Here is a 49,208-nt window from a genome sequence, read left to right as displayed (position 1 = left end):
TGCTCGGCCTCTTCAAGGCCAAGCCGTGCTCCCCGTCCTCGCGCTTCGCGCTGCGGGCGGGTCCGCGCGGTGCTGCGCAGCCTTGAAGAGGCCTGCGCGCGACGGTGTGGGACGGGGGTCCCGGCGATTGGGCCGTCGGGCGGAGGAATCATCATGCTGAGGATCTACGAAGTCGTTTTGGTCATGGCGGGGGACGCGGCAAGCATTGCAGAACGGATTGAGCGAAAGGATTCGGATCTGGCGCGGCAAATGCGCAGGGCCATGCATAGCGTCGCGTTGAACGCGGCAGAAGGCATGGGCAACCACGCCGGAAACAAGCGACAGCGCTACTCCTCCGCACTCGGGTCGGCAAGGGAGGTGCTGGCCTGCGTCCAGGTCGCCCAGGCTATGCGCTATATCGGCACCGTCGATGCAAAGGTCCTCGACCGAATGGACCACGTCATCGCCACCCTCACCCGCCTCGTCTACCGCCGCGCATCCTGAACCGGTAGGGCGGGCCGTCCCCTCCACAGGCGGCCCGCCCATTCCAATGGCCTACGAAATCGAAGGCCGCTCGATGCTGGAAATCGCCCGCGCGCTCCGCCTCCGCCGCCTGCCGGACGGCTCGTGGGGTTAGGTCCGCGGGCGCTTTTTAAGGTTCCTCTGGAATGTACTGTACACACAGCGCCATCGGCGTGTCCTGCGTCGGGAATGCACAGCACCATACATCGCGGCCGTGACAATCCTGCTGCGAGCAGCAGTATCTCGACTGCCAGCGAGATTGACCTCGGAATGCAAAGCCCGGTAAGGTTTCCTTGCCATGCGAAACCAACACAGTACGCGCACGAAATGGGCAGAGCTGTGCCGCTCGAATGAGTTCAGCGGGAGGTGGGTGGCGCTCGAAAATGTCGAGTACAAGCCCGGCTCGATCGAGCCGCACGAAGGCGACGTGGTCGACAGGGATACGGATATCGGCCTGCTGTGCAGCCGGATGAGAGAGTCCGAACGCAAGGAATGCGTGATTCTACACTGCGGCGACGACGGCGCGCCATGATCCAGGCCGCCCGTGCGCGCGCCCCCGGAGCGCGCCCTCCTCGGGCGCATTTACCTCGAACACCGCGATTTCCTGCGTCGTTTCCTTCTCTCTCCCGAATCCCTCGGCATCCAAACGAAGACCGCCTATGCCCGCCTGCAGCTCGCCCGGGAGCACTTGAAGACGCTCGCGCTCGGGTGATGCGATTGCGTTTGCGCCTCCGACTGCGCGTACGCGCCTCCGCACGCGCCTCCGCACGCGCCTCCGCACGCGCCTCCGCCTCCGCCTCCGCCTCCGCCTCCGCCGCAGATTCCGGGCGCCATGACTCGCAGGCTGGTTTGTTTTTCTTACGCGCCATCATACGCGCTGCGTAGGATGCGTCGTGATTCGAACCGGATATGCGGGCGTCCTCTCCCTGGTGACCGCGTGCGGCGGGGCGCCTTCGCAAAACGCGTCCTCGCGCAGCGCGCCGGCGGAGCCCGACGTGGCCGCTGCGCGCGCGCCGTCCGCGAATGGCGGCGCGACGGCGACGGTGAGCCGTCGCGCTGACGAACGCGGGGACGACGGCTTCGTCGATCCGGACACCTTGCCGCCCGGCGCGCGCCTCCGTCTCGGCTCGCTGAGGTACGGCGTCAATGCCACGAGCGTCGCGGTGACGCCGGAAGGACGCGCGCTCGCGTTCGACGACGATCGCGAGGCGCTCGTCGAGGTGCGCGAGGACGGTTTCATCCGACCCACACCCCTCCCGTACGCCCCTCAGGTGCTCGCCGTCGACGCGGCGGGCCGGCTGCTCGCCGGTACGCCGCAGGGGATCTGGGCCGGTGAGGTCCAACAGTCGAGGCGCATCGCGGAGACGTCCTGCGCGACGCCAGCAGCGGCCTCGCCGAGCGGCGCGCGTATCGCCTGCACGGGCGACGGTCGTTCGACCGTCGTGGTCGCCGGTCCCGATGGCACGCGGACCTTCGTCATCCGCGGCGAAGTCGGCGCGCTCGCCGTCACCGACGACGGCGTCGTCGCGCTACGTCGGGGCGCGGCCTGCGAACTCTTTGACGCGCGCGGCGTCCTGGTCACCGAACTCGGCTGCGAGGAACACGCGGTGCTCGCCGCTCGGCCGGGCGGCGGCTTCCTGCTCGTCGAGAGGGAGACGCTGAGGATGATCGACCGTGACGGGCGCAACCGTGGACGCGTGCCCCTGCCGCCCGACCTCGCGTCGGTCGCGGCGACGGCCTCTCCTTCGGGACGCTGGCTCGGCATCGTCGGTCTCGGCAAGAGCGGCATCGGTAGCGGCAAGGGTGTCGTGGTGGATCTCGCGGAGGGGCGCGCCGGGGCGCCATTCCCCGTCGTCAATGGCGCGCGTGCGCTCGCCTTTGCGCGCGATGAGGGCTCCGTCGTCATTCAGGGCATCGCGCTGCAAGGGCTGCGCGTCCCGAGCGGCGAGCGGGTGTGGGGGGCGACCGGGCCAAACGAGAACGTGTGGGCGCTCGCGCTCGGTCCCCGCCGTGTCTTCGCGCTGCACGACGCCGACATTGCCGTGTACGACGTCGCTGGCGCCCTTTTGGCGCGCGTCCCGGCGCCGCCGCCCACACGGAAGGCCGTGCTCGCCGCGCTCTCGGACGACGTGGTGCGCCTCGGCGCATACGGGACGTGGACCGTGCTCGACGTCGCGTCGGGCCGCACGTTGTGCGAAACGAAGATCGGCGGCACGTGTCCCGGACTCCGAATGCCACCGGAACGCGACGAGCGTCGGGGTGTGCCGAAGACGCTCCGCGCGCTCCGCGCGACCAGCGATGCGTACGGATCCTGGACGCTGCCTGCAGGAGCCGCCGGCCTCGCGGTACCGCACTCGCTCGAGGCAATGCGCGGGGGGCGCGCGATCGATGTCCTCACCCTCCGTGAAAAGGGCAATCCCGGCGCGTTCCGCCTGCTGGTCGTCGACAAGGCGACGAGCGCGCCTCGCCAGACGTGGACGCTGCCGCCGGGCGTGCATCTCGACGGGGTCGAGCTCTCCAGCGACGACCGCGTCGTTGTCATTGCACAGCGCCAGAGCGTCCTGGTCTACGAGCCTTGAGGGGTCGATCTTCGCATTCCGAGGAAGTTCCTGCGCGGCGATACGATGTAGCTCATCCGGGTCGCGCTGGTCGGCCTCGACCTTATCGGGCTCGCGGCCTCGCACTGCGGCGTCGAGCACGATCGCCAGCATCGAAATGAAAATCGCGCGGCCTTCGCTTGCATCCTCCTTCTCGCATCGCCAGCCAGAACGCAGGGGGAGTATTGGATCATGGTAGCAGCGGGCGTTGACAGCGGTATCCCGGCAATCGGTGTTCTCCCTTGGGGCACGCATTTTTGCCAGTTCTATGATTCACAGCGGGATCTCGCCGACGCGCTCGTTCCCTATTTCCTCGCGGGCATCCGTGGGAACGCGCAGTGTGTCTGGGTCACGGCCGATCCGCTCCGCGCCTACCAGGCGCGCGACCTGCTCAGGGCGGCCGTGCCCAACATCGACGCGCTCGAGCGCAGTGGTCAGCTCGAGATCATCGATTATCGCGACTGGTACCTGAAGACCGGGGGGCTCAAAACCGAGACCCTCCATAAGATGTGGATCGAGCGGCAAGACATCGCGCTCCGGAATGGCTATTCGGGGCTGCGGGCGAGCGGAAACACGTCCTTTCTCGAAGTATGCGACTGGAAGAGCTTCGCCGACTACGAGGCGAAGCTGACCGGGGCGTTTCGGGGGCACCAGATCGTCGGCCTCTGCGCTTACTCCCTCGGCCGATGCAACTCCGACAGCGTCATCGGCGTCGTGCGGAGCCATCAGTTCGCGCTCACCCGACGCGCCGACCAATGGGAGCTCATCGAGAGCTCGTCGCTCAAGCTCGCCAAAGAGGAGCTTCGCCAGCTCAACGAGGAGCTCGAGGAGCGCGTCCGCCAGCGCACGGCGCAACTCGAGGAGGCGCTGCGAATGCGAGAAGACTTCATCTCGGTCGCCTCCCACGAGCTGAAGACGCCGCTCACCTCGCTGCAGCTCTATATCGAGAGCCTGCTGCGGGCCGGCGCGAAAGGGACATGCTCGGCGGGGCAGCTCGCCGAGCGGCTGATGAAGGCCAAGGCGGAGTGCGGCAGGCTGGAGAAACTCGTGAATTATCTCCTCGACTTCTCGCGCGCCTTGTCCGGTCAGCTCGCGCTCACGCCCGAGGAGGTGGACCTCTCCGACATCGCACGAATGACCGCCGAGCGTTTCTCCGAGAACCTGGACAAGGCAGGCTGCACGCTCTCGCTGCGCGCCGACGCGCCGATCACGGGCATCTGGGACCGGCTGCGGGTCGAGCAGGTGCTGGTGAACATCCTTTCGAATGCAATCAAGTATGCGCCTGGAGCGCCGATCGAAGTCACCGTGACCGAAGAGGACGGGCATGCCGTCGTGTCGGTGCGCGACCATGGCCCCGGGATCGCACCGCAGGATCAGGGCCGGATCTTCGATCGATTCGTCCAGCTCTCCCCGACGGAGCACCACCGCGGCGGGTTCGGCCTTGGGCTCTGGATCGTGCGCAAGATCGTGGACGCGTTCCGTGGCACGCTCGACCTCGAGAGCAAGCCTGGAGCAGGGTCGACCTTCCGCGTGACGCTGCCGCGCGTTCCGGTGGAATCGGATTGACCCGCAGGGCAGCCCGCCGTCGAGGAGGATTGCGTGTTCGACGACCAACAGAATGTCGAGGCCCTGGAGACGCTCCTCGTGGACGAGGGGTATCACGTGGTGACGGCTTGTAATGGGCGCGCGGCGCTCTCGTATCTCGCGGAGAACGAGGCGCCCTGCGTCATTTTGCTCGACATGATGATGCCCATCATGGATGGTTTCGGGTTCCTCGCGGAGCAACGCCAGCATCCGGCGCTTTCGAGGATTCCCGTCGTCGTCCTGACGGCCGGAGCGAACAGCAATCGCGTCCGCGCGCTCTGCCCGAACGGGTTCTTGAGCAAGCCGGTCGACGTCGACGCGCTGCTCGCGTTCCTCGAGGAGTATTGTTAACTTTCTTCGGTGTCTTCTTTGAACAATGCTCGAAAAAAGCGATCACGATGCAACAAAAAGTCCCGGGTGAGGCGGTAATGCTCCGTGTCCTCGTACTGGACCGCGGCGATGCCGTTCTCCGAGAGCTCATAAAGGAGCGCATGGGGGTAGGCGAGCAGAATCGGTGAATGCGTCGCGATGATGAATTGAGCGCCTGCCTGGGCGAGCACGTGGAGGTGCCCCAGGAAGCGAAGCTGCCTCGACGGAGAGAGCGCGGCTTCGGGTTCGTCGAGGAGGTACAGACCCTCGGGGAGAAACTTCTCCTCGACGAGCGTCAGGAACGCTTCACCGTGGGATCGCTCGTGGAGCGAGCGGCCGCCGTACCACTGTTGAATACCCAGGTCCTCGATATAGGTGGCGACATTGTAGATGCTCTCGGCGCGGAGGAAAAAACCGGCCCGCTCGCGCCGCGCGTTGCGAACCGGCCGGAACGCTTGATGGAGCGCGGACTCGGAGTGGCGCGTGGCGAAGCTGAAGTTCCTCGTGCCTCCTTCCGCGTTGAACCCGAGCAGCACCGCCACGGCTTCGAGGATTGTGGACTTGCCCGAGCCGTTCTCCCCCACGAAGAACGTCACCCTGGGGTGAAACTCGAGGGTATCGAGCGAGCGAAGGGCCGGGATGCTGTAGGGATATGCGTCCGGGTCGAGGACGCGATCGCGCAGGAGCTTGACGGCGCGAAGAAAACCTTCCGGAGGAGGTCGCTTGGTGGATTTGCGTCGATTCATGTGTTCCCTCATTTGAACCGGACGCCCGAGCTCAAGGCTTCTCGGGCAGCCCTACCTCGCTGCGCCGCGGGTTGAGGAGATTTCCCCTCGCTACGATGGCCCCGGACTCCGCGAGGGCGATCAACCGGCGGGCGAAGAGACGGACATGGGTGTCGTCGAGCGGATAACGACCGAAATCGAGCGCGTCAACGATCACGCGTGCCGCCTTCTGGTACCGATAGATGACCTGCTTGAGCAGCGCCGCATCGACGGCCGCGAGACCGGCCTCACCGAGCTCCTTCGCGAGCGCGGCCTCCTCTTCGTCGGGAGTTTCGGACATGACCGGCGACGTTACAGGCGGCTCCTCCTCCTGCTCCTGCTCCTTGGGCGGCGGCACGCTTTCCCCGCACATCACCAGGAGGTCTGCTTTCGACCGGAGCTCGGTCGTCCAGAACCTATAATCATCCCGCACGTGCGAAAGGTCGGCCAGCGCTTCGGCCTTTTTGCCCAAGTGGACGAAGGCCTCGGCGCGCAGGAAGTGGAGTACCTCGCGCAAGTATTCCCATCTGGGCTCGTCACAGAGGATGAGCCCTTGACCGAAGTCGGCCACGGCGCGCTCGTGGTCGCCTGTTTGGAGCGCGTATTCGCCTCGATCGAAGAACAGCGCGGGGTCCTTGGGGTTGAGTTCTATCGCCCGCGAGATGGCTGCGATCGCGGCCGGATAATCCTTCCTTGCCTCGTGAGCGTACGCAACCGTATCCCAAGCATGCGGGTCCTCGGGATACTGCTCGACGAGCCGGATTGCATCCTCAAACCCGGTCGGATCATCCTTGCGAATACGATATTTGATGTTCCTGATCACACGGTCCAAATTTTCACTCATCAGTATCTCCTTCCCGGCCGAGGGATGTTGTTTCCATGATCGACTTCGTTACCCTTGCAAGGCTCGGAGACGAGGCCCTTCGCACAGTCCTCCACGTCCGTGTAGCCTCCCGTCATGCCGCGCCCCCATTTGCGGCCCGGGAACTTCAGCTGCTCCCTGCAATTCTTCCTTGCCTCCTCCCACTCCTTGTCGCACTGCGCCTTGGTCGGCTTCCTCTGCTTCGGCAAGGAAACCGCCGCCGCCACGACCAGGACCGCGACGCCCACCACGATCGTCACGCCGGACGCCGAGACGACCACCGGGACGAGCCGGATGAGCTGGGAGATCACCGAGACGTTCGCCAGCAGGCCTCGCGCAGGCAAGAGGCCGCCGCGCGAGATCAGCTCGTCGGGGTTCGGCGAGTACCCTGCGTCCGTCATCGTCCGCAGCGCATCCATCATGCACTGCTCGAGGCCGGCGTCGTCGAGCCGCGGGCCCTTGGGCTTCACCTCGGAGACCCGGTCGCCCCGGAGCTCGACCTGGAACTCGATCTCGTACGCGTGGCGCTGGAGCCGCCCCGCATGCTTCTCTGCGCACGCTTGAAGCGCGCGGACCGTGCTCGCCGGGAGCGACCCCTCCGTCGGGGGCTCGGGCACGGAGGCGTACTCGTCGCTCGCCCCGCATCCCATCGGCACCACGCCCACAGCCATGCACGTAGCGAACAATGCCGCCCCCACAAGCCGCCGACCCCTCGCGCCTGCCTTGCGCATGAGTTCGCCCCCCCCGCTTGCGGAGGATGCTACCCGGTCATCGAGGTGGGGTGGGAAAAACCATGCCCCCCAACCCTCGATGAGAGGACGTTCGCCCGCGAGGATACCCGGGGGGCAAAGGCGCGGGCGATGGCTCGGGGGGGCGCAGGGGACGGGAGGGAGGACCCCGGCCCCTTGCCCGAGGACGTAGGCCGGATCGTGCCGGAGCGCCTTACTTCGCGGGGGCGTCGAAGGCGAGTGATGTCGATTTCGCCTCCCACGAAAGGAGCTCGGCAAGCTGCGCTTCCAGCTTTTGCTTGATGGTCTTGAAAGCGTCGGCGCCGAATGCCACGCGCAGCGGCGGGTCCTCCATGTCGGCGAGTTCCAGCATCAAACGGGCTGCCTTGTCGGGATCCCCCGGTTGCTTCCCATGGAACTGGCCGAGGAGCTTCCGCACGTATCCTGCTGTCGCCGCATAGTCTTCGATAGGAGCGCCGTAATCCATCGACCGTCCAGCCCAGTCGGTGCGGAATGCTCCCGGCTCGATGATCACCACCCGGATTCCCAGCCCCTTGACCTCGGCCTGGAGCGCCTCCGAAAAGCCCTCGAGGGCCCACTTGCTCGCGTTGTAGATACCGAGCCCGGGGCTGCCGACCTGCCCGGCGACGCTGCTGATTTGCAGGATTCGACCCGCGCGCCGCGCTCGCATGTGCGGCAGGAAGGCGCGCGTGACGCGGAGGGCGCCGTGCAAATTGACCTCGAGCTGCCGCTGCGTCTGTTCTTCCGAGAGCTCCTCGACGGCGCCAAGGGCGCCATAGCCTGCATTGTTCACGAGGACATCGACGTGGCCGAGCGCGGCGATGGCGCCGCTCACCGCGCGCTGCACCTCGCCTTCGCGGGTCACGTCGGCCTCGAACGCGAGCGCCCGCCCGGGGGCCAGCGCCTCGAACTCCGCAAGCTGCTCGCGCCGACGCAGCGTCCCCGCGACGTGATCTCCGCGCTGCAAAGCGGCCACGGCGAGCGAACGGCCAAAGCCGGTGGAGACCCCTGTGATGAACCATCTCTTCGTCATGATCTCTCCTCGGTGATCGATGGGTGGACCATGCCGCGAGGCGGGCGCTGGCCGCCAATCGGAAGCTTGAAGTTTCTGATAGGCCGTGCCAATCAACGGGGGACCATGGAGCTCCGCCATCTCCGAGCGATCGTCGCCATCGCGGAGGAGCTGCATTTCCGGCGCGCCGCGCGCAGGCTCGCCATCACCCAGCCCACGCTGAGCGAGCAGCTCGCGCAGCTCGAGGCGGAGCTCGATGTGCGGCTCGTCGATCGCACGCGCAGGCTCGTCCGCCTGACGGAAGCCGGCGACGTGTTCGTCGCCGGGGCGCGGCGAACCCTCGCCGACCTGGATCAAACGTCGAGGGAGACGCGCGAGGCGGGGCTCAGGGCGTCGCAGCGCTTGCGCATCGGGTACAACCCGTACCTCAATCTTCCCGCCGTCGCGAAGGCGCTCGGCGTCATGGCCGAGCGGCATCCGGAGATCGAGCTCATCCTCAGCGACGTCGCCAGCGACGAGATTGCCGCAGGCCTCGTCGAGCGCACGCTGGACTTCGGTTTCACCGCGCATCGGGTCGAGCAGCCGAGCCTCGCGCGCCGCCGCGTCGCCACCGGCGTGTGGTGCGTCATCGTGCCTCGTACGCACCGGCTGGCGAAAGAGGAGCGCGTCGCGCTCGGCGATCTGGCCGAGGAGCGCCTCTTGTTCTTCGCGCGGGACCTCGGTCCGCGCATGTACGACTGGCTCATGGACCAGTGCAATCGAGCGGGTTTCGCGCCGCGCGTCGTTTACCACGTCGCGCAGCCACCCATGGGGGTGGCGCTCGTCAAAGAGGGCGTCGGCCTCCTCCTCAAGCCAATCTACAAGGGGTACGAGCTGCCGGGCGACCTTTCGGCCGTGCGCGTCGATGAGCTCACCGCCGATGTCCACATCGACGCTGTCTGGCGCGCGAACGAAAAATCGCCGTCCCTGCGGGCATTTCTCGCGGCGCTGCCTTTGCGTAGATGACCGGCTGGTAAAGTTCGTACGTCAGGCCGGAGGCCCATTCCCGTTCAGCGCGCCTCCCCGCACTCGAACGCCTCCTTTTGCGCCACAAGCCACGCCCGCGCGGACACCTCGTCATCGAAGAAACCGGAGACGTACTTCTCGCCGTGGATGAAGTTCGTTGCCCGATTCCACATGTTGACGAAGACCCGCAGGCTGAAGCCGGCGCCGATGTATGCCGTGAAATACCGCTTTGCGGGCTTGGGGTTCGTCGCGCCGAGGCGCCGCGTCTCGCTGTCCATCCCCCCGAATGCGCGAATGTCGCAGATCAGGAGCACGACGTCGGGCACGTTCGAAAGATCCTCCGTCGCGAGAATCTCGCGCATCTCGGTGTACGAGACGCGGCCGCGGTAGATCATGGTGGACACGTCGTCATCCCCGTAGATGAGCGAGTGTCGCCCGATCTCATGGGTCCTCATGCCGTCCATGCCTCCGCCGCGCTCGAACGCGTTCCCGAGAGGTCGTTGTGGGAGAGCCGCGGCTTCGGTTGCATGCACGGTGCGATGGTCGCTTCCGCCCACGACGATGTCAACACGTTCGGCAGACCCATGGCGCGCTCGAGACGCCAATCATGGATTTTTCTGCGCTCTCGCGAGGGCGCTCAATGGGGGCCGATGCTCCCGTGACCGTTGCGCAGCACGTCATCGACGGCGTCGCTGCAATGGATATGGGCTGCGCGGTGGCCGGCCCGGATCAATGATGCGAGGATTGCGCGCCGCGCGAGCACGGCGCGCAATCCCACGGGCATCCGTTTCGCCGTTTCAGTTGCAGGAATAGCCGGCGACGGATTCGACTTTGCCCACGCAGACGCTGTCCCAGCTCGTGCTGCAGCAGTAAGCATCGTTGTTGCAGACGGCCGTCACGATGCCCAGCGAATCGCAGCCCTTGGTGAGCTTGGTGCCGGACGTGCACACGTTATGCGCGCACGAGCCCTTGTAACACGCGTCGCTGCCGCCGATGGTATACACCTCTTCCACGCATTGGCTGTCCCAGGTCGTGGTGCAGCAATAGGCGTCGGTGGCGCAGACAGTCTGGACGACCGAGTCACAGTTCGACGCCAGCGCCGCGCCGGCGACGCACTTGTCATGCGCGCACGTGCCGGACGGCGGCGGCGGCGGAGGCGGCGGCGGCGGCGGAGGCGGCGGCGGCGGGGACCCGGAGGCGCGGTACGTGTCCCACTGGCTCTGCATACGGGTGATCTGGCCCGCCGAGAACGTGTTCATGCACGCGTCATCGGTGTAATCCATGAAGTTCTTGATCGGGTCCAGCCCGCCGCCGGAGCAGGTGTCGCGGTTCGTCGGACAGCCGCTGGCCGCAGAGGCCTCGGGCGGCGTGTCCGAGACCGAGTCGCCCGGCGACGCGCAGCCGCCCTGGAACGTGTGGTAGAGGCCGAGCCAGTGGCCGACCTCGTGCGTGCCGGTGTCGCCCTCGTTGTAGGGCGTCGAGGTCCCGCCGGGGACAGAGGAGTAGAGGAGCACGACGCCGTCGTCGCTGGGCGCGCCGCTGTACCACGAGGGGAACGTCGCCCAGCCGAGCAGGCCGCCGCCGGGGTTCGCCGTGTAGATGTTGAGCGCGTTCGCGCCGCCCTTGCGGAGCGCGGTCTTGGCGTTTGTCTCGGTCGTCGTGTCCGGGGCCATCGTGTACCAGGTCGCGTTCGTCGTCCGGTCGACGGACATGAGCTGGAACTTGAACCCGGCGCTCGCGTACGCGGCGTTGAGCACCGCGATCTGCGAGTCGATCTGGCTCTGCGGGACGTCGCCGTTCGCGACGCCCGTGCCCTTGTTGATCACGTGGAAGTAGACGGGGATCGTGACCGGGCCGGTGAAGGCGTTCGCCGGACGCACCACCTTGATTTGCTCGAACTCGGCTTCGACGCGCAGCAGCTCGTCTGCGGGGAGGTTCTTGACGCCACACGCGCGCCCGGGAAGCGTGGCCGGATCGATGAAATTGTCGTCGATGTTCCCTTCCGCGCCGTCGGGCGCCTCCACGGCGCAACCGGCGCCCATCGAAGCAGCTCCGAAGAACAGGCCCCCAAGGGCCACCATGTGATGGACTCGTTTCATGAAATCCCTCCTTCTTCAGGGAAGCGACAGGCGGGAAAACTATCAGACCCGTGCGGGTCGCATCAACGGAAGCCGGCGTCCGGCGCATAGATGATCGATTGGCGCCGCGCGTCATGCGTGGAATTTTTCAGGAGGGGCGGCGAGATAGGGGGGCGTGGGCCTTCGGACATCAAAACGGCAACGGCAGCGTCGCGAGGAGCGGCGCAATGCCGATCCACGCGGCGGCGGCCGCGAGCACGTCGAGCGCAGCCGCGTCGAGGCGTTCCTCGGCGCGGCGCCTCCGCACCGCGAGCCAACCAGCGAGCAGCATGCCCAGACAACCCACGACAAGCCACCCGCGCGCGGGGCTCACGGCGTCAGCGATGTCGTTCGTGGTGACGTGAATGAGCGTTCCTCCACGAAACGCGAATCGGTGCGAGCCGTCGTCGATGGTGATGAAATCGTGCGCCGCGTCGCGCCGGAGGGTCACCGCGGCGCTCCGCTCGACGAGGTTCTGGCAGGTCCGCTGGCCGCCGATGCTGAATTCGCACAGGCTTCCCAGGACATTGCAAGATCGCTCGATGGAGAGCCCATCCACGTGGTCCTTGTAAACGTCCAGGATCGCGGGAAATTTGCTCACACGGTAGTCGAGCACCTCCGTGGGTTTGCCCAGCGCAGGCGGGAGGAGGCCCGCTTCCGGAAGCGAAGGAAGATACGTGTCGGCCGCTGGATACCGCGCCGCGTGGACGAACCCGTGGACGAGCAGCGCCGCGGCGAGCGCCATGGACGCGAGGCTTCCGGCGCGGAGAACGAGGCCTCCCCCCGCGCGAATGCGTCGAGAAAAGGAAACACGCGCGCGGACGAGCAAGAGGGGGACGAGCGCGCCGAGCGCGCCGACGAGGGGAAACGTGAACGGCGCGAGGAAGGCGAACCATCCATCCGGTTGCTGGAATGGCCAGAAGGCCAGGCCCGCGAGGTCCCAATCGCCGAGGCAATAGCTACAAGCGCAGCCGAGCGGCGCGGACGTGATGCGCGCATCCATGCCGAGCTTCGCGGCGAACACGAGGAGAGGCGCTGTCGCGAGCAGGCCGAAGGCGGTGACGATGCGCCGGCCTTTCGCGCGGCTCAGGACGACGACGAGCGCGAGGGCCACGAGGGAGCCGCCGAGGACGTGGATCCAGGCTGGCGGAGCGGCAAAGGAGGTCACGAGGAGTCCCACGCCGACGAGCGCGAGCTTCGCGACGAAAAGGAATGCGGCGCGGAGCTTCGAGCGGGGGGGAGCGGCGGACATCGAGGGCCCGGGGACCTTACCACCGGTTGTCTCGCGCGCGCGGACCTCGTAGCCTGTCGCGCCATGGCGCGCCGATGCTCGTGGTTCTGGGTCGCTCTCGTGGCCTTCGGGGTCGTCTCCTGCTCCCGCTCCGACAATGCCTCGCGCGAAGGAGCCGCCGCAGCCTCCGCGAGCGCGGCCCCGCCGCCCCTGACCCCTTCCGTCCGGACGAATCCGCCCGAGGTCGAAGTGTCCCACGTGGAGCTGCTCGACGCCTACGAGGCGAGCGCGGCGCGCGCGGACGAGCGATTCAAAGGCAAACACGTGCTCGTCCGAGGCAAGCTCGGCGAGGTCGTGAAGGACGGGGCAAACGTGGTGGTGACGATGCCCAAGGAGGCGAGGCCCGACGCGCCGTCCGTGCGGTGTTTGGTGCGGGAGAGCGAGGCGGCCGAGGTCGCGGCGCTCAAGGCCGAGGATTCACTCGACGTGGTGGGCAAGGTCGTGAAATTCGACAAACACGTCGAGCTCGAAGGGTGCGTGGTGAACACGCAGATCAAGGCCTGCCGGGTCGTGACGAAGGCGCTCGGGCGCGGGACGTGCGAGCAGGACCGCGAGGAGCTCGGCGCGCGCCTCGTGCTCGGCGCGGAGCAAGCAGCGCTCGTGTGCGGGAGCCCGGCCGGCTTCGAGGCCTGGCGCGCGAAGACGGCGAGCTTGCCGGCGCAGGAGCGCGCGGGGCGCATGATCAGCGTGGATACGACCGCGTGCCACCTGACCTACGAGGGCCTGACGCCGCGGCTCGCGGTGGAGTTCTCCTCGGCGCTCGCGCGCATGCGCTGGGAGAATGACGTGCCGAGCCTCGCACCGTGAAACCTCGAAATGGGCGGCATTCCGATCGGAATGCCGCTTCCGCTTCCGCGTCCGCTCGAGCTTCCGCCGCCGCTGCCCCGTGCTACATCCGGCAACGATGACCCGCGCGCCCGAAGGATCTGCCCCCATCGCCGAGGACGAGGTCCGCTCGCTCGCTCGCCTCGCCAACCTCGATCTCCCGGACGCCGAGATCCGACGTTTGACCGGGGATCTCGGCCGTATCCTCGCGTACGTCCAGCAGCTCGAAGAGCTCGACGTGACGGGAATCGAGCCGACGGCGCATGTCGAGCTCGGTCGCGCGCCGCTCCGCGCGGACGAGCCGCACGAGAGCCTGCCGCACGAGGTCGCGCTCCGCGAGGCGCCGCGGACGTCGATGGATGGGTTCGCGGTGCCGGGCTTCGTGGAAGAGGATTGATCATGGACGCGACGGTGCTCGATCGCTCGATCCCGGAGCTCGCCGGCCTCGTCACGCGCGGCGAGGTCTCGGCCGAGGAGGTCACGAAGGCCAGCCTCGATCGCATCACACGGCGCGACGGCGCGCTCGGGGCCTTTCTGACGGTGCAAGCCGAGGAGGCGATCGCGGCCGCGCGGGCCGTCGATCAAAAGCGCGCGCGCGGCGAAGCGCTGGGGCCGCTCGCCGGCGTGCCCATCGGCATCAAGGACGCGCTCTGCACGCGCGACGCGCCGACCACGGCCGGATCGCGGATCCTGCTCCGGCCTCCCTCGAAGGGTGAGGCGACGCTCGATCCGCGGCGCGGCTTCCGGCCGCCCTACGACGCGACGGTGGTCGCGCGCCTGCGCGAGGCCGACGCGGTGCTCGTCGGCAAGACGAACATGGACGAGTTCGCGATGGGCTCGTCGAACGAAAACAGCGCGTTTTTCCCGGCGAAAAACCCCTGGGATCCGTCGCGCATCCCGGGCGGCTCGTCGGGCGGGAGCGCGGTTTGTGTGGCGGCGGGGCTCGCGCTTGGCGCGCTCGGATCGGATACGGGCGGCAGCATCCGCCAGCCCGCCGCGCTCACGGGGACGGTCGGGATCAAGCCGACGTATGGGCGCGTGTCGAGGTACGGGCTCATCGCGTTCGCGTCGAGCCTCGATCAGGTCGGGCCCTTCGCGGCCGACGTGCGCTCGGCGGCGCGGCTGCTCGGCGTGATCGCGGGGCGCGACCCGCACGACCAGACGAGCCTTAGCGCGCCCGTCGCAGCGTACGAGGAGGCCTGCGGACGCGACGTGCGGGGGATGCGGATCGGCGTGCCCGAGGAGTATTTGGCCGAGGGGATTGAGCCGGCCGTCGAGAAGAGCGTACGCGAGGCGCTGGCCGGGCTCGCGTCGCTCGGTTGTGAGCTTCGGCCGGTGCGCTTGCCGCATACGCGGTACGCGGTGGCCACGTATTACGTGCTCGCGACGGCGGAGGCGTCGTCGAACCTTTCGCGGTACGACGGCGTGCGGTTCGGCGCACGGGCGGAAGGCGCGGAGAGCCTGGGCGCGCTGTATGCGAAGACGCGCGGCGAAGGCTTCGGCCGCGAGGTCGCGCGGCGCATCGTGCTCGGGACCTACGTGCTCTCGTCGGGCTACTACGATGCGTATTACCTGCGTGCCCAGCGCGTCCGGACGCTGATCCGACGCGACTTCGAGGAGGCGTTCCGCGAGGTCGACGTGATCGCGGCGCCGGTCTCGCCGACGGTGGCCTTCCCGCTCGGCGAGCGCGTCGACGACCCGCTCGCGATGTACCTCGCCGACATCTACACGTTGCCCGCGAGCCTCGCGGGCGTGCCCGCGCTGAGCGTCCCGTGCGCGCCCACGCCCGCGGCGGACGGCGTCCCATCGCTTCCCGTGGGCCTGCAGCTCATAGGCCCGCCGCTCGAAGAGGCGCGGCTCTGCGCGCTCGCCGCGGCGTGGGAAGGGATCTCGCCGGCGCGCGGCCTACGTCCCAAGGTCTCCGAAGCATGAGCTCTCCTCGCCTCGTCACGGCCCCCGCGGGGCCCGAGCACGCGTCCGGGTTGCGGGAGCTCTTCAAGGCAGCCTCGTCGCCGTGTTTTTGCCGGTTCTGGCATTTCGACGGGACGAACAACGAATGGCTCGACCGCTGCGCGAACGCCCCCGAGGAGAACGCATCGGCGTTCTTCGGCGCACTCGAGGCGAGCGGCGACGAGGCGAAGGGGATCGTGGCGATCCACGAGGACGACGCGGGCACGCAGACGCTCGTCGGCTGGCTCAAGGTCACGCCCGCGGCCGTGATGCGCAAGGCGTACGAGCGTCGGTTTTACAAGCAGCTCCCGGCGTTTCAGGGGGATCGGCAGGGCGTGTTCCTCCTCGGCTGCACGCTCGTGCATCCGAGCTTCCGCAAGCAGGGCGTGGCGAAGACGCTCGTCGCGGGCGCCGTTTCGTACGCGAAGGACAGGTTCGGCGCGCGCGTGCTCGAGGCCTTGCCGCGCCGGCCGAAGGAGCCGGTGAACGACGAGGAGCTCTGGACCGGGCCGATGGGCGCGTTCGAGGCGAACGGGTTCGAGGAAGTGGGCGGGCTCGAGCCGTATCCGGTGCTGCGTCGGGTGCTGTAGTGAAAAACTCCCTCACCCCCAGCCCCTCTCCCTCTCGGGAGAGGGGAGCAGAGGCGCTCCTCCTCGTAACCTTGCTCTTTCTGACGGGCTGCGATCGTTGCACGCCCAAGGACAAGGACACGAAGGCCGACGCGGGTCCGCCCGCGCCGATCCCGATCCCCAAGGACGAGCTCTTGCCGCCTCCCGCGCCCTGGGTCTTCAAGCCCGCCCGGATCGGGCCGGGGATCCCGGGAATCGCGCTCCCCGAGGGCTGCGAGATGCGCGCGCCGCTCGTCCGCGCGAAGGTCGCCGCCTCGACGCGGTTCGTCGCCGCGCCGCGCGCGATCGGGACGCTCGTCGTCGCCGACGCGGACGAGAAAGAGACGCCGCCGCGGCTCACCGGGGTCGCCGGGCTCATCCTCGACGCGGAGGGCGAGAGCAAGGGGGCGACGCCGCTGCCCTGGTTCGACGCCGAGGCCATGCCGCGGCTCGCGCATACCGACGCAGGCGCGTGGCTCACGGCGTACAGCGAGCAGGGCGACGACAAGCTCGCGCGCGTGTTCGTGCACCAGGGCGACCACGCGACGCCGCTCGGCGAGGGCGATCGGTTCGACGCGATCGACCTCGCGTGCGGCTCGTCGCGATGCGCGCTGCTCACGACGCGCCTCGGCAACGTCGCGGCCGCGGGCGCCGATCTCTGGGTGGGCGCGCCGAACGAGCCGGCGTCGTCGTGGAAACGGATCGAGTTCGTTCCGGACATGCCCGAGAGCGACGCGCGTCCGTCGTGCCTCGCGCGGGTCGAGGCGCCGGCCGGGAAGGATGCCGGCGCGGACGGCAGCGTGGTCGCGGCCCTGCTCGAAGGGCAGGAGCTCGTGTTCTGGGAAGCTGTGGACGGCGGCGCGCCGCGCGCGATCGGGCGCGTGCCGGCGCCGTTCGGCATGGTCGACGCGACCGTGGCGGCGCAGCCGATCGCGCTCGTGTACGGGGCCGCCATCGACGAGGAGGGCTGCGCGAAGGAGGGCGGCAAGCTCCGGTTCGAGCGGGTCGGCAAGGAAGCCTCCGAGGTGCGCGCGCACGCCCCGCCGATCTCGGGCGCGCTCCGACCCCTGGAGCGCGGCGTGTTCGCGGCTTACCTCGCCCCGCTCGGCTGCGGCGTGGCGCGGAAGGTGGCGTACGCGGTGGTCCTCGACGCCGAGGGCACGCCGGTCTCGGCCCCGATGCCCGTGGCCGACGCGACGAGCTTTGCCGTGGCGGCGCGTGGTGCCGACGTGGACATGTGGATTCAGATGGGGGACGAGGTGTCGTGGGTGCGCGCCACGTGCGCGGCGCCGTGACGCTCGGGGCGAACCTGCCGTCGCCTGTCAAAACGCGGGTGTTGCGCTCTCCGCGTGAGCGGGTAGTGTCGAATCCGCTCCGCATGGCAGATCCGATCGACAACTCGAACAGCGAGCCGCGCGAGCCGGCGATCCCGCCGGCGAGGGGCTCGCGGAGCCGCTCGGGCGGGCGCGTCGTCGCGCTCACGGGCGCGGCGTGTTTCCTCGGCCGAAACCTCGTCGGCGTCCTAGAAGAAGATCCGGCCACGGCCCGCATCGTGACGATCGACGTGAAGTCGCCCGACACGGCCGGCCCGAAGGCGCGACACTTCGAGGTCGATCTGACGAACCCCGCCTCGGAGGATCGTGTCGCCGAGATCCTCGCCTCCGAGGAGGTCGACACGCTCGTGCACCTCTGCTTCCTCTCGTCGCCGACGCACGCGACGGGCTGGGCGCACGAGCTCGAGTCCGTCGGCACGATGCACCTGCTCAACGCCGTGCGGCAGGTGCGGCTGCGCAAGCTCGTGCAGTGGAGCCAGACGATGCTCTACGGCGCGCACCCGACAAACCCGAACTTCCTCACCGAACGGCACGCGCTACGCGCCGACATGGACGAGCCGTTCTTCGCGGACAAGATCGCCGCCGAGCGTGAGCTCAACGCCTTCGCCGCGAAGTCGAAGGGCACGGTGGTCACGATCCTGCGCACGGCGCCGATCGTCGGGCCGACGGTGCAGAACTGGGTCACGCGGTATCTCGGCATGCGCGTCGTGCCCACGCTGCTCGGCTTCGATCCGCTCTGGCAGTTCGTGCACGAAGTCGACGCGCTCGCGGCCTTCAAGCTCGCGCTCGATCGGGATCATCCGGGCACGTTCAACATCGCGTCCGACGGCGTCTTGCCGCTGTCGATGGTGCTGCGTCTGGCCGGCCGCTCGTCGATGCCGCTGCCGCACACGCTCGCGAGCTCGCTCGTCGGCGCACTCTGGATCACGCAAGCCTCGGCCGTGCCGCCGAGCTTTTTGCGGTACCTCAGGTACGTCTGTGTCGCCGACGGCGACAAGGCGGCGCGCGTGATGGGCTTCAGGCCGGCCTACACGACCCGCGAGGCGCTGCTCGACTACCTCGCCGCGCAGCGCCTGCGCGACGCGAACCTGCTGCAGGAGAGCCCTGCCTAGGCGGGCGGTTTTCCATGGCGAAGAAGCAGAAGCGCAAGAACAAGGAGACGAAGGAGACGCGCGCGGACGCCGCGCCGAAGAAGCCCCTCGCGGCCGCGGCGTTCGTCGCCGCCGACGCCGGCGTCGCCGCCCCCAAGGACGCACCGCCGGCCGAAGGCGAGCGCGCGGCGCCACGGCGCTTCGCGGAGCCGACGCCCGCTGCGGAAGAGGCGCCCGCGTCCTCCGAGGACGAGGACGACGAGTACGACGAGGACGACGAGGACACGTGGGCCGCGGCCGAGATCGCGCCCGCCCTGCCTTTCGGCACCGACCTCGACGAGGACGCACAGGCCCCGGCGCACCTCGTGCCCGGCTACGACCTCGACGCCGACGAGGCGCACGACGTCGCGCCGATCGGCCCCACCGAGGCTGTCAACCGCCCGAGCATCCCCCCGGCCACACTGCGCACCGAGGCCGAGGGAGCGGGCGCGACCGCGACCAACGCCGCCGAGATCGAGCAGCAGATCCGCGACCTCGAAGCCCGCCTCGACCGGATGATCGGCCAAGGGCGCGAGCGCGCGGACGAGCCGGCCTACGTGCCGAAGCCCCCGCCGATCCCGGTCGCGCGCAAGAGCGACGTGCCCAAGACCAAGCCGCGCAGCGACGTGCCTGCGCCGCGGGCTTCGGTGCCGGAGTCGGCCACGGCGAGCGAGGTCCTCTCGCCCGAGTTTTACGCGAAGCAGTGGGGACGCGCGGGCCTGCGGAGCCGCTCCGAGGAGGTCGACGAGTTCGGCCTCGATCCGGCCTTCGAGGCGAAGCTCCTGCCCGTCCTCGATTTCATGACGAAGCGGTATTTCCGCGTCGAGGTCGAGGGCGTTGATCACATCCCCACGGAGGGTCGCTGTCTCGTCGTGGCAAACCACGCGGGCGGCCCCCTGCCCTACGACGGCGCGATGCTCCGCGCCGCCGTCCGCCGCGATCATCCGGCGCATCGCGAGCTGCGCTGGCTCGCCGAGGATTTCGTCTACTACCTGCCCTTCGTCGGCACGTTCATGAACCGCCTCGGCGCGGTGCGCGCTTGCCAGGAGAACGCGGAGCGGCTGCTCAACAAGGGCGCGCTCGTCGCGGTCTTCCCGGAGGGCGCGAAGGGCATCGGCAAGCTCTACCGCGATCGTTACCGCCTCCAGCGCTTCGGCCGCGGCGGCTTCATCCGCCTCTGCCTGCGCACGCGCACGCCTCTCGTGCCGTGTGCCATCGTGGGCGCCGAAGAGGCGAACCCGATGCTCTACCGCTTCGAGTACATGACGAAGACCCTGGGCATCCCGTACTTCCCGATCACACCGACCTTCCCCGCACTCGGCCCGCTCGGCCTCATGCCTGCGCCGACGAAGTGGCGCATCCGCTTCGGCGAGCCGCTCACCTGGAGCAACTACGGCCCCGAGGCGGCGGACGACGAGATCCTCGTGGGACGCCTCTCCGAGCGCGTGCGCGCGTCGATCCAGAGCATGCTCGACCGGATGCTGTCCGAGCGGCGATCGGTCTGGCTGGGATAGGATGAGCCCAAAGGATCGCGGGGACGTTCACGGCGTCCTCGTCCTCGACAAACCCAAAGGTCCCACGAGCCACGACGTCGTCGGCAAGCTGCGACGCGCCCTCGGCATGCGCCGCATCGGCCACGCCGGCACGCTCGATCCGATGGCATCGGGCGTGCTCGTGATGCTGCTCGGCGAAGCCACGAAGCTCGGGCCGTACCTCACCGCGCACGACAAGGCCTACGAGGCGCGCGTGGTGCTCGGACGCGGCACGGACACGCTCGACGCGGAAGGCGCCGTGACGGCCGAGGCGCCGCTGCCGGCGTGGCTCGAGGACGAGATCACGCGGTTCGCGCAGGAAGGCGCGAGCGCGGCTCTGCCCAGGATCACGGCCGCGCTCGATCACGAGCGCGCGCGAACCGAGCAAGCGCCGCCGGCGTACTCGGCCATCAAGGTCGATGGGGCCAAGAGCTACGACCGCGCGCGGCGGGGCGAGGTGGTGGAGTTGCCCGCGCGTCCGGTCGCGGTGCGCGCGATCGAGCTCCGCGGCGCGGGGATCCTCGAACCGGGGAAGCTCGCGTTCCTCGACGTCTCGCTCGACGTGAGCAAGGGTTACTACGTGCGCTCCCTGGCGCGTGATCTCGGCGCGGGCCTCACGGTGCCCGCGCACCTCGGCGCGCTCCGCCGCACGCGGAGCGGGCCGTTCGGGCTCGACGTCGCGAACGTGCTCGACGCGCCCGGCGAGGCCCTGCGCGCGGCCGTGGTGCCCCTCGCCGCGGCCGTTCGTCTGGGCCTACCCACAGCCGTGCTCACGGCCGAAGGCGCGGTGCGCGCATCCCAGGGCAAACGCCTCGGCGCCGCGGATTTTTCCGAGCCTCCCCCGCGTGAGGTGGAAATCCAGGAGAGCCCCGCGGATCGTCTGGACGAACCTTCCGAGCTTGAAGCATCCGGAACGAGCGCATGGCTTTCCCCGGAGGGCCGTCTGGTCGCCGTGGGAAAATGGGATCATGATGGGTACGTGGTTCAACGCGGCTTCACGGATGTTCCCGCGGGCCGCGAGGTCGAGACGGAAAAGCACGTCGTATCTGGACGTCGCTTTCCGCTCTGACCATCCGTAGCTGCCGAGCGACCGCGGCGGGTTGCGCCGTGGAAGCAAGGTCCGCTACGATTCGACGCGTAGGGAGTTCGGTTTTGAGTCCAAACGACGTACCACTGGCGCTTTTGGCAGGGGCCATCGCGTCGGCGCTCGTCGGGGCCTTGTTCGCTGGCGCGGACACGGCCTTGACGAGCCTCACCCAGACCCGCCTGGCGGCGCTCATCGAGCAGGCGGAAGGACCGGAAAAAGCGGCACTCGAGCGCATCCGCAGCGCCGACGCCAAGCTCCGGTCTCGTTACCTGCTCGGCAGGGTCCTCAGCACGACCCTGTCGGCCATCCTCACGATGCTGTTCCTCGCGCCCCTGTACCCGCAGGCGGCGCCGTGGCTCGCCTTCGGCGTGACCGTGGTCGTCACGAGCACGCTCTTCGAGGTGAGCACCACGCTCGGCCGCAAGCACGCCGACCACGTGGCGCCGATGGCCGCGCGCTGGCTCCGGCCGCTCGAGGTCGTGATGCTCCCGCTCGCGGTCCCGCTCGGCTGGCTCGGCGAGTCGATCGCGGCGAAGGAGACCCGCGAGCCGCCGGATCCGCACATCACGGAGGCGGAGGTGGAGATGCTCGTCGAGGAGGGCGCGCGGAGCGGCCTCTTCGGTCGCGAGCCGGCGGAGATGATCCGCAACGTACTCGAGTTCCAGGATCGCACGGCGAAGGACGTGATGATCCCGCGCTCGAAGGTGGAGGCCATCGAGGTCAGCACCCCGCTCGACAAGACACTCGCGCTCGTCACGGAGAGTGGTCACTCGCGTTACCCAGTCTATCGCGAGCAGCTCGACAACGTGGTGGGGCTCCTCTACGCGAAGGACCTGTTCAAGGCGTTCGAGGAAGATCGCCTGAAGAACAAGTCGCTGCAGGAGATCGTGCGCAGCCCGGCGAACTTCGTGGCCGAGTCGCAACCGCTCTCGACGCTGCTCAAGGAGATGCGCGGACGCAGGCAGCACCTCGCGATCGTGATGGACGAGTTCGGCGGCCTGAGCGGCATCGTGACGCTGGAGGACGTGCTCGAAGAGATCGTCGGCGACATCCGCGACGAACACGACGCGGAGGAGGCGCCGCCGATCCAGGATCTCGGCGACGGCCGGCTGATGGCGGACGCGGCCGTGTCGATCCGCGATCTCTCGGCGTTCCTCGGCTCGGATTTGCTACCGGATGGCGAGGGCGCGGTGGAGCAGGAGCACACGCTCGAAGGGCTCTTGACGGAGCACCTCGGCAAGACGCCCGAGAACGGCGCGAGCGTGAGCAAGTACGGCTTGCGCTTCATCGTGCGCGACTGCGACGAGCAGCACATCGGCAAGGTCGAGATCGTCAAGCCTCGCAGCGTCGAGGTCTGAGCGTCCTTCTCTTCGTCGTCGTGAGACAAAACGAAACGGGGCCCGCTTTCGCGAGCCCCGTTTTTCTTTCCATCACCCGAGAGAGGCGATCAGCCGCCTTGCGTGACCTTTTGAATCGCGGTCATCAGGTTGTCGCCGGTCTCGATGAGGCCGGTGATCGGGGACGCGGGGTTGCTGTCGTCGCCCTTGAGCTCCGTGCGCATGTCGACGAAGGCCTTGCGCAGGTTGCGGATGACCTCCTGGCTCGTGAACGCGGACGTCGTCACGGGATCGACGGGAATGAGCACGGGATCACCGCTGCCGGGCAGATCGCCCTTCGTGTAGCGGTTCAGCTTCTTCTCGACGGACTTCATGCCCTGCTGCGTCCGCTCCGGCTTGAGGACGGCGTAGTTCGCAGGCCAGTCCTTGCCGAGGTCGAAGGGCTCCTTGACCGGCACGAGCTCCGCGATCACGCCCTTCTGGTCGGACCGGAAGAGGACGGAGAAGTTCATCACCGGCTCCTTCTCCTCCTTCCAGGCCTTCTCGACGGGCGCCTTCGCGAACTCGAGCAGGTTCTTGAAGCTGTCCTTCTTCTTGTTCAGCTCCTCGCAGCCCTTGGTGAAGTTGAGGAGCTGCCGCAACGCGCTCGGATTGAGGCCGGAGATGCTCGCGCCGTCGACCTTCGTGGCGTCGAACGGGATGTTGATGCCACCGAGCTGACCGGCGAGCTCCGCGGGATACTCTTTCTTGCCGAGCTTCTCCGCCGCTTCGCCGAGGAGCGTCTCGAGCTCCTTCATCTTCTCGTTGGCGGCCTTCACGTCCGTCATGAGGGCCTTGGCGTTCGCCACGACGGCCTTGCCACGCTCGTTGCGCGCGGCGGCGCCGCCGACCGGATAGCCGATGGCGATGCCGAGGAGCGCCGTGCCGACGGCGGCCATGATGAGGCGCTTCTTCGCCTTCTCGCGCTCCTTGATGATCTCCTCGCCGACCTCGACCTTGATGGTCTGCTGGACGGCGGTGGGCTTCGGCGGCGGCTCGGCGGCGGCAGCGACGGCCTTCGCGGGCTGCGCGAACGGAGGAACCGGGATGCCAGGGGAGATCCCGGGCGGCGGAGCGATGTTCGGAGACTTCCCCGAACCGGAGGGCGGCGGCTGAGACTGACCAGGAACGGGCAGCGGCACGGCCTGCGTCCCGATGTTCGTCTTCCCGAGCCGCGCCTTCAGATCGATCTTGGGTTTCTTGCTCTTGTCTTCAGCAGCCATCGGCTCCTCGTAGCGACCAGCGGGCAAGTTACCGGCGCGACGTACGTCGTGTCAACGGCGCGCCCGCTGAAATTCTCCCCCGGGCTTGGAAGCCCGAGCCCGGCGTTTCCTTGGTTTCTCGACGACGACGCGCAGCCGGGGTGGTACCTACCGGAACGCATGCTTCCTCCGCGTCTGCCCCTCGCCGTCGAGACCCGCGCCGTCACGGCGCCGGACGGTACGCGGATCACGTACTACGCCACCCGATCCCCGTATCCGGGAGCGCCCGTCGTCCTGCTCGCGAACGGGCTCGGGGGCCAGCACATCACGTGGAGCGCGCAGATCGAGCACCTGCGCGGGCGCTACCGCTTCCTCACGTGGGACTACCGCGGCCTCTTCGCCTCCGCGCGTCCGCCGGAGGGCTCGCCCGCGTCGTATGCGATCACGCGTCACGCCGAGGATCTCCTTGCGATCCTGGATGCCGAAGGCGAGCCGCGCGCGGCGCTCGTCGGCTGGAGCATGGGGGTCCAGGTCGTGCTCGAAGCGTACCGAAAGGCGCGACATCGGGCGCGTTGCATCGTGCTGCTGAACGGCACGAGCGGACGGCCGCTCGACACGGTGAGCCCGCTCCCGGGCATGAAGACCGTGCTTCCTTCGCTCGTGGAGTTCGGCAGCCGCGTGCATGCGCTCGCGTCGCAGGTCACGCGCAGGGCCGCGGACGTGCCCGAGGCGCTCGGGTGGCTCAAGGCCATGGGCGTCATGAACGAGTCGCTCGACGACGCGGTCTTCAACGAGCTCGTCCAGGGCTTCAGCGCGCTCGACATGGAGGCGTATTTCCACAACCTCCGCGCGCTCGGTGATCACGACGCCTCGGACGTGCTCGGCACGATCGACGTGCCCACGCTCATCGTGACGGGGGATCGCGACGCGATGACGCCGGCCTCGCTCGCGAAGGAAATGGCGAAGCAGATCCCCGGGGCGGAGCTCTACGTCGTGCGCGGAGGCACGCACTACACGGCGGTCGAGTTCCCCGAGCTCGTGAGCTTGCGGCTCGAAAAGTTCCTCGCGAAGGCCGCGCCGGGCGCGGGCGGAACGACGATCGATTAGAGCTCGATTTGCCTGAATTTCCCGCGAAAAAGGCACGTCGAGCGGCCGGCCGCGCCGTGGCGCGGGTGCTAGTTTGTGGTCGGGGGGATGGAGGATCGCGGCCCGCGTCTCGGCACGGGCGCGCGTTCGTCCATCGCTAGCAAGGTGGGATCGATGCGGCTGCTCGTCGTCGACAACTACGACTCGTTCACCTACAACCTCGTTCAATACCTGGAGATCTTGGGCGCGAAGTGCGTCGTGCGGCTGAACGACGCGATCGACGTGGACGGCGCGCGCGCCCTCGACCCGGACGGCATCCTGGTCTCGCCCGGGCCGTGCTCGCCGAACGAGGCAGGCGTGAGCCTGAAGATCATCGAGGCGCTCGGCGGCGAGCGTCCCTTGCTCGGCGTTTGTCTCGGCCATCAGGCCATCGCGCAGGTGTTCGGCGGGCACGTGGTGCGCGCAGGGCGCGTGATGCACGGCAAGACGTCGCCGATCGAGCATGACGGGCGAACGATCTTCGCGGGGCTGCCGCGGCCCTTCGTGGCCACGCGGTACCACTCGCTCATCGTGGAGCCGAGCTCGCTGCCGAGCGAGCTCGAGGTCTCGGCGTGGACGACCGAGGGCGAGATCATGGGCCTGCGCCACGCACGGCTGCCGATCGAAGGCGTGCAGTTCCACCCCGAGTCGATCCTCACGACGCGCGGGATGGACCTGCTCCACAACTGGCTCGATCTCGTGAAGGAGCACGCCCGTGCTCGGACGGGAGGAGCGCTCGCAGGAGCGCTCCTGTGAGCGCGGACGTCGCCTGCTTCGCCCACGTGTTCGAGCAGATCGCGCGGGAGAAGCGAGCGCTCCCGCGCGCGATCGTGCGTGGCGCGTTCGACGCGATCCTCGCGGGCGCGTGGACGCCGGTGCAAGTGGCCGGGTTCGTGGTGGCGCTGCGCCTGCGCGGCGAGGACGCCTCCACGATCGCGGCGGCGGCCGAGGCGATGCGCGCAGTGATGGTGCGTGTCGATCACGGGCTGCCCGCGGTCCTCGACACGTGCGGGACCGGGGGCGATGGGCTCGGCACGCTCAACGTGTCGACGGCGGCGGCGCTCGTCTGCGCCGCGACCGGCGCGCCCGTCGCGAAGCACGGAAACCGCAGCGTTTCGAGCCGATCGGGAAGCGCCGACGTGCTCGAAGCGCTGGGGGTGCCGATCGACGTGCCGCCCGAGCGCCAGGCCGAGGTGCTGCGCGAGGCGCACATCGCGTTCCTGTTCGCGCCCGCGCACCACCCGGCGATGCGGCACGGCGCGCCGGTGCGGCGCGAGCTCGCGATCCGCACGATCTTCAACGCGCTCGGGCCGCTCTCGAACCCGGCGTGCACGACGCATCAACTGCTCGGCACGTACGATCACGCGCTCCGCCCGATCTTCGCCGCGACGCTGGCCGAGCTCGGCGTGCGGCGCGCGTGGGTCGTGCGCGGCGAGGATGGGCTCGACGAGGTGAGCCCGTTCGGGCCGACACGCGTGACGGAGCTCGCGCGTGGATCGCTGCGCGAGATGGTCGTGCGGCCCGAGAACTTCGGCCTGCCGGTCTCGCCGCCGGGCGCGATCCAGGGCGGCTCGGCCGCGGAGAATGCCGAGGCGATCCTCGCCGTCTTGCGCGGCGAGCCGCACCCGGCGCGGTGCGCGATCGTGCTCAACGCGGCCGCGGCGCTCGCCATCTTCCGCGAGACGGACGACCCGCGCGACTGGCCGGATCTCGCGGCGGAAGCAGCGGCGGCGCTCGACAGCGGCGCGGCCATGCGCAGGCTCGCATCGCTCCGTGATGCCGCGCTGCGCGTGCGAGAGCCGGAGGCGGCGTGATGGACGGGCAGGGAGCAAAGCGCGTCCTCGACACGATCCTCGCGTCGAAGCGCACTGAGATCGCAGCGCTGCTCGCCGCGCCTCCGCCGCGCACGACGCGCGTGCCTTCAGGCGGCGTCTTCGAAGCGCTCCGCCGGCCCGAGGGCGGGGCGCTGCGGCTTCTCGCCGAGGTGAAGCTACGTTCGCCGTCGGTGGGCGCGCTCTCGTCGTTGCTGAGGCCGGCCGAGCGCGCGCAGCGATACGCGGAAGCTGGCGCGGCGATGATCAGCGTGCTCGTCGACGGTCCGTTCTTCGGCGGCTCGTACGACGACCTCGCAGCATGCCGTGACGCGCTCGACGCGGCCTTCGGCGCGGCGCGGCCGAAGCTCCTCTGCAAGGAGTTCATCCTGGACCCGATCCAGCTCGCCATGGCCGCGGCGCACGGCGCGGACGCGGCGCTCTTGATCGCGCGCATCACCTCGGCCGAGGCTCTCGCGCGGCTCGCGGACGCGGCGCGGGATCTCGGGATCGAACCCTTCGTCGAGGTCGCGACCGAGGACGAGCTCGCAGCGGCCGAGCGCGCTCACGCGCGTGTCCTTGGCGTCAACGCGCGCGATCTCGACACGCTCGCCATGGATCACGCGCGCGCCGAGCGTGTGCTCACCCGCGCCGATCGTGGCGCCGCGCGGGTGCACCTCTCTGGACTCGCCTCGCCGCCCGACGTCGCGCGCATCGCGCAAGGCCCCGCCGACGCGGCGCTCGTGGGCGAGGCCCTCATGCGGCAGGACGACCCGGGCCCGCTGCTCGCCGCGATGGTCGCGCGCGCCGCCGCCCGCTGATCCTCACATCGCCGCGGGCCCCGACATCATCCGGGCCGAGCAGCGACCGCCCTGACACATGCATCCGCCGCCGCAATCCATCGTCCCCTGCCGACACTCCATCGAGCACAGCACGGCCCTGCAATCGGGCGCCGCGCTCCGCGCGACACACGACGCTGCGTGGCAACACGCCGCCGGCGCGCAATCCGCGTCCGTGCTGCAGGCCGCATCGCCTGGAGCAGCCGCCTCCGTCGAGGATCCCGTGGGCGACGGCGCGGCCGGGGGCTGTGTGTCTGTGGCGGGACGAATGTCCTCCGCGTTCCTCGGGCCCGAAGGCGACGCGGAGTTACACGCGAACACGAAGAGCAGCGGCAGGATCGTACGCATCGAGCGATCCTCATGCCCCGCCGAGGCGACCTCGTAAAGCCTTCAGACGCCGATGTGCTGCTTCAGTTGCGCCGTGAGCGCATCGAGATCGGCCTGCACGTCCGTGACAGGCACGCCTTTCGTCTGCACGAACCGCGCGAGATCGGCGAACGACGGATCCTCGAGCAACGCCGCGGCGGCGGGGAGCGTGTACCCGCGATCCCGACCGAGCCGCACCACGAGCGCGCGGATCTCCGCGCGGAAATCCACGCCCGAGAGCGCCCTGTACAGGATCGCGGCCGCGAGGTGCGCAGCGCTCTCTTCCTTGCGCGACGCGACCTCCAGGAGCTCCGACACACGCAGGTGCACGATCGCCCGCGGCACCACGTTGTCGAGCCGGGCGAGCGGCGCGAGGGATCGCTGCTCCAGCACGATCGCCTTCCCGAGGTCGCCTGCGTCCTTGTGGTACCCCGCGAGCGCAGCGAGCGTCCCGGCGTGGCCGAGCGCGTCGTTCTGCGCGTCGAACGCGCCGAGCAGCGCGTCGAGCCCGCCCTTCTCCTCCACGGCCCCCGCGACCGGCCCGACGATGGATGCGTCGTTCGCCGCGCGCACGGCCTCGCCGAACATCGAGGCGAGCGCCGCGAACGCGCCCGCGCCGAGGAAATACGACGTCGCCGTGATCCCGGCCTCGATGCCCGCTTCCTTCGTCCCGCCGGGCACCTTGCCCTCGACGGACGCGACGAACGCGGCGCCGTATCGCTCGCCGAACGCGACCTTCACCGCGGCCTCGTCCTGCCCTGCGCGCTCGTCCGGCCGCGCCTCCATCCACGCCGCCACCGCGATCGCCGCCGCCTCCGTCGCTTCCAGACCCATCGCCGCACCCCCTTCGAGCAGCGGCGCGCGTGTCATGAGCCGCGCCTCCACGAGCTCACCGAGGAGCGGCTCGAGATCCGGGCTCTCGGGCTCCCCAGCCTCCCGCAGGGCCGCGATGCGCCGCTTCACCTCCTCGGGCATGGCGGGCATCTCGGGCCGCGACTCGGGCGGCATCCGCTCGAACGCGGCCATCATGCGACCGATCTGGCGGAACCTCTCGTCCTCCACCGACTCGCGCGCAAACACCTTTTCGACGAGCGTCTCGGGCACGGGCGGCAGCGCGCGCGTGAGGATCCAGAGCAAGCGTCGCGCGTCGGGGGAGAGGTGCGCGACCGCGGTCTCGACGGCCGTATCGGACATGCCGCGCAGGGTACTGGCGGGCGGGATCAGGGAGAAGAGGGCTCGACGGGCTTGGGGAGGATCCAGAAGGGTGCGAGGTTGATCTCGAGGTCGAAGGGCGGCAGGCGGGGAGTTTCATCCTCGGCGGCGGATGCGACGAGCAGGGGGCGTTCGCGCTCGGTCTGCCAAACCTCCAACAGACGGATCTCCGGATCGATCAACCACACCCAGCCCACGCCGGATCGCGCGTAGTGCGGCAGCTTGATCCGGCGATCGTCGCGAGCGGTCGACGGCGAGAGAACCTCGCAGCACCAATCGGGGAGCAGCGTGATGGGGTACTCGTCGGGCTGCTCAGGAGAGCGTGTAACGCGAAAGCCGGCGAGGTCGGGGTTGAAGAGCCGATCGCCGAAGCGAATGGCCGCCTCGCGCTCGATCCACCATGCTCCGTCGCCGGGGGTGTCCATCGGGCTGAGGTAGTAGAGGGCCCGCTCGCACTGGGCTACGGCTCGCCGATGCGGCGCATCAGGCCGAGGTAACACGCGAAGCTGTCCCGGCTCGAGGATCTCCCCGCTCAGGTACTCGGGCAGGCGATCGATCTCGGCGAGAAGCTCCTCGAACGTACGGTGCTTCGGCGCGGGGTCCCCCATGCCACGGAAATAGCACGAGCGAGCGACCCCGCGCTGCCCGCCCGCCTACCGCTTCAGGAGCGTCGCGAACGGGTTGTTCGTGAACTTCCCCTGCGGCTGGGGTTTGCCCTGGGGACCGCCCTTGCCCTGCGGCCCTCCGCGCCCTTGCTGCGGCCCTTGCCCGCCGCGCCCCTGCTGCGCGCTTTGCGACTGCGCCCCCGGCTGCGGGCGTTCGCCCTTCCGCGCCGTCAGCGAGATGCGCTTGCGCACCATGTCCACCTCGAGCACGCGCACCTTCAGCTTGTCGCCGACCTTCACCACCTCGCTCGGATCCTTCACGAACCTGTCCGCGAGCTGCGAGACGTGCACGAGCCCGTCCTGGTGCACGCCCACGTCCACGAATGCGCCGAACGCGGTCACGTTCGTGACCACCCCTTCGAGCTCCATCCCGGGCTTCAGGTCCTCCATCGTCCGCACGTCGTCGCGGAACTTCGGCGGCTCGAAGCTCGCGCGCGGATCACGCCCCGGCTTCTTCAGCTCGACCAGGATGTCGTTCATCGTGTACTCGCCGACGTCGCCGCCGATGTACTTCTTCGGATCGATGCGCCCGATGAGCTTCGTGTCGCCCACGAGCGACGCGACGGGCACGCCGAGGTCTCCGGCGATCTTCTCGACGAGCGCGTAACGCTCCGGGTGCACCGCGCTCCCGTCGAGCGGATGCTCGCCTCCGCGGATGCGCAAGAAGCCCGCGCACTGCTCGAACGTCTTCGGCCCGAGGCCCGCCACGTCGAGCAGCTTCTTCCGGCTCGAGAACGCGCCGTGTTGATCGCGGTGCGACACGATCTTCTTCGCGAGCGAAGGACCGATGCCCGCCACGCGCGAGAGCAAGGGCGCGCTCGCCGTGTTGAGCTCCACGCCGACCATGTTCACGCAGCTCTCCACGACCTCGTCGAGCTTGCGCGCGAGCAGCGACTGATACACGTCGTGCTGGTACTGCCCGACGCCGATGCTCTTCGGATCGACCTTCACGAGCTCGGCGAGCGGATCCTGCAGCCGCCGCGCGATGCTGATCGCGCCGCGCACCGTCAGGTCGAGATCCGGGAACTCCTCGCGCGCCACGTCGCTCGCCGAGTACACGCTCGCGCCGGCCTCGCTCACGGGCACGCAGAAGATCTCCTTCAGCCCCTCGGCCGCGAGCACATCGCGCACGAACTGCTCCGTCTCGCGCCCGTGCGTCCCGTTGCCCACGGCCACCGCGCTCACGCCGTACTTCCGGCACAGGTCGCGGATCGTGCGCTTGCCGCGCTCCTCCGCGTCGGCGCCTTGCACGAGGTAGATCGTCTCGTTCGCGAGCAGCTTGCCCGTGTCGTCGACGACCGCGCACTTGCAGCCCGTGCGTTGTCCCGGATCGATCCCGAGCACCGCGTGCGTCCCGAAGGGCGCCGCGAGCAGGAGCTCCCGCAGGTTCTGGGCGAACACCTCGACCGCCGCGCGATCCGACTGCTGCTTCAGCTCCACGCGCACGTCGATCTGCACGCTCGGCGCGAGCAGCCGCTTGTACGCGTCGCTCACCGCCTTGCCGAGCTCGCCCGCCCAGGGCGAGCCGCCGTCGAGCCCGCTCATCTTGCCGATCGGCGCGAACAGCCTCTCGCCATCGAGATCCACCGACGCGCGCAGGATCCCCTCGGCTTCACCGCGGCGGATCGCCAGGTAGCGGTGCGACGGCATGCCCGCGACGGGCCCTTCGAAGGTCGCGTACGTATCGAACTTCGTCGCCTTGCCCTCGTGCTCCTCGTTTTTCTTCACGCGGATCACGCCGTCTTGCATGTACGCCTCGCGCACGGTCTTGCGCACGTCGGCGTTCTCCGCGATCCGCTCGGCGCAGATGTCGCGCGCGCCCGCGAGCGCCGCCGCGACGTCGGGCACCTCCTTGGCCGCGTCGACGAAGGCCTTCGCCTCCTCGTCGGGGCTGCCTTCCTTCGCTTGCGACCAGATCCGGTCCGCGAGCGGCTCGAGCCCGCGCTCCTTGGCGATGATCGCGCGCGTCCTGCGCTTCGGCTTGAACGGCAGGTAGAGATCTTCGAGCTCTGCCTTCGTCGCGCAGCCGACGATCTTCTTCTTCAGCTCGTCCGTGAGCTTGCCTTGCTTGCCGATCTCATCGAGCACCTGCCGGCGCCGCTCGTCGAGCTCCACGAGGTACGTGCGACGCTCCTCGATGGCGCGGATCTGCACCTCGTCGAGCCCGCCCGTCGCCTCCTTGCGGTACCGCGCGATGAACGGCACCGTCGCGCCCTCGGCGAGCAGCTTTACCACTGCCGAGACGCCCGATCGGGGCAGCGTGAGCTCCTCCGAAAGCGTCGGGACGGGGTCGAAAGCGGGCAGCGTGATCGTGGGCGAGGCCACCGTGGTGGAGTCGGTCGTGGCAGTCATGGGAGGGGTGGCTTTAGGCACGGGCTGGACGGTTGTCCAGGGGGAAAACCGCGTCAGACGCGGCGCCGGAGCTTGCCCGTGGCCTCGCGCACCCGCGATTCCGTCTCGCGGAGAACTCGGCGTGTCATCGGACCGAAGCGTTTGCCTTCGTGACGGGTGCCGCGGAAATGGGACGATCCGATATCTGGCGGTTCCGTTCGGAGAAGCGAGCGCACCGAGACCGATACCGAACGCGCTCGCCTGGAGCAGGCCGTCGCCGCGGCGTTCGTCGATATGGGTTCGTCCGCGCCAAGGTCCAGGATGCCTTGCTCAACCGCTCGGGCGTCTGCTCTCGTCAGGCCGCCTTCGGCGCCTCGCTCTCGGCCGCCTCGACCTTCGGCTCGTGCGGGGTCCACAGGCTGATGCGCGTGATGTCCAGGCCGCGCCTTCCATCCGGCAGCACCACGATCATGTCCTCGAAGCGCGCGTTCTCCACGATGTCGTCCGCCGCGTACGCGTACCGCGCGTGAATCGTCTGCCCGAACGTGCTGTCGAGGCCCGTCAGGATCGCGAGGATCTCCACGTTCCCCTGGCCGAGCTCCTCGACCGTCATCCCGTGGAGCGGGCTGTGCTCGTCGATCGGATGCATCACCGTCCACGTCATCGCGAAGATCGGGTTGGTGGCGCGGAGCAGGTTGAGATCGAAGAACCGCCGCATCCGCTCGCCCTCGCTCGTCGTGTCGAACTTGAGCGCACAGACGCGGATGCTCGCCTCCACGATCTGGTTCGCGCGCGCGTTCGCCACGCGGAACACGAGGTGCGGCACGCCGTTGCGCTTCGAGAGCAGCGCGACGTCGCTCCACACGACCCGCGCCATCGGCCGCGCGAACTTCGCGAACACGATGCCCGTCGCCAGCGCCAGGCCAAAAAGCCCGAAGATCGCCTCGATCGTCACGAGCACGTGCGCGTAGAGCGTCTTCGGCGCCATCGCCCCGTAGCCGATGGTCGCCATCGTTTGAACACTGAAGAAAAACGCGTCCGTGAACGACCCCGGCTCCGCGTTCGCGATGGCATCCCCGCCGAGGAGATACAGAAACGCGAACATGAGGTTCGTCGCGAGGTAGGCCGTGAAAAGCGAAAGGGCCACGACCGGCCACCGGGCCTTCATCACCGCATGGTAGAAGTCGTGCCACGACGTGATTTGCCCCTGGATCGCGATGCCGGCGAACTCTCCGCTGCGGGTCAAGGTCCGCGTCCACTTCGTCGCCTTCGGGGGAGGAGATGGAGGGACCTCTGCTTGGCTCATCGTGCCGGCGAGCGTAGCGGAAGTCCGCGCGACGTGGGGAAACGATGCTCAGGGCGCGAGGGCGACCAGGAACGTCTCGTAGTACCCCGAGCTGGGCGTCGGCCCGAGTCCGAAGTCCACGGCGCCGACCGCCGTCCCCGCGATGTACACGCGCCCCTCTCCGTCCACCGCGGCCCGCTGCCCCATTTGCATCTCCGACCCGCCGAAGCGACGCAGGAATACGGGATTCCTGTCCGCGTCGAGCTCCGCCACGAATGCGTCGCCCCAGATCTCGGCCTCGGACGCCGCGAGGCTCGCCTCGCCGAACGACATGCGCCCGGCCATCTCTCCCGTGATGATCACGCCCCCGCCGGCCGTCACCGCGACGCCGTGCCCACGATCCCAGCCGTCGCCCCCGTAAAGGACGCTCCGCCGGTGATTCGAAGCCGCGTCGAGCTCCAGGAGATACGTGTTCGTGTCGTATTCGCCCACCGCCTGGATGAATCCACCGCCGAGGTCGACGTTCCCCTCGACGTCTCCCGTGATCACGAGCCCGCCATCGGCCGTGAACGCGACGCTCCTCGCATCGTCGTAATACCCCGCGGCTCCCATCACGTGGAACCAGAGCGGTTTTCCATCGGAATCGTACGTCACAACGTACCCGTCCTGAAACCCGTTCGATTGCACAAGCTGGTCTTCGAAGCCCACCACCATGGCGTTCATGAATTGCCCCACGACAGCGATCCTCTCCCCCTGCACCGCGATGTCCTCAACGGTCACGACTTCGCCGCCGCCCTTCAGCATCTGCGACCACGAGGACGCGCCCTTCGCGTCGAGGCGCACGACGAAGCTGCCGAACGAAGTGTCCTGCGGCTCGCCGATCCCGAGATCCACCTCGCCCAACGTCTGCCCCGCGACGACCGCGCCCCCGTCCGGCATCGCCGCGACGGCCGTGCCGCGTTGAACCCCCGCACCGCCGAACGTCCGCGCCCAGACCACCTTCCCCGCCGGATCGAGCTTCGCCACGAATGCGTCGTCACTGCCGCCCCATGGCAGCGTGATCCCGTCGAGATCGACCGGCCAGCCGAACGTCCCCACGATCAGCGCGGAGCCGTCCGGGAACACCGCGACGTCGTTCGACATCTCCGCGAATTCAGCGCCGAACGCGCGGCTGTAGACGTGATTGCCTTCGCCGTCGTACCGCGCGACGTACGCTTGATAATTGTTCCCCGGCCCGGGCAGCGTGCCCCCGCCGAGATCGACGTCTCCATAAAAGCGGCCCGACACGACCACGCCGCCCGATGCGACGCCGACGAGCCCCACCGGCTCGACGTAGCTCCCGCGCCCGAACCGGCGCGCCCACAGCGCCGTGCCCGGATCCACGAACGAGGTCTCCGCGACCTCGTTGCCACAACCCACGAACCACGCCGAAAGCCCCACGAGCCCGAGCAAGCGAAGGAAGGACACGCGTCACCTCACGTCACGAAAAGGAAAAGCCCTCATCGCGACGCTAACAGAAAGGCCTTCCGCCGGTCACGCACCCGCGCGGGACGCAAATGGCCGGAGCACGGCTGCGGCGTCGACCGATACGCGCCCCGCGCCGAGCACCCCGTCGAGCGCCGGATCCACCGCGAGCGCCGCCTCCACGCGGAGCAGCGCCGGCAAATACACGATCTCGCGCCCGAGCCCGCCCCCGCGATACACGCGCGCCGTGATGCGAAGCGCGTCCGGAACGCTCGCCCCGTGCGAGAGCAGGAGCCGCGCCGCCTCCACGAAATCGGCCCCCGCTTCGAGCGTCCGCGCCGCCACGTGCCGGGACGCAAGCTCGCGCCGTCGCCCGCCCACGAGCGCACCCGCGCGCCGCTCGAGCCAAAGCGCGCGCCCCTCCTGATCATCCGCGCCGCTTTGCGTGCCGATCACGAAGATCCCGAGCGACATCTCCGCCGCCCGGCACCGCGGGAGCACGTGCCCTTCGATCTCGTGAAGCACGGTCCGCTCCACGTCGGCCCGCGTCATGGACCGCCCCGCCGCGACCTGCACGACGCTCTCGCCCGTCGCCGCGAGCGACGACAGATCCCGCACCACGACCACCCGGAATGGCAGGCGCCGCGCCCCGATCTCCGCGCGCATCCGCACGAGCAGCGATCCCTCGTCCGCCTCGTCGTCGCTGCGAATGGGCGCATCCTCTTCGGACACGCGCGGCGGCGGCTCCGAGAGCCAGCGCCGCGCGAGGTCGTCCGCCGCGTCATCGTAATGGTCGCGCCGGCCAAACCTTTTCCTCGCCGCGGCCCAGAGTTCCTTCGTCCCGACCGCCGAGCAGACCCGCGCCTCCGCCGCAATCTCCCGGGCCCTTCCGGCGTACACCGCGCCGAGCGGCCCTTCGTTCTCCAGGAACGCCGCGAGCTCCCCGAGCGCGCCCACGAGGCCGTCGTGATCGGGCGGCGGCTCGTACGAGAACCGCGGCGCCTCGTGATCACCCCGCGCCCACGCGCTGCCCAGCCGATCGAGCTCCGCCCGCAGGTTCGTCGGCGTCGTGCACATGATCATGCGCACGCGCGAGGCCGCCTGCACGAGCGCGTTCCCCGCGTCCGTGATCCATTGCGACGAGTGAGGGCCAGAGGCGCGCGGCACGGTCCCTACAGCAAGTTCGCCGCGAGCTCCGCGAGCTCGCTGCGCTCGCCCTTCGCGAGCACCACGTGCCCGGCGATTTGCTCCTGCTTGAACCTGTCGGCCACCACGCTGAGCCCGTTCGACGCGTGATCCACGTAGGGGTTGTCGATCTGGTGCGGATCCCCCGTGAGGATGATCTTCGTCCCCTCGCCCGCGCGCGTGATGATCGTCTTCACCTCGTGCGGCGTGAGGTTCTGCGCCTCGTCCACGATGAGGTATTGATGCGGCAAGCTGCGGCCGCGGATGTACGTGAGCGGCTCGACCTGCACGATGCCGCTCTCCAAAAGCTGCACGAACCCGCGCCCGTCCGCGTTGCTCTTGCCGCGCGTGGCTCCGCTCGAGAACAAGAACTCGAGGTTGTCGAAGATCGGCTGCATCCACGGGTTCAGCTTCTCGTCGACGTCGCCCGGCAAGAACCCGAGATCCCGGCCGAGCGGCATCACCGGCCGGCTCACGAGCAGCCGCGAGTAGACGCCGTCCTCCACCGTCCGCTTGAGCCCCGCCGCCAGCGCGAGGAGCGTCTTGCCCGTGCCCGCCTTGCCGATGAGCGTCACCAGCCGGATCGTGTCGTCGAGCAAGATGTCGAGCGCATAGGCCTGCTCCTTGTTGCGCGGCCGGACGCCCATCACCCCGTCGCGCGGCGTACGCAGCGACACGACTTGCCCCTTCGAAGCGTCGTACCGCCCGAGCGCCGTGTGCGTCGCGCTCGCCTCGTCACGCAGGAGCACGCCCACGTTCGGATAGAGCGCCGAGCGGTGGGGCGCCGCGACGAACCCGTGCTGGAAAAACAGGTCCACGTCGGTCCCCGGCACCTCGACCTCGAGCACCGACAGCTCGTTCTCCGGATCGGGCGCGTTCTGGCTCTCGTACGTCTCCGACGTCACCCCCAGCGCGTCCGCTCGGATGCGCAGGTTCGTGTCCATCGTGACGAAGATCGTCGGCTTGCTCTTGTCCTTGTCGCGGACGTCGATCGCGACCTGCAAGATCGCGAGGTCCTGCGACTTCGAATCGAGCCCCACGAGCGCGTTCGGCCGTCGCTCGGGGATCGCGATCCGGAGCGAGCCTCCTCGTTCGAGCGGCACGCCCACGGAGAGCGCGCCCGCGGCGCTGCGCAGGCCGTCGAGCAATCGCGCGATCGTGCGCGCGTTGCGCCCCCGCTCGCTCCCTTCCCGCTTGAACTGGTCGATTTCCTCGATCGCGTAGATCGGGATGATCAGGTCGTTGTCCTCGAACTTGAAGATCGCGTGCGGGTCGTGGAGGAGGACGTTGGCGTCGAGGACGTAGTTTTTCCTCATGGCTGAGCTTCTTCGGCCCGTTGCAAGTGGGGTTCGGGGCGTAGCTCGGCTTGTCCGAGCAGAGCCCCAATCGTTGTCAGGAATGACGGCCAGGCGGCGTACCCCCCGACGGGGAACTGCGCAAGGCTATACCATTCGCACGTAGCGTCCGTGGCGAATGAGCGGCTCGCCGTCCAGGTCGACGTCCGTGTCGGCCGCAGCGAACGCGAGCTGACCGTGCGACGTCCAGAGCGCCCCGGTCCGCGACGCGAAGTTCTCGCCCAGCGACAGGTGCAAGCCCGGCATGTTCTCGTCGTGGATGAGCTCGCCGAGCGGCGCCGCGATGCCGATGTTCGCTCCGAGCGAGAGCAGTCCCACCCGATCGTGGCCCATCGCTTCATTGATGAACTTCTCGACGTACGCCTTCACCGTGGCGTCCCGACATTCCACGCGCTGCACCCGCCCGCCCTCGAACGTGAGTCGAATCGGCCGGCTCGACAGCGAGCCGAGCCGCGAGCCGTAGCCGCCGCCCATCGACGCATCGACCACGTACGTGCCCGTCACCTGCCCAGGCGACGTCACGAGCGCGCCGTATGGCACGTTCAGCCACTGGCCCGAGCGGATCATGCTCCCGTTCGCGAACCAGCGGAGGTTCGGCGCCATCTCGACTTCGAGCGACGTGCCCGCCTGCGAGCGCACCTGGAGCTTCGAATGCGGCTTCATCGCGTTCCGGAGCGCCGCGATCAGATCGAAGACCCGCGTCGAGCTCGCCAGCATGCTGTTCACGAACGCGCGCCGGCTCGTCCCCACGATGTGCACGTGCCGCGCGCGGTTCGCCGTGGCCGCCATGACGAACGAGTGCCGCGCGTCGTACTCCCCCTCCTCGTACGTCGCGGCAAACAACGTCACATCGGCGCCCGGCACCGCCGCGAGCACCTCCTGCGGGCAGCGCCCCCACGGCCGCGGCGCGAGCGCCTCCACGTCGATCCGCTCCACGCGCGCCCGCCGCTCCTGCGCCACCTGCTCGAACGCGCGCGCGACGTCCTCGTTCTGCCGGTCGTGCACGATGAGCAGCCGCTCGTTTGTCTCCAGCGCGACGAGCTCGTCGAGCACGCGCGCCGCCGGCGTCACGAGCCCCGGGTCGACCGTCGGCCGCGCCGAAAGGAGCGTCTGCGCCCGCGGCGGCGCCGGCGGCCGCGACGTCGAATGCGCGAACGACGGGGGCGGCGGCGAGGTCGGCGGCGGCGGGATCGTGGAGATGGCCCGCGGCGCTTGTGACCCTTGTGACGACGGGTGCGACGTGTTGCGCTTCTGCGTCGACGGGGCCCAGGAGCGAGGGGTGGTCGAAGGCGGCGGCGGCGTCACGCCACGGGAAAACCCCGCGGGCGACGGCGGCAGCGGCGTCGAGCGACCGAGCCCCGAGGACGGCATCGGCGGCGGCGGAATGGAGGCCGGGTTCGTCGGACGCGTGGCCGGCGGCGGCGGCGTCGGCGTCGGCCCGCGCTGCGGGGGCGGCGTGTAGAACGGTTTGCCGCTCGACGTGGACACGGGTTTGTCGTCCGGGTTCGTCGGGGAGGAAGGCTCGCGCGCGGCCTTCGGCTCGCTGCTCGGAGGAAGCTCGGAGAACGCTCGCCGCGACGACCCGCGCCCCGGCGAAGGAGGTGTCGGTCCCGTGGCGCCGGGCGGACCCTTCATGGTCGTCACAGTCGAAAAGTTACTCAATTTTTCGCGACGTGTCAGGCACCGTGTCGGTCCGCTGACGCTTTCAATCCCATGGCACAAAACCGCCGCTTCGAGGGATCCCGCGTAGCTCGGTTCGCGCCGGAGCGCTGGGCTCAGAGATCGATGCGGTAGTCTTTGATCTTGTAGAGCAGCGCGCGGTGGCTGATCTCGAGCACCTCGGCGGCGCGCGTGCGGTTGCCTTTGGTCTTCTGCAGCGCGCGGCGAATGAGGATCTCCTCGATGACGCGCGCGGTCTTCTTGATCGAAAGCTCCCCGCTCGTCAGGTGGAGCTGGATCGGATCACGCGCCTCGCGGATGCGCTCGGGAAGGTCGTCGGCCTCGATGCTGTCTTTCTCGGCGAGGACCATGGCGCGCTCGATGGTGTTTTCGAGCTCGCGCACGTTGCCCGGCCAGCCGTACTCGAGGAGCAGGCGGCGCGCCTCGGGCGAGAGCGCGCGGATGTTCGTCCCGAAGCGCGCGTTGTTGCGATTCATGAAGTGCTCGACGAGCAGCGGTACGTCCTCGCGCCGCTCGCGGAGCGGCGGGATGCCGATCGGCAGGACGTTGATCCGATAAAACAGGTCTTCCCGGAACCGACCCGCTTGCGTCTCGGCGTGCAGGTCGCGGTGCGTCGCGGCGATGATCCGCACGTCGACCTTGATGTCCTTCGAGTCGCCGAGCCGCCGCATCGTCTCTTCCTGCAGCACCCGGAGCAGCTTCACCTGGAGCGAGAGCGGCAGCTCGCCGATCTCGTCGAGCAGGAGCGTGCCGTGGTTCGCCTGCTCGAAGAGACCGACGCGGTCGGTGGTCGCGTCCGTGAAGGCGCCGCGGCGGTAACCGAAGAGCTCACTCTCGAGCAGGTTCTCGGGGATCGCCCCGCAGTTCACCGCGACGAACGGCCCGCCGCGCCGCGAGCTCCGCCGGTGGAGGGCCCGCGCCACGAGCTCCTTGCCCACGCCGCTCTCGCCGGTCACGAGCACCGTGGTCTTGTAGTCGGCGATCTTGGCGATCGTCTTGAAGATCGCCTGCATGCTCTCGCTCTTCGCGAGGATCTCTTCGAAGGTGCTCTCGCGCAGGATCTCCTGCTTGAGCGCGCGGTTTTCCCGGCGGAGCGTCTCCCGCTCCTCGGCCTTGCGCAGCGTGAGCAAAAGCTCTTCGGCCTTGAACGGCTTCTGGATGTAGTCGTACGCGCCGGACTTCATCGCCTCGATGGCGAGGTCGACGTTGCCGTACGCGCTCATCACGATGACCGTCGCCGGATCACCCTTCGCCTTGAGGGTCGCGAGCAAATCGAGCCCTCCGAGCCGGGGCATCCGCACGTCCGTGAGGATGAAATCCGGACCGAAGGATTCGAGGAGCGCGAGCGCCTCCTCGACCCCCGACGCCACCTCCACCTCGTAGCCGTCGCGCTTCAGGAAGGAGCGAACGACGACCCGCAAGTTCTCTTCATCGTCGACGAGCAGGACTCGACGCATGGATCCTCGCAAACTTTTCTACACGGATCGAGGCTACCCTGCAACGGTTGCACTGGAGGCACGATTGACAGGGGCTTCCATGAGCCGTATCCCCGGGTCCGGAAGATGCGGCGGGGGCCGAGGATCTTTTCATGAGCGTGATCGATCGACTGGGAAAAAAGCTCTCGTCCTCCAGCGCCGTGATGCGCCTCATCAGCAACGACCGCGTGATGCAGGTGGCGACGGGCCTCATGGACGCGCGAGGCCGGCTCGAAGCGGCCGCCGAACGCGCCTCCGAAGCCTGGAGCATCCTCCTCAACGGCCACGCGCTGCCCACGATCGACCCGGCCCTCGATGGCGGCGACGACGTCGTGGGCGCGGCCGGCAAGAGCCCCGCACCCGCCGCGAAACCGGCCGAGGCGAAGGAGAACGGGGCCGCGACGAACGGCGCCGCCGCGCACGCCACGACGAACGGAGCCGCGACGAACGGCGCGGCCGCGCATGCCGCGACGAACGGGGAAGCGACGAGCACCGAGGCGCCCAAGCCCGCGGGCCCCGGGAGCGCGGCGGAGGAAAAACTCGCCCAGCAGATGGCGTCGCGCACGTCGCTCTCGCGCATCGGCGGCCGGGACGTCTTCGAGAAGTGTTACAAGTTCATGACCGCGGACAACGCCCGCGCCATGGGCGTCTACCCGTTCTTCCGCCCGCTCGACTTCAACAACGGGCCGGAAGCGCAGCTCGAAGGCCGCAAGGTCATCATGCTCGGCTCGAACAACTACCTCGGGCTGACCACGCACCCCAAGGTCCGCGAAGCCGCGAAGAACGCGATCGACAAGTACGGCACGAGCATGACCGGCTCGCGGCTGGTGAACGGGTCGATGCGTCTGCACAACGAGCTCGAACAGAAGCTCGCGGCCTACCACGGCAAGGAGGCGGGGCTCGTGTTCACCACGGGCTACCAGGTCAACATCGCCACGATCAGCGCGCTGCTCTCCAACAAGAAGAGCGTCGCCGTCATCGACAAGGACGACCACGCCTCGATCTACGACGGCGTCCGCCTCGGCCAAGCCGCCGGCGCGCGCATGGTCCGCTACCGGCACAACGATCCCGAGGCGCTCGACCAGGCCCTCTCCGAGCTCGACACGAGCGAAGGCGCGCTCGTCATCACGGACGGCGTGTTCAGCGCGCAGGGCGAAATCGCGAACCTGCCCGGCATCGCCTCGGTCGTGAAGAAGCACAAGGCGCGGCTCCTCGTGGACGACGCGCACGCGCTCGGCGTGATCGGGCCCGGCGGCCGCGGCACCGCCGCCCATTTCGGGGTCGCGGATCAGGTCGACCTCATCGGCGGGACGTTCTCGAAATCGCTCGCGTCGATCGGCGGCTGGCTCGTCGGCGAACGCAAGGTGCTCGATTACATTCAGCACTTCGCCTATAGCTTCCTGTTCGCCGCGAGCGCCGCGCCGCCGAGCGTGGCCGCGGCGATGGCCGCGCTCGAGGTGATGCAGGAGGAGCCCGAGCGGCAGGAAAAGCTGCGCGAGAACTTCACGTACATGCGGAACGAGCTGCGCCGTCTCGGCTTCGAGCTCGGGAAGACCGAGACCGCCGTGATCCCGATTTACATCCGCGACGACCTGCGCACCGTGATGATGTGGAAGACGCTGCTCGACGAGCACTCGATCTACGTGAACCCATTCATCACGCCCGGCGTCCCCCCGAAGCAGCAGGTTCTCCGTACGAGCTACATGGCGACGCACGAGCGTCACCACCTCGATCGCGCGCTCGAAGCATTCGAGAAGGTCGGTAAGAAGTTCGGCGTGATCTCGTAGCGCCACGCTTCCCCGAAGAGCGTCCGTCGTCCCCTCTGGACGCTCTACCGACTCCCTCCGCGTGAACGCGCGCGTACCATGACGCGTAGCCCGGCGTTCACAGCGACGCGTGAACGCCGCACCCCAAGCAACGTAAGACGGTGGCACGGTGCGTGTTACGCACCCCCGTGGTACGAATACGCAGGCGCCCCGCGCGCTCGTTGCGGCGCGTCCGTCGCTGGAGGGTTTTCATGTTCTTGCGTCCATCCTTCGCCAAGCTTGTCGGCCCGAGCGCCCTGTTCCTCGTCCTCGCCGTGAGCGGCAGCGGCTACGGCGGTTGTTCCGACGCCGACGCCCAGATCGAATGCGACGCGAACGGGGAAAACTGCATGATCTGCGACGGCTACGGCTGTCACCCCGCCAATCCCAACGTGGGCCAAGGCGGCGGCGGCGGCCAGGGCGGCCAGGGCGGCGGCAATCCCACGTGCGACCCGAACGTGACCACCTGCGCCTGCGTCGACAATGGCGACTGTCCCTCCGGCCAGGTCTGCCTGGAGGGCCTCTGTCTCGTCGGCTGCAACCACAGCTACGAATGCGGCCCCGGCAAGGTCTGCGCAAACGGGCAGTGCGAGGTCGGCTGCGACGAGAACAGTCCGTGCCAATCTGGGTACGTCTGCGACAAGGGTGTCTGCGCCGCCGACCCCGTGACCGCGTGTCCGATGAAGCCCTGCGCGAGCAACGAGGCCTGCATCGACGGCATCTGCGAGCCGGCCTGCACCAAGCACAGCGACTGCCCAGCCGGCGAGATCTGCGACAGCACGGCCGGCGGCTGCATCCCCGATCCCTCCCCCATCCCCGGCTGCGGTCCAGGCAAGGAGCCCTGCCCCGGCGCAGCCCAGTGCGGCGCAGACGGCTACTGCCATTACCCCTGCGGCGATCTCAACGCCTGCAAGCTCATCGACAATCGCTTCGTCGCCTGCGCTCAGGGGATCTGCAAGACGAACGAAGAGGTCAACCCCGAGTGCGACCTCGATACCCCCTGCCCGCCCGGCAAGGACTGCATCTCGAACGAATGCCTGTGATCGTCGGCTGATACGGAGCCGCCTCATCGCAAACCGCCGCGCCGGGGCGCTGCCCCGGGCCCCGCGGGGGCTGTTCGCCCCTCGACCCGAACCAGGGCAAGCCCTGGACCATTTGGGGAAGAACTGCGCGATGCGCAGTTCTTCCCACAGGCCGGTGGCAAGACCGCGAGGGTGTGTTTCACGCCGTCGGCGTCATGGGTCGAGACGTCAGCGCTGCTGTTTTGACTGGCAGGATCGTCCCTGGTCTTGACTCGGCCTGTTCGATGAACTGCGCATCGCGCAGTTCATCGACCCCGGGTCCAGCGCTTGCGCTGGTCCGGGTCCAGGGGCGGATAGCCCCGGTGGGGCCTGGGGCAAAGCCCCAGCGAAGCGGCTCCCAGATGAGACCAATTGCTTCAGTTGGGAGCGCCCGGGGTGAGGCTCGAGCAGGTGCCCCAGTCGACCGAGGCGTTGTCCGTATCGGCGCCGTTTGGCAGGCGGCAAAGCGAGCGGGTCAAGGTGTTGCTATCCGCGGTGGCGAACGCCGTCCCCTCCACCAAGCTCACGGTGCCCACGCCCGGAATGGTCGCCGCGGTGACGTTGCCCTCGTAGGAGAGCTTGTCGACGACGCTCGAGCCGCACACCAGCGCCACGCCCTCCGTGTCGTTCTGAAGGATGTTCGTCGACGTGGGGACATTGATCCTCTTCGCGCCGGCGGGCACCACCACCGCGCTCGCCCCGACCACGAGGTATTGCCCGGCGGCGAGGGAGCCGGCCGGGCTCAGGTCCACTGTGCTGTAAACAGCGCCGTTCGCGCCGTTGACGAGGACCAGCGCGCACCCGGAGAGGCTGACGGCGCCGCCGGCCGGGTTGTAGATCTCGACGTATTCGCTGCTATCCGTGCCGACGGTGTCATAGTCGATCTCGTTGATCACGAGGTCGGCGGTGGTGGCCGCAGGCGCGGTGAACGAGCCCTTCAGGGTGACGCCCGAATAGGGGAGGAAGCCGAGGAGCATCACGTAATAGGTACCCGCCTGAATGCTGGAAACGGTGCAGGTCAGCGAGGTTCCGCTGCCGGTCGGCACGCAAGCCTGGCCCAACGAAGGCCAGCCGAACTGGACGTCCATGAAGACGTTGCCGGTGCCGCCGCTGGTCGTGAAGACCAGATTCGTGGCGCCCGCGGGGACGTCGAGCGTGTAATACTTTGCGCCTTCGAAGTTCCCGCTCAGGTTGGTCAGCGGCACATTGTTCTGGAGCGGGGTGGCCGGGGGCGGCGGCGGCGGGACGACGCCGACGGCGTCCCAGGCCTTGGCGACCGCGTCGATCTCCGCCTGGGTGAACCCGAGCTGCGTCGCCGCCTGCACCGTCGCGTTCTTGGCGTCGAGGAAGCTTGCGCTCGAGGTCAGGATGTCGACGTTCGCCTTGTAGAAGACCCGGGCCGCCTTGAGGATGCCGATGCCGGTCACGTTGACGGAAGACTTGCCCTGCGGGTGGGTGCCGCCCTGCGAGAGAAGGTAAAACGCCAGATTGGCGATACCCGAGCTCAGGTGGACGTCGGCGGAGCCGGCGCTGCTGTTGTAGAAATCGAGGGATTCGCCGTCCTGGGCAGGGTTCGCCATGTAGCGCAGGCCGTCGCCCGGAGTCGCCGGCGTCCATACCTCATCGCCCACGATCCACGTCTTGCCATTCACCACCTGGCCATCGCGGTACCATTCGCAGACCGCGCCGAAGATGTCGCTCATCGCCTCGTTCAGGCCGCCGGACTCGCCTGAATAGGTGAGGTTCGATTCGCTGCCGGTGACAGCGTGGGTGAGCTCGTGGGCCGTCACATCCATCGAATGAGCCAGGCTCGAGGAGTTCACGCCGTCCCCGTCGCCGAACACCATTTGCGTCCCGTCCCAGTACGCGTTGACGTAGTTGATGTCGTAATGAACGGTGCTGACGAGCGCGGCGCCCGCGTTGTTGTAGGAGTCGCGGCCGAACAGGTTCTTGTAACAGTCGTAGGTCTTGCCGAGCCAGTCATAGTTGACGTTGACGGTGGTATCGCTGCTCGCTGCCTGCCCCTCGCTCCGCACCAGCGTGCCCGGGAGGACGGGGAACCCCGGGAGTTCGGGCAAATTGCTGGCCGTATACACCTGCCGGTTCTTGGCGGTGTGGATGTGCGGTATCCGGAGCGCGATCGAGCCGTCCGCCGCGTCCACGAGCACGGTGTCCCGCACCGGAGTCCCGTCCTCGAGCCGGCCGCGAACCTCGACTCGATACACGAGCGCGAGCCGCTTTCTGGCAGCGTAATAGGCGAGCGGCGCCTCGTCCTCCACAAAGACGTCCGCCGCCTCGGAGCTGTCCCGGGCCGCGCCGAGCGCGTCCGAAAGCTCGATGGAGGGCAGCTCGTCCGCCGGTAGGTCGCTCCGCGCGCCGCCGTTTGCCGCGATGATCACCCCGTCCCGCACATGAAGCACGAGCTCCGCGCCGATGACGGGCAAGCCGTTCTTGGTCTGCGAGAAGCGGAAGTGTTGGTCCCCCTGCTCGTCGATCCGGGCACGCCGGAGCGAGAGCTCGCTCGCGTCCGCGCGGAACACCGGGGCGATGTCCGAGAGAACCGCGCCGAAATCGGTCTTTTCGACGTGAGCCGCCGTCGCGAGTCGGCCCAGGTTCCCTGTGACGAACCGCGGGATCGCGTCGTCGTCGAGCTGCACCACCTCCGCATCTGGCAGCGCTGCCAGATGCGCTGGGATGTCCGAGCTGTGCCTGTCGCGCAAATCGTCCACCTCCGCGTCCGTACCTTGGCATGCCGCCGCGGCAAGGATCACCGTAGCCAGACCAAGACCCCGAATGAGTTTATTGCGAGTCAATGCCGTCTCCTTTGTATCCGTCGAGCCGTGCTCGATGGACGCATGATTGCCGTGGCCTCCGCGCCGCAATGCACTGGACCGGGTCTCGAGCGCCATCCCACGAGCGCATCGAGCTGACGGAGGCAGTATGCGTTGAGGAGAGGAGCGCCGCCGGTTACGAGCGGTTACGTCACACGTACGCGAAGGTAGCCGAGCCTTACGGGCGCGCCAAGGTGTCAAAGGGCCCCGCCTGTGCGGGGCCCCCCGCTCAGCCGCCAGTCGGCTGTTGCTCGCGTGACCTGCCGGCGTTCTCGTCGGGCGTCCGACGCTTCAGTCGCGCGGACGCTCGCAATCGAAGACGTGCCCCCAGCGTGGATCGAGCGACAGCCAGATCGGAGACGTGTCGGGGTGGAAGTTTCCTACACCCAGCGGAAGCGCGCCCTCCCAGACACGCTCCGTGGTGCATCCCTCGAGGCCCAGGTCCGCAGGGCCCGCGCGGAAGGTCGATCCGTCGGGGCACACGAGCGTGGGGGGCATGCCCGACGTGAACGAAATCGTCGCGCCGGTCGGCCCCTCGAGGACGTGTACCCGAGGCGTGTCCGTCCTCGTCCCTGTCTCCGGGCCCGTGTCGCGATAGCGGAAGCAGGTCTTGTTCGCGACGCGCACCTCGATGTCGAGGACCCAGGTGGGCGCTTTCGGCGTCTCGGGTCGAAAGAGCACCTCCGCATTCGAGGCCGTGCAGATTTTTCCGTCACGCGCGAGCATGCCCTCGATCGGGAGAGGGCCGAGGCAGGCGCGGATCTCACGCTTCATCGTCTGCCAGCAGTTGTCCTTTTTGCGGACCCATTCGCAATCAAGCCGCTCCGAGGCGTGGTTCACCGCCGGAGGCGCGGGCGCTTCGGCCATCGACGCGCTCGCCGGCAGAAGGGGCGGCGAGCCTTGCGGAACGGCGTCTCTCGTGCAGCCGGGGAGGGAAGCGGTGAGGCCGAGGAAGGTGGCGACGAAGGTTTTCGAACGCGGATTCATGGCGATGTCACGGCGTGCGCCGATCGAGACGGGCACTCTACGGGAGGGAAGGCGAGGGGTTCAAGGGCGCCCGGCCATAGCCACCCAGGGCGGAGGGCGAAGGCGGGAGCAGGATCGTGCTCGGGCGTCGTACAGTCGTGTAACATCCGCCGACCCGCTGCGTTCATCCGTACGTATGCCAAGCTCGCCTCGCTCCGACCGCCACCCCCGCCTCGCACCGCGGGCGCTCGTGCTCACGGCCTCGCTACTCGCGGCCTGCTCCAAGAGCCCGCCACCCGCGCCGCCGCAGCAGCCCTACGTGGCGCAGCCGTATCCGACGCAGCCCATGCCGCAGGCGCAACCCGCGCAGCCGGCGCTGGGCTCGGCGATGCTGGACATGATCATCGCGGCGCAGAAGACGATGCCGTGCCCGCTCCCGGGGCTGCCGCCCGAGGTGACGCGGCTCATCGATTGTGCAGCGATCCGGACGGCCACGAACGCCGTCGCGTACGTGCCGAGGGCGATCGCGGCAGGCTCGCTGCCGGCCCAGGTGGACCATCGCGCGCAGGGGCTGACGGGCCCGGTGAAGGATCAAAACCCGGTCGGGGCGTGCTCGGGGTTCGCGATGTCGTCCGTGATGGACAACGCGATCCGGCGGCGGGGGCGCTACGACGTGGTGTCGCCCCTGCACATCTTCGCGACCTACACGCAGCCGAACGATCTCGGCGTCCTCAAGGGCCGACCGCTCGCCGTCGATCCGGTGTGGCCCTTCGACAAGGTGAAGGCGTGCCGCATCTCGTCGCCGGCGCATGGCGGATATTGTCAGTCCGACGCGGGCGTCGTCCCGGGCTCCGGCGCGAACGACCCGATGCTGCTGTCGGAGCGAGCGCGCGCCGACTCGATGGGCGCCTACCGCATCGACGCGCTCGAATACATGGAGGCAAAGGACATCGACCAGATGGCGCTCCTGCTCGCGGAGGGGGAGGCCGTGTGGGTCGCGCTCGCGTTCGATCGGCAAGCGTGGGACTGGAACAGCGTGCGATCGGGATACCTGCCGTACTATCCGCGCCAGGACGGCATCGGCCACGCGGTGGTGCTGCAGGGCTATCGCATGGGGCCGACGGGGCGGGAGTTCCTGTTCCAGAATAGCTGGGGGACGCAGTGGGGGCTCGGCGGATATCTGTGGATCCCCGAGTCGATGATGCGAACGCATCTGCTCCACGCGTATCGCGTCCGCGTGACGGACGCAGCAGGCGCGCCGTACGTGCCGCCCTCGATGCCGCCAGCCCCGAACGTACCCGTCGCGAGCTGCCCCCAGGGGCAAACGGCCGTGTTCGGAGTATGCCTGCCTCTCCCGAGCGGCGGCGCGGTTCCTGCGCCCGGCGCGATCCCTCCGCCGAGCAGTCTGCCGCCGGTCGGCAATTGCCCGGCAGGCACGGTGCCGAACCTGCTGGTCCCCGGCCAGTGCGTGGCCGTTCCCAGCGGCTTCTGATTCATCACCTCGCCGCGCCGGGGCGCTGCGCCGGGGCGCTGCCCCGGGCCCCGCGGGGGCTGTTCGCCCCTCGACCCAAACCAGGGCAAGCCCTGGACTCGTGGTGGAAGAACTGCGCGATGCGCAGTTCTTCCCACAGGCCGGTGGCAAGACCATGGAGGTGCGTTGCACGCTGGCGACGGGCACGTGGCCCGTTGAATCGTCAGCGCCGCGGTCTTGATGGGCAGGGTCGTCGCTGGTCTTGACTCGGCCTGTTCGATGAACTGCGCGTTGCGCAGTTCATCGACCCCGGGTCCAGCGCTTGCGCTGGTCCGGGTCCAGGGGCGGATAGCCCCTGGTGGGGCCTGGGGCAACGCCCCAGCGAA

Annotated in this window: 43 protein-coding genes; 23 read left to right on the top strand and 20 right to left on the bottom strand. The window is 68.8% G+C overall.

Annotated elements, in window-relative coordinates:
- The first annotated feature begins 153 nt into the window (after positions 1 to 153).
- From KEG38_RS48965 to KEG38_RS48940, 6 genes are all read left to right on the top strand, one after another.
- Positions 154 to 483, top strand: a complete 330-nt coding sequence (locus KEG38_RS48965; protein WP_272427863.1) for a four helix bundle protein — start codon at positions 154 to 156, stop codon at positions 481 to 483.
- Between the two features lie 316 nt (positions 484 to 799).
- Complete coding sequence (locus KEG38_RS48960; RefSeq protein WP_272427862.1) at positions 800 to 1,033, top strand: hypothetical protein; 234 nt, start codon at positions 800 to 802, stop codon at positions 1,031 to 1,033.
- 12 nt (positions 1,034 to 1,045) lie between these two features.
- Positions 1,046 to 1,213: a hypothetical protein gene (locus KEG38_RS48955; protein ID WP_272427861.1), complete on the top strand. Its 168-nt coding sequence runs from the start codon at positions 1,046 to 1,048 to the stop codon at positions 1,211 to 1,213.
- Positions 1,214 to 1,394: 181 nt separating this feature from the next.
- Positions 1,395 to 3,080, top strand: a complete 1,686-nt coding sequence (locus KEG38_RS48950; protein ID WP_272427860.1) for a WD40 repeat domain-containing protein — start codon at positions 1,395 to 1,397, stop codon at positions 3,078 to 3,080.
- Between the two features lie 210 nt (positions 3,081 to 3,290).
- The gene (locus KEG38_RS48945) at positions 3,291 to 4,664 is read left to right on the top strand and encodes an MEDS domain-containing protein (protein ID WP_272427859.1); all 1,374 of its coding nucleotides are present in this window, start codon (positions 3,291 to 3,293) and stop codon (positions 4,662 to 4,664) included.
- A 33-nt stretch (positions 4,665 to 4,697) separates the two neighbouring features.
- The gene (locus KEG38_RS48940) at positions 4,698 to 5,033 is read left to right on the top strand and encodes a response regulator (RefSeq protein WP_272427858.1); all 336 of its coding nucleotides are present in this window, start codon (positions 4,698 to 4,700) and stop codon (positions 5,031 to 5,033) included.
- Here KEG38_RS48940 and KEG38_RS48935 read toward each other — a convergent pair.
- The 4 genes from KEG38_RS48935 to KEG38_RS48920 all read right to left on the bottom strand — a co-directional run bounded on the left by KEG38_RS48935 (position 5,030) and on the right by KEG38_RS48920 (position 8,459).
- Positions 5,030 to 5,797, bottom strand: coding sequence for an AAA family ATPase (locus KEG38_RS48935; protein ID WP_272427857.1), 768 nt, complete (start codon positions 5,795 to 5,797; stop codon positions 5,030 to 5,032). The two genes, KEG38_RS48940 and KEG38_RS48935, sit on opposite strands and share 4 nt — an antisense overlap.
- Positions 5,798 to 5,828: 31 nt before the next feature.
- Positions 5,829 to 6,638 (bottom strand): tetratricopeptide repeat protein, encoded by an 810-nt coding sequence (locus tag KEG38_RS48930; RefSeq protein ID WP_272427866.1) that lies wholly within the window; start codon positions 6,636 to 6,638, stop codon positions 5,829 to 5,831.
- 20 nt (positions 6,639 to 6,658) lie between these two features.
- Positions 6,659 to 7,348, bottom strand: a complete 690-nt coding sequence (locus KEG38_RS48925; RefSeq protein ID WP_272427856.1) for a hypothetical protein — start codon at positions 7,346 to 7,348, stop codon at positions 6,659 to 6,661.
- Between the two features lie 271 nt (positions 7,349 to 7,619).
- Positions 7,620 to 8,459 carry an oxidoreductase gene (locus KEG38_RS48920; RefSeq protein ID WP_272427855.1) on the bottom strand — a complete coding sequence of 280 codons (840 nt, stop codon included), beginning with the start codon at positions 8,457 to 8,459 and terminating at the stop codon, positions 7,620 to 7,622.
- Positions 8,460 to 8,564: 105 nt separating this feature from the next.
- On the opposite strand from KEG38_RS48920, the gene KEG38_RS48915 reads away from it, so the two are divergent.
- Positions 8,565 to 9,443, top strand: a complete 879-nt coding sequence (locus KEG38_RS48915; protein WP_272427854.1) for a LysR family transcriptional regulator — start codon at positions 8,565 to 8,567, stop codon at positions 9,441 to 9,443.
- 44 nt (positions 9,444 to 9,487) lie between these two features.
- On the opposite strand, the gene KEG38_RS48910 is transcribed toward KEG38_RS48915, so the two are convergent.
- From KEG38_RS48910 to KEG38_RS48900, 3 genes are all read right to left on the bottom strand, one after another.
- Positions 9,488 to 9,898: a hypothetical protein gene (locus KEG38_RS48910; protein WP_272427853.1), complete on the bottom strand. Its 411-nt coding sequence runs from the start codon at positions 9,896 to 9,898 to the stop codon at positions 9,488 to 9,490.
- A gap of 342 nt (positions 9,899 to 10,240) precedes the next feature.
- Positions 10,241 to 11,542 (bottom strand): zinc metalloprotease, encoded by a 1,302-nt coding sequence (locus KEG38_RS55280; RefSeq protein WP_276074815.1) that lies wholly within the window; start codon positions 11,540 to 11,542, stop codon positions 10,241 to 10,243.
- Between the two features lie 169 nt (positions 11,543 to 11,711).
- Positions 11,712 to 12,812: a hypothetical protein gene (locus tag KEG38_RS48900; RefSeq protein ID WP_272427852.1), complete on the bottom strand. Its 1,101-nt coding sequence runs from the start codon at positions 12,810 to 12,812 to the stop codon at positions 11,712 to 11,714.
- A gap of 63 nt (positions 12,813 to 12,875) precedes the next feature.
- Between KEG38_RS48900 and KEG38_RS48895 the strand changes: the two genes are divergently transcribed.
- The 9 genes from KEG38_RS48895 (at position 12,876) to KEG38_RS48855 (ending at position 22,675) form a co-directional block, all read left to right on the top strand.
- A complete protein-coding gene (locus KEG38_RS48895) occupies positions 12,876 to 13,658 on the top strand; it encodes an OB-fold protein (RefSeq protein WP_272427851.1) in 783 nt (260 codons plus the stop codon).
- A 97-nt stretch (positions 13,659 to 13,755) separates the two neighbouring features.
- Complete coding sequence (gene gatC / locus KEG38_RS48890) at positions 13,756 to 14,073, top strand: Asp-tRNA(Asn)/Glu-tRNA(Gln) amidotransferase subunit GatC (RefSeq protein WP_272427849.1); 318 nt, start codon at positions 13,756 to 13,758, stop codon at positions 14,071 to 14,073.
- 2 nt (positions 14,074 to 14,075) lie between these two features.
- A complete protein-coding gene (gatA, locus tag KEG38_RS48885) occupies positions 14,076 to 15,608 on the top strand; it encodes an Asp-tRNA(Asn)/Glu-tRNA(Gln) amidotransferase subunit GatA (protein WP_272427848.1) in 1,533 nt (510 codons plus the stop codon).
- Positions 15,605 to 16,216, top strand: coding sequence for a GNAT family N-acetyltransferase (locus KEG38_RS48880; RefSeq protein WP_272427847.1), 612 nt, complete (start codon positions 15,605 to 15,607; stop codon positions 16,214 to 16,216). The genes gatA and KEG38_RS48880 overlap by 4 nt, the downstream gene beginning before the upstream one ends.
- A gap of 71 nt (positions 16,217 to 16,287) precedes the next feature.
- Positions 16,288 to 17,529 carry a hypothetical protein gene (locus KEG38_RS48875; RefSeq protein WP_272427846.1) on the top strand — a complete coding sequence of 414 codons (1,242 nt, stop codon included), beginning with the start codon at positions 16,288 to 16,290 and terminating at the stop codon, positions 17,527 to 17,529.
- Between the two features lie 83 nt (positions 17,530 to 17,612).
- Positions 17,613 to 18,680, top strand: a complete 1,068-nt coding sequence (locus KEG38_RS48870) for an NAD-dependent epimerase/dehydratase family protein (protein ID WP_272427845.1) — start codon at positions 17,613 to 17,615, stop codon at positions 18,678 to 18,680.
- A 14-nt stretch (positions 18,681 to 18,694) separates the two neighbouring features.
- Positions 18,695 to 20,212, top strand: a complete 1,518-nt coding sequence (locus KEG38_RS48865; protein ID WP_272427844.1) for a lysophospholipid acyltransferase family protein — start codon at positions 18,695 to 18,697, stop codon at positions 20,210 to 20,212.
- Between the two features lies 1 nt (position 20,213).
- The gene (truB, locus tag KEG38_RS48860; protein ID WP_272427843.1) at positions 20,214 to 21,299 is read left to right on the top strand and encodes a tRNA pseudouridine(55) synthase TruB; all 1,086 of its coding nucleotides are present in this window, start codon (positions 20,214 to 20,216) and stop codon (positions 21,297 to 21,299) included.
- Positions 21,300 to 21,472: 173 nt separating this feature from the next.
- Positions 21,473 to 22,675: a hemolysin family protein gene (locus KEG38_RS48855; RefSeq protein ID WP_372518243.1), complete on the top strand. Its 1,203-nt coding sequence runs from the start codon at positions 21,473 to 21,475 to the stop codon at positions 22,673 to 22,675.
- Between the two features lie 89 nt (positions 22,676 to 22,764).
- Here the strand turns inward: KEG38_RS48855 and KEG38_RS48850 are convergent, their stop codons facing one another.
- Positions 22,765 to 23,916, bottom strand: a complete 1,152-nt coding sequence (locus KEG38_RS48850) for a formin (RefSeq protein ID WP_272427840.1) — start codon at positions 23,914 to 23,916, stop codon at positions 22,765 to 22,767.
- A gap of 159 nt (positions 23,917 to 24,075) precedes the next feature.
- Here KEG38_RS48850 and KEG38_RS48845 point away from each other — a divergent pair, with 159 nt between their 5' ends.
- From KEG38_RS48845 to KEG38_RS48830, 4 genes are all read left to right on the top strand, one after another.
- Positions 24,076 to 25,002 carry an alpha/beta fold hydrolase gene (locus KEG38_RS48845; protein WP_272427839.1) on the top strand — a complete coding sequence of 309 codons (927 nt, stop codon included), beginning with the start codon at positions 24,076 to 24,078 and terminating at the stop codon, positions 25,000 to 25,002.
- 153 nt (positions 25,003 to 25,155) lie between these two features.
- A complete protein-coding gene (locus KEG38_RS48840; protein WP_272427838.1) occupies positions 25,156 to 25,776 on the top strand; it encodes an anthranilate synthase component II in 621 nt (206 codons plus the stop codon).
- The gene (gene trpD, locus KEG38_RS48835) at positions 25,773 to 26,834 is read left to right on the top strand and encodes an anthranilate phosphoribosyltransferase (RefSeq protein ID WP_272427837.1); all 1,062 of its coding nucleotides are present in this window, start codon (positions 25,773 to 25,775) and stop codon (positions 26,832 to 26,834) included. Before KEG38_RS48840 ends, trpD begins: the two co-directional genes overlap by 4 nt.
- Positions 26,834 to 27,652, top strand: a complete 819-nt coding sequence (locus KEG38_RS48830; RefSeq protein ID WP_272427865.1) for an indole-3-glycerol phosphate synthase TrpC — start codon at positions 26,834 to 26,836, stop codon at positions 27,650 to 27,652. The genes trpD and KEG38_RS48830 overlap by 1 nt, the downstream gene beginning before the upstream one ends.
- 3 nt (positions 27,653 to 27,655) lie before the next feature.
- Here KEG38_RS48830 and KEG38_RS48825 read toward each other — a convergent pair whose 3' ends face one another.
- The 10 genes from KEG38_RS48825 to KEG38_RS48780 all read right to left on the bottom strand — a co-directional run bounded on the left by KEG38_RS48825 (position 27,656) and on the right by KEG38_RS48780 (position 40,670).
- A complete protein-coding gene (locus KEG38_RS48825; protein ID WP_272427836.1) occupies positions 27,656 to 28,018 on the bottom strand; it encodes a hypothetical protein in 363 nt (120 codons plus the stop codon).
- Between the two features lie 42 nt (positions 28,019 to 28,060).
- Positions 28,061 to 29,230, bottom strand: a complete 1,170-nt coding sequence (locus KEG38_RS48820) for a hypothetical protein (protein WP_272427835.1) — start codon at positions 29,228 to 29,230, stop codon at positions 28,061 to 28,063.
- 26 nt (positions 29,231 to 29,256) lie between these two features.
- On the bottom strand, positions 29,257 to 29,856 hold the full coding sequence (locus KEG38_RS48815) for a Uma2 family endonuclease (RefSeq protein ID WP_272427834.1): 600 nt from the start codon (positions 29,854 to 29,856) through the stop codon (positions 29,257 to 29,259).
- A gap of 45 nt (positions 29,857 to 29,901) precedes the next feature.
- Complete coding sequence (locus tag KEG38_RS48810) at positions 29,902 to 32,265, bottom strand: Tex family protein (protein WP_272427833.1); 2,364 nt, start codon at positions 32,263 to 32,265, stop codon at positions 29,902 to 29,904.
- Positions 32,266 to 32,599: 334 nt separating this feature from the next.
- A complete protein-coding gene (locus KEG38_RS48805; protein WP_272427832.1) occupies positions 32,600 to 33,550 on the bottom strand; it encodes an ion channel in 951 nt (316 codons plus the stop codon).
- A 48-nt stretch (positions 33,551 to 33,598) separates the two neighbouring features.
- Positions 33,599 to 34,996, bottom strand: a complete 1,398-nt coding sequence (locus tag KEG38_RS48800; protein ID WP_272427831.1) for a hypothetical protein — start codon at positions 34,994 to 34,996, stop codon at positions 33,599 to 33,601.
- Positions 34,997 to 35,062: 66 nt separating this feature from the next.
- Entirely contained in the window at positions 35,063 to 36,160 is a 1,098-nt protein-coding gene (locus KEG38_RS48795) for a tyrosine/phenylalanine carboxypeptidase domain-containing protein (RefSeq protein ID WP_272427830.1), read from the bottom strand.
- Between the two features lie 5 nt (positions 36,161 to 36,165).
- Positions 36,166 to 37,494, bottom strand: a complete 1,329-nt coding sequence (locus tag KEG38_RS48790; RefSeq protein ID WP_272427829.1) for a PhoH family protein — start codon at positions 37,492 to 37,494, stop codon at positions 36,166 to 36,168.
- Positions 37,495 to 37,620: 126 nt separating this feature from the next.
- Entirely contained in the window at positions 37,621 to 39,168 is a 1,548-nt protein-coding gene (locus KEG38_RS48785; RefSeq protein WP_272427864.1) for an aminopeptidase, read from the bottom strand.
- A gap of 140 nt (positions 39,169 to 39,308) precedes the next feature.
- Positions 39,309 to 40,670 carry a sigma-54-dependent transcriptional regulator gene (locus KEG38_RS48780; protein WP_272427828.1) on the bottom strand — a complete coding sequence of 454 codons (1,362 nt, stop codon included), beginning with the start codon at positions 40,668 to 40,670 and terminating at the stop codon, positions 39,309 to 39,311.
- Between the two features lie 131 nt (positions 40,671 to 40,801).
- Between KEG38_RS48780 and KEG38_RS48775 the strand changes: the two genes are divergently transcribed.
- On the top strand, positions 40,802 to 42,475 hold the full coding sequence (locus tag KEG38_RS48775; protein WP_272427827.1) for an aminotransferase class I/II-fold pyridoxal phosphate-dependent enzyme: 1,674 nt from the start codon (positions 40,802 to 40,804) through the stop codon (positions 42,473 to 42,475).
- Between the two features lie 230 nt (positions 42,476 to 42,705).
- A complete protein-coding gene (locus KEG38_RS48770) occupies positions 42,706 to 43,536 on the top strand; it encodes a hypothetical protein (protein WP_272427826.1) in 831 nt (276 codons plus the stop codon).
- Positions 43,537 to 43,931: 395 nt separating this feature from the next.
- Here the strand turns inward: KEG38_RS48770 and KEG38_RS48765 are convergent, their stop codons facing one another.
- Positions 43,932 to 46,283: a M4 family metallopeptidase gene (locus tag KEG38_RS48765; protein WP_272427825.1), complete on the bottom strand. Its 2,352-nt coding sequence runs from the start codon at positions 46,281 to 46,283 to the stop codon at positions 43,932 to 43,934.
- Positions 46,284 to 46,676: 393 nt separating this feature from the next.
- The gene (locus KEG38_RS48760) at positions 46,677 to 47,372 is read right to left on the bottom strand and encodes a hypothetical protein (RefSeq protein ID WP_272427824.1); all 696 of its coding nucleotides are present in this window, start codon (positions 47,370 to 47,372) and stop codon (positions 46,677 to 46,679) included.
- 229 nt (positions 47,373 to 47,601) lie between these two features.
- Between KEG38_RS48760 and KEG38_RS55895 the strand changes: the two genes are divergently transcribed.
- Entirely contained in the window at positions 47,602 to 48,843 is a 1,242-nt protein-coding gene (locus KEG38_RS55895) for a C1 family peptidase (protein ID WP_272427823.1), read from the top strand.
- The last annotated feature ends 365 nt before the right edge of the window (positions 48,844 to 49,208 follow it).

This window comes from Polyangium jinanense (genome assembly GCF_028435265.1).
Taxonomy (GTDB): domain Bacteria; phylum Myxococcota_A; class Polyangia; order Polyangiales; family Polyangiaceae; genus Polyangium; species Polyangium jinanense.
This window is presented reverse-complemented; position numbering and strand designations above follow the sequence as displayed.

Excerpts from the sequence above, each read along its gene's own strand:
- KEG38_RS55280 (WP_276074815.1), bottom strand. The coding sequence starts at position 11,542 with ATGAAACGAGTCCATCACATGGTGGCCCTTGGGGGCCTGTTCTTCGGA.
- KEG38_RS48960 (WP_272427862.1), top strand. The coding sequence starts at position 800 with ATGCGAAACCAACACAGTACGCGCACGAAATGGGCAGAGCTGTGCCGC.
- KEG38_RS48815 (WP_272427834.1), bottom strand. The coding sequence starts at position 29,856 with ATGGGGGACCCCGCGCCGAAGCACCGTACGTTCGAGGAGCTTCTCGCC.
- gatC (WP_272427849.1), top strand. The coding sequence starts at position 13,756 with ATGACCCGCGCGCCCGAAGGATCTGCCCCCATCGCCGAGGACGAGGTC.
- KEG38_RS48900 (WP_272427852.1), bottom strand. The coding sequence starts at position 12,812 with ATGTCCGCCGCTCCCCCCCGCTCGAAGCTCCGCGCCGCATTCCTTTTC.
- KEG38_RS48760 (WP_272427824.1), bottom strand. The coding sequence starts at position 47,372 with ATGAATCCGCGTTCGAAAACCTTCGTCGCCACCTTCCTCGGCCTCACC.
- KEG38_RS48825 (WP_272427836.1), bottom strand. The coding sequence starts at position 28,018 with ATGCGTACGATCCTGCCGCTGCTCTTCGTGTTCGCGTGTAACTCCGCG.
- KEG38_RS48845 (WP_272427839.1), top strand. The coding sequence starts at position 24,076 with ATGCTTCCTCCGCGTCTGCCCCTCGCCGTCGAGACCCGCGCCGTCACG.
- KEG38_RS48820 (WP_272427835.1), bottom strand. The coding sequence starts at position 29,230 with ATGTCCGATACGGCCGTCGAGACCGCGGTCGCGCACCTCTCCCCCGAC.
- KEG38_RS48895 (WP_272427851.1), top strand. The coding sequence starts at position 12,876 with ATGGCGCGCCGATGCTCGTGGTTCTGGGTCGCTCTCGTGGCCTTCGGG.
- KEG38_RS48790 (WP_272427829.1), bottom strand. The coding sequence starts at position 37,494 with ATGAGGAAAAACTACGTCCTCGACGCCAACGTCCTCCTCCACGACCCG.
- KEG38_RS48810 (WP_272427833.1), bottom strand. The coding sequence starts at position 32,265 with ATGACTGCCACGACCGACTCCACCACGGTGGCCTCGCCCACGATCACG.
- KEG38_RS48805 (WP_272427832.1), bottom strand. The coding sequence starts at position 33,550 with ATGAGCCAAGCAGAGGTCCCTCCATCTCCTCCCCCGAAGGCGACGAAG.
- KEG38_RS48850 (WP_272427840.1), bottom strand. The coding sequence starts at position 23,916 with ATGGCTGCTGAAGACAAGAGCAAGAAACCCAAGATCGATCTGAAGGCG.
- KEG38_RS48910 (WP_272427853.1), bottom strand. The coding sequence starts at position 9,898 with ATGAGGACCCATGAGATCGGGCGACACTCGCTCATCTACGGGGATGAC.
- truB (WP_272427843.1), top strand. The coding sequence starts at position 20,214 with ATGAGCCCAAAGGATCGCGGGGACGTTCACGGCGTCCTCGTCCTCGAC.
- KEG38_RS48965 (WP_272427863.1), top strand. The coding sequence starts at position 154 with ATGCTGAGGATCTACGAAGTCGTTTTGGTCATGGCGGGGGACGCGGCA.
- KEG38_RS48870 (WP_272427845.1), top strand. The coding sequence starts at position 17,613 with ATGGCAGATCCGATCGACAACTCGAACAGCGAGCCGCGCGAGCCGGCG.
- KEG38_RS48880 (WP_272427847.1), top strand. The coding sequence starts at position 15,605 with ATGAGCTCTCCTCGCCTCGTCACGGCCCCCGCGGGGCCCGAGCACGCG.
- KEG38_RS48945 (WP_272427859.1), top strand. The coding sequence starts at position 3,291 with ATGGTAGCAGCGGGCGTTGACAGCGGTATCCCGGCAATCGGTGTTCTC.
- KEG38_RS48830 (WP_272427865.1), top strand. The coding sequence starts at position 26,834 with ATGGACGGGCAGGGAGCAAAGCGCGTCCTCGACACGATCCTCGCGTCG.
- KEG38_RS48915 (WP_272427854.1), top strand. The coding sequence starts at position 8,565 with ATGGAGCTCCGCCATCTCCGAGCGATCGTCGCCATCGCGGAGGAGCTG.
- KEG38_RS48775 (WP_272427827.1), top strand. The coding sequence starts at position 40,802 with ATGAGCGTGATCGATCGACTGGGAAAAAAGCTCTCGTCCTCCAGCGCC.
- KEG38_RS48785 (WP_272427864.1), bottom strand. The coding sequence starts at position 39,168 with ATGAAGGGTCCGCCCGGCGCCACGGGACCGACACCTCCTTCGCCGGGG.
- KEG38_RS48935 (WP_272427857.1), bottom strand. The coding sequence starts at position 5,797 with ATGAATCGACGCAAATCCACCAAGCGACCTCCTCCGGAAGGTTTTCTT.
- KEG38_RS48770 (WP_272427826.1), top strand. The coding sequence starts at position 42,706 with ATGTTCTTGCGTCCATCCTTCGCCAAGCTTGTCGGCCCGAGCGCCCTG.
- KEG38_RS48780 (WP_272427828.1), bottom strand. The coding sequence starts at position 40,670 with ATGCGTCGAGTCCTGCTCGTCGACGATGAAGAGAACTTGCGGGTCGTC.
- KEG38_RS48840 (WP_272427838.1), top strand. The coding sequence starts at position 25,156 with ATGCGGCTGCTCGTCGTCGACAACTACGACTCGTTCACCTACAACCTC.
- gatA (WP_272427848.1), top strand. The coding sequence starts at position 14,076 with ATGGACGCGACGGTGCTCGATCGCTCGATCCCGGAGCTCGCCGGCCTC.
- KEG38_RS48920 (WP_272427855.1), bottom strand. The coding sequence starts at position 8,459 with ATGACGAAGAGATGGTTCATCACAGGGGTCTCCACCGGCTTTGGCCGT.
- KEG38_RS48865 (WP_272427844.1), top strand. The coding sequence starts at position 18,695 with ATGGCGAAGAAGCAGAAGCGCAAGAACAAGGAGACGAAGGAGACGCGC.
- KEG38_RS48925 (WP_272427856.1), bottom strand. The coding sequence starts at position 7,348 with ATGGCTGTGGGCGTGGTGCCGATGGGATGCGGGGCGAGCGACGAGTAC.